This is a genomic window from Vibrio sp. LB10LO1 (assembly GCF_010092875.1).
Taxonomy (GTDB): domain Bacteria; phylum Pseudomonadota; class Gammaproteobacteria; order Enterobacterales; family Vibrionaceae; genus Vibrio; species Vibrio campbellii.
Genome location: NZ_JAADJW010000022.1, coordinates 1 through 57,671 on the forward strand (window position 1 = coordinate 1; position 57,671 = coordinate 57,671).

A 57,671-nucleotide genomic window follows, 5' to 3' on the forward strand; every position below is an offset into this window, starting at 1 on the left:
CGCTTGTACGGTGGTGTGAGAGGACGGAGGCCGTGAGGCCTCCTCCTACTCGATTCTGGTTGTTGGTCACTGAGCGAGGGATTACGCGAGACCAAACTCGAACTTTTCTCGTAGGGCTTGATAGGAGGATTCAACGTGTGCAGGAATCTCTTGCTTCGTTTGAAAGCCTTTCTCTGGATAAGTCTTAACGCGAGAAAAATCTTCCATCAATGCTTCCAGTACCATCATCAGAGGCATCTCTTCGTTAATGTATTCAAAGAAAGGATGCGCAGTAGAGGTCACTTGCAGACGTGAATAAGGTGATTGCCATTGCTTTTCGAAGGTCGCGATGGCGCGTCGTTCCATAAATGGTTTTTGAACCAAGATGAGAGACTCGCAGTTAACCCCTTTTTCTATCAACAATTGTTCCGTGAATCGAACGTTCTCACCGCTGTTGCTTGACTGTGTTTCGATTAAGATTGCTTCGTTTGGTACGCCAGCAAGTTTTGCAATTTCTGCAAAGGTTTCGGCTTCGCTTTTGTCAAACAAGCCATCCGTAAAACGGCCTTCACCGCCAGAAAATACAATCAGAGGTGCAAGCTTTTGGTGGTAAAGCTTTGCGGCGTATTCGGCAACACGTAAATCATTGCTACACATAACAAATAAGCAGTCAGCAGGTGTGAGTTCCTGCTTGAGTTGCATGTAATCCCACAAGGTTTCAATGTGTTGATAAAGCTTCATAGTGCATCCAGCGTTGAGTTGAATTGGAACTGGTAGCCAAGCGCAATAAGCTTGTCTGCAAGGATTCGTTTATCGGCAGTTTCAGTGACTGGCGGAAGGGCAATATCTAAGTCATTTCTCGTAATGGCCGCTTGGTAAAATTCGGCTTTGCTGACAGTGTTCGGCGTGGTGGCGTTCACCACCTCATTGCTGATTTGATTGAGAGCGAAAGCCGTTGCTGCCACAGCATCGTTTTGATGCACCATATTCGCTGGGGCTTTACGGCTAACTTGTTTCAATCGCAGTGCAAAGCGAGAAGGATGGCGGTCAGAGCCTATCAAACCACTGCAACGGACGATGGCGTAGTCGATGCCGGAGTCAATGACGTATTGCTCGGCTTGTAGCATGATGCGAGCGTTGTCTGAGAAGTGTTCCTTCGTTTGGGCTAATGCGAGTGTGGCGTCTTCTTCTTTCATATCGACGGCTAGGTTTGGGTATACCGTCGTTGAGCTGACCATCAAAATCTTTTCAACGTTACTCGCTTTTGCCGCTTCAGTTAAGCGCTGCCATTGCTGTGCGTACTCTTGTCCATTCCCTTTACGAAAGCCAGGAGGGAAAGCGCCGACAATACGTTCGATATGGTGCTGTTTGATGATATCAATGAGTCGCTGCTCAGAGTTCGATTCATTGAGGTCGAGTAGAGCAGTTTTAACGGAAGGTATTGGAAACTCATCCAATCGAGTTTGACTACGTCGCGTGACGATAACTTGATGCCCTTGGTCAATGAGCGTTTGTGCAAGTGGGGTACCTAGCCAGCCTGCACCTATGATCAATGTATTTGCCATCGGTAATGTTCCTACTGTCAGCCCTGAGTTCATTCAAACAGGGTTTGTAATTCTAATCTGGCTTGTTGGTGTAGGGGATCGGAATGCCATTTCTGATGTTGTATCAAATCAATGTTGACTTGCCATGCCAGTTTTGTGAATTCTTCGCCAAGTTTCACTAAGGTGTTTGGCGCGTAAGACACCAAATGCTCAGGAAGAAAGCACCAGCCAAATCCCTTGTTCGCCAGTTCTAATAATATGTAGTAATCATCAGCGTACCAGATATCTGGGCTGAACGCCTGATTAAGACCACTCACATCTTCATTCTTTGAACGGATCACCAGTTGGCGATGCTGCTTAAGTTCATCGATGTTTCGGATGGGCTGTTTTGCTAAAGAGTGTTCTGATGATACAAACACGTCGAAACCAATATTCCCCAAGTTAGATAAATCAACATTCTTGGGCATTTGTAAATCACTTAGAATAATGCCTGTCGTCGCGCGCTCAGATTTGATGAGCTCTATAATGTCTGGGCTTGATGCCGTGAGACACTCTACCTGAAGGCTAGGGAATTTTTGCTCTAACGTTTTCAATGCAATAGGGAGGCGAGTTAATGGAATCCCTTCATCAACAGCAAGCACTAACTTGTTTGTTGGCGCAGAGAAAAGTTGAGATGCCTTGTTATTCAGTCGATCCAGCTGACTGAGGGTCGCAAGTGCGTAAGGCATTAGTTCATGACCTTTCTCAGTTAGCTTGGGATAGCGGCCAGAGCGATCGAATAGATCGACACCGCAATCTAGCTCCATGTTCATGATGTGTTGGCTGATCACCGATTGTGCCCGGCCGAGCTTTCTGGCAGCGGCTGAAAAGGAGCCGGCTTCCGACGTGGTCACAAACGCTTGCAGTTGTTCAATAGTAAACATATCGCTTTTACCGATGGTATCTAACTTTTGATTATCTGAATGATAGATAAAATGCCAGTCATTGAGTAGAACTATTTAGGTAAAACATCATGACTCGTAACGAACGTATCTTTCACGCTGTACTATTTGAAATGATTGCTCTCGCGATCATTATCCCTGCTGCTTCTTTGATTACAGGGAAGGGATCCAGTGATTTAGCGGTGGTCGGTATTGGTTTGAGTCTTTACACTGTAGTTTGGAACTACATTTATAACCTGTACTTTGATAAGTGGTTTGGTTCAAACCGAGAGGAGCGCAGTCTAGCGATGCGAATTGGTCACACGCTAGGATTTGAAGGTGGATTAATCTTCTTGTCTATTCCTGTGATTGCTTGGTTCTTGGAGATCACTTTGCTGCAAGCGTTGGCATTAGAGGCTGGCTTTTTAATTTTCTTCTTATTCTACGCGACGGGCTTTAACTGGGCATATGATAAAATTCAGCCATTTGGTAAAGTGAGAAAACTGATCGCTTAATATAGTGAATCTAGATAAATTTAATTATCAAAAAAGCCACCATTGCGGTGGCTTTTTAAATTCAGATATTGGTTTGTCTAAATATCATTATTCCGCAGAAAGCACTCGAAGGATCTTATCCGCGTGTTCTGCAACTTCGATCCCTTCGTCAGTTAGGTAACCGCCATCTGGCTGTGTGCATAGTTGTTTTTCGTACAGACGCGCAACGGCTGCCTGCATTTCTTCAGAAGCTTCTTTGTGGACTTTGATGCCAGTAGCTGCGCTGCTTAAATCGAATTGAAGAAGTAGGTTCAGTTCGGCGATATGGTCAGCTGAATATTTCATAGGTAATTCCTTCGTACTTTTTTAACCAAGCTAGTCTGAAAACTAAGGTTGAGCAATAGAAAAGCCTTAGAAATGTTAAGTGTAGCGCTATAGGCCTGATATAACGCGGAAATTTTATTCTACAGTAAACATTTGAACCAAATATTAATAATGGTTAGGACAATAACTCATTGTTGAATTTTATCGATTACTCTCTCAGCAACAACAAATTTGGTAAACATGAAAAATAGCCCTTGAAAAAGTCTGGAAATGGAGCGATTATCCGCGCCTCGTTAATTGTTTCTAAATGTTACACTTCCATGAACTTCAATCAGTTTGACTCACTATTACCACCTCAGGCTGCTGAACGTGCCGCCGAAGTAGGTGTTGGCAAAGCAACTAAAGCTCCGATGAAATCTTTCCTGCTGGCGATTTCTGCAGGTATTCACATTGGTATTGCTTTTATTTTCTACACAACCGTAACCACTGGTGCCGGTGATCTTCCTTGGGGCATTACACGCCTTATTGGTGGTTTGGCATTCAGCCTTGGCTTGATCTTGGTGGTTGTTACTGGCGGTGAGCTGTTTACCAGTTCGGTTCTTACGCTGGTGGCACGTGCAAGTGGCAAGATTTCATGGAAAGCCTTAATGAAGAACTGGCTGGTTGTATACTTCGGTAACTTGGTTGGTGCGGTTCTACTTGTTGTTTGTATGCTTATTACTAAGCAATACATGTTCGACGGTGGACAAGTGGGCTTGAATGCGATGGCAATTTCGCAACATAAGCTGCATCACGGTTTCTTCCAAGCCGTCGCGCTGGGCATCATGTGTAACGTTTTAGTATGTATCGCAGTTTGGATGACGTTTAGCGGCCGCACCCTGACAGATAAAATCGCAGTAATGATCTTGCCGGTAGCGATGTTCGTTTCTGCAGGTTTTGAGCACTGTATTGCGAACATGTTCCAAGTACCAATGGCGATTGGTATTAAATACTTTGCTCCAGAGTCATTCTGGCAAATGACAGGTGCCAACATTGCAGACTACGCGGATCTGAACATGATCGGTTTCTTGACCAACAACCTGATCCCCGTGACGATTGGTAATATTATCGGTGGTGGTGTCTTCGTTGGCATGTGGTACTGGATGATTTACCTGCGTGATGAAGATAAGCATCTGAAATAATTTTCAAAAAAGGCAAGCTATATGGCTTGCCTTTCTTTTATCTGAATGTTTTAGCTGGTGCGCTAGACGAGCTCTTCGTTGATACCAAATTCATTTGGGATCCAGTGAGATGTCATTTCTACAGGCTCTTGTGTTAGCCAGTCTACAGGTACTTCTGACACTAAATCATCGAGTTTTTCTCGCGTGATTAACCTATCCATGATGAATTCTCCTTTCGTCGGTTAACTGCACTCTAGAGGCAGTCGATGACGCTTCTATGACCAATCTGTGATCGTTTGATTGATGAGGAGAGGTCAGTCTCAAAGTTGCTCTTATGTTTCTGGTTGCTTATGGGTTTTTGGGGTTTATCCACATTTTCTGTGGATAACCTGTCTCAAAGATCGTGAGTATCTTTTTTGATCGAGAAAAATTCATAAAATGAGACGCTTATGTGATGGCGAAGTGACCAACTTTAAGCCTTATCCTTGTTGATAAACTTCACTTTTATGCGGCCTTCTTTTGTTTGTACACAGCTCAGCGTCATCTCTAAGGTAATCGCCACAGACACACTGAGCATGACAAAAATCGCTAGCATGATGATTAATTGGTACTTGATGGCCACCATCGGGCTAGCGCCACCTAAGATTTGGCCTGTCATCATGCCGGGAAGCGTCACCAAGCCAGTCGTTGCCATGGAGGCGAGAATAGGCGCCAGAGATTTACGAAGCGCTTCTTGAAGGAAAGGGAAGGAGGCGTATTTGGGTGATGCACCTAAAGATATAGCGGCTTCATATTCAGATTTTCTTTGCTCGAAAGCAGTGAATAAGTTCTGCAGGGCAACGATGTTGCTGCTCAAGCTGTTGCCCAGAAGCATGCCTGCTAAAGGGATCATATACTGCGCGTTGTAAAAGGGCTCTGGCTTGACGAGGCCAAAAGCAATCGCCGCAAGCAAAGGGAATAAGCTGCTAGACAATCCTGCGATTAAAGGCCACATGAGAGGTTTTTGGGGTAGATTGGTTTTACTCACAATTGAGCTTGCCCCAACCACAATCATAATCGCTAGCCACAACAAATTTACTGCCAAGCTATTCAGCTTAAAAAGGTATTCCAAATACACACCGACAAGAACCAATTGAACGGTCATACGCACAACGCTAATGACAGTGTCTTTGGCAATGCCAAGTTTGTATCGTTTATTGATGGTGAGTGGAATGAGCAGAATCAAGCTAAAAAGGGCTAGTTCAAACCAATTAATATCCACAACTTGATTCATAAACTTTCTCCGGAAACAAACGTTTTGATTCTAACGAAGTGCGGTTGGTTTATGAATTAGCGAGGTCTGTTTTTTGCAATCTTACGTTTGAAAAAGCACGATGATTTAGTGAAGTTTTCTTAACAAGACGATCACAACTGCTTGTCTTTAGTCGGAAAAAGAGCGATTTAGTAGCACGAAAAAATCCAGAAAATTGTAAACAAAGTTAATCTTGTGTTGTATTCTTAACATGTCTGCAAAAGACTTATTTTTTCACATCCATTAATATTTTTTCACAAAGAATATCAATCAAACACATCTCTGGATGAGCTCAAAAAAGTGTTGGATAACAAGGGGAGGAGCATCAGATTTGATTGAACCTTACTATTAGTATGGTCTAACATTTTCCCATAGAGATTGTAAAAAACTTAAGCTTGGTGACGCGGGCTTTCCAATAACACTAGATACAAAATAGGCAAATGTATGAGTGATGTTAACAAAATTGAGAGTGTTGAAAAACGCTCACTGGAGTGGAAGTCGTTCCTCTTCATTGCAGTTGTTCTCTTCCCAATTCTGAGTGTGGCTTTCGTAGGCGGCTACGGATTTATCGTTTGGGCACTTCAAGTGTTCTTCTTTGGTCCTCCAGGCGCGCACGGCATGTAAGCCGGTGAGCTCATAACCACACTTTAGAAAAGATTTTAAGAGAGCAAATAATGAAATCATTAATCATTAAACTGTGGCGTACGATGACGCGCCCGGCAGTCCATATCAGCCTAGGCGTGCTGACTATGGGCGGTTTCATCGCTGGTGTTATTTTCTGGGGTGGCTTTAACACAGCCCTAGAAGCAACCAACACAGAAGAATTCTGTATTAGTTGTCACACAATGCGTGACAACGTATACGTTGAACTACAAGACACGGTTCACTGGAAAAACCACTCTGGTGTTCGTGCTACTTGTCCTGACTGTCATGTTCCACACAACTGGACAGATAAGATCGCTCGTAAGATGCAAGCGTCTAAAGAAGTATTTGCACAAGTATTTGGCAACTACGACGAACCGGGTGTTTTCGAAGAGCGTCGTATCGAACTTGCTAAACACGAATGGGATCGTTTCTCTGCAAACAAATCTCTAGAGTGTAAAAACTGTCACAACTACGATTCAATGGACTTCGAGCAAATGTCTCCAACCGCTCGTATCCAAATGAAACAAGCAGCTGAGAAAGATCAAAGCTGTGTAGACTGTCACAAAGGTATCGCACACAAACTACCAGCTGGTATGGACAGTATTGGTGGTATTGTTGGTGACCTAGAAGGTATGACTTCAAACACTGACTACGGTGTAGGTCAGCAACTAGTAAGTGTTCGTCACTTACCAATCTACTTCGATGACAAAGGTGCTAAAGAAGCAGGTCTTCTAAACCCAGCATCAACTGTAAAAGTTCTTGAAGACAAAGGCGACTACGTTGAAATTGAAATCGACGGCTGGCGTAAAGCGAAAGGCTTCGGTCGTGTAATTCAAGAAGACTTCGGTAAAAACATCGCAGTAGCATCTCTACTGAAAGAAGCATCAACAGACGCGAACATTGTTACGGCTGGTGAGAAGAAAGTTGATGAGCTAACTGGTCTTCCTTGGGAGAAAGTAGCTGCGAAAGTATGGATCAAGAAAGAATCTATGCTGAACGACATCAACCCTGTATGGGAAAAATCGAAAGAAGCTTACAAAACTAACTGTTCTGTATGTCACACACAACCAGCTGAAGCGCACTTCGATGCGAACACATGGCCAGGTATGTTCGACGGTATGCTAGCGTTCGTTAACCTAGATACAGACAGTGAAGCACTGATCTTGAAGTACCTACAGAAGCACTCTTCAGATTATGCTGAAGGTCACCACTAATAAGCGTCGGATTGGAGTAAAAATAAATGGCTATTACACGAAGAAGTTTTCTTAAAGGTGTAGCAACCACAAGTGCAGCGTCAGTTATCGGTCCAAGCTTATTGGCTTCAGCATCTGCAAACGCAGCTGAGTCTACTGGTACTTGGAAAGTAACAGGTTCACACTGGGGCGCGTTCCGCGCCCACATCTACGCGGGTAAAGTTCAAGAGATCAAACCGCTAGAACTAGACCAGAACCCAACAGAAATGTTGAACGGCATCAAGGGCATTATCTACAGCCCATCACGTGTTCGTTACCCAATGGTTCGTCTAGATTGGCTGAAGAAGCACAAATACAGCGCTGAGACGCGCGGTAACAACCGTTTCATCCGTGTAACTTGGGATGAAGCTCTAGACCTGTTCTACCGTGAGCTAGAGCGTGTTCAGAAAGAATACGGTCCATGGGCTCTACACGCAGGTCAAACTGGTTGGAACCAAACTGGTGCGTTCAACAACTGTACGGCACACATGCAACGTGCTGTAGGTATGCACGGTAACTTCATCACTAAAGTAGGTGACTACTCTACTGGTGCAGGTCAAACCATCATGCCTTACGTACTTGGTTCAACAGAAGTTTACGCACAAGGTACGTCTTGGTCTGAAATCCTAGAGAACTCAGACAACATCATTCTTTGGGCAAACGACCCAGTGAAAAACCTACAAGTAGGTTGGAACTGTGAAACGCACGAATCTTTCAACTACCTAGCGCAGTTGAAGGAAAAAGTAGCGAAAGGCGAGATCAATGTTCTTTCTGTAGACCCAGTTAAGAACAAGACTCAACGTTACCTAGAGAACGATCACCTATACATTAACCCGCTAACAGACGTAGCATTCATGCTTGCTGTTGCGCACGTACTGTACAACGAAGACCTGTACGACAAGAAGTTTATTGAAACTTACTGTCTAGGTTTCGAAGACTTCATCAAGTACGTTCAAGGTGAAACGAAAGATAAAGTTGTTAAGACACCTGAGTGGGCTGCACCTATCTGTGGCGTGAAAGCGGACAAGATTCGTGAATTCGCACGCATGCTAGTGAACGGTCGTACACAGATCCTTATGGGTTGGTGTATCCAACGTCAAGAGCACGGTGAGCAGCCATACTGGGCAGCAGCAGTAGTTGCAGCAATGGTTGGTCAAATTGGTCTGCCTGGCGGTGGTATCTCTTACGGTCACCACTACTCAAGTATCGGTGTTCCTTCAACTGGTTTCGCGGGCCCTGGTGGTTTCCCTCGTAACCTAGATACAGGTATGAAGCCGAAGTGGGACAACAATGACTTTAACGGTTACAGCCGTACTATCCCTGTTGCACGTTGGATCGACTGTCTGCTAGAACCAGGCAAACAGATCAACTACAACGGTGGTAAAGTTAAGCTTCCAGACTTCAAGATGATGGTGATCTCGGGTTGTAACCCATGGCACCACCACCAAGATCGTAACCGTATGAAGCAAGCGTTCCAGAAACTACAAACAGTAGTAACGATTGAGTTCGCTTGGACGGCAACGTGTCGTTTCTCTGATATCGTACTTCCAGCATGTACTCAGTGGGAACGTAACGACATCGACGTATACGGTTCTTACTCGAACAAAGGTCTGATTGCTATGCATCGTCTAGTGGACCCATTGTTCCAATCTAAGCCAGACTTCCAAATCATGAGTGAACTGACTCAACGCTTTGGTCGTCGCGACGAGTACACTCGTGGCATGAGCGAGATGGAATGGATCCGCAGCCTGTATAACGATTGTAAGAAAGCGAACGACGGTAAGTTCGAAATGCCAGAATTTGATGAGTTCTGGGAGAAGAGCGTACTAGATTTCGGTCAAGGTAAGCCTTGGGTTCGTCACGCTGACTTCCGTCAAGATCCAGAAATCAACCCACTGGGTACACCTTCTGGCTTCATCGAGATCACTTCTCGTAAGATCGGTCGTTACGGTTACGAACACTGTCAAGAACACCCAATGTGGTTCGAGAAATCAGAACGCTCGCACGGTGGTCCTGGCTCTGACAAACACCCGTACTGGCTACAATCTTGCCACCCGGACAAGCGTCTGCACTCTCAGATGTGTGAATCTGAAGATTTCCGTGCTACTTACGCTGTTCAAGGTCGTGAGCCTGTATACATCAACCCAGTTGATGCAAAAGCGAAAGGCATTAAAGACGGTGACTTGGTACGTGTATTTAACGACCGTGGTCAGCTTCTTGCTGGTGCTGTACTTACTGACAGCTACCCACGTGGTGTTATCCGTATCGAAGAAGGTGCGTGGTACGGTCCTCTAAACGAGAAAGTAGGTGCAATTTGTACTTACGGTGACCCTAACACACTAACTCAAGACATCGGTTCTTCTGAGCTAGCACAAGCGACTTCTGCGAACACATGTATCGTAGACTTCGAGAAATTCACTGGTAAAGTTCCACCAGTGACTTCATTCGGTGGTCCGATCGAAGTTGCTTAATCAGAGCACTAAGCTATGAATGAAATACCAGCCCTCGGGCTGGTATTTTTTTGACCAAAATTCAGTGAGCGTTCTCTCAATAACCAGTTTGAATAAATTGAGATGCAACGGATTCGTGACGTTGATAACGAATTGGGTGAGGGAAGGGGAGGATAATGCGCTTAATGAAACAATAATAATTAAGTGAGTAGATTCTCTATGGCTCAGACCATTCAATTGGCCAATCACACTGAGATTTCAGTGAGTGATAACGATCTTCAATTTGAAGTCGTAGGCAACCAAATCCATTTTTCTTTTGCCGGGATACACAATAAAACCTTCACCGATCGTGAAGTCTTGTTCCAAATGCCTTTTCTCTATGAGCAAGGTGCAACTGTGCTTGGCGACGGTTTCCAAATGTTGGCGCAGACGAGCGGTACCATTTCTCAACCTATCGATATTGGTCGCTGCCCAGATAACAATAATTCCTACCGTATTTACCCAGAGAGTGCACCTAAGCGTTACTACAACTACTTAGCTGTTGAAGATGCCGCAGGTTACACCTTGTTTGGCTTTACGTCTTGTCATCGCTTTGCAGGCTATTTTGAGGTGCAGGCGCACGGTGAGCATTGGGTTCTTTCTGCTTCTATTGATGGTGAACATACCCAAGTAGCGGATTGGGAACATAACACACTGGAATCTGTGGCCATATTACGCGGTCAATCTCTGTCTGAGCTTTACCAACAATACAGTGAGATGATTGCAAAACATCATCCTGTGCGTGACGGAGTAATACAAGACGCTCCGATTGGTTGGTGCTCTTGGTATGCCTACTACGCGGATGTGACCGAAGACAACGTTTTAGAAAACGTGGAATGTATGCAAGACAACCTAGCCGAGCTCGAATGGGTGCTGCTAGATGATGGCTACCAAGCATTTATGGGCGATTGGCTAACGCCTTCGGATAAGTTCTCTGGTGGTGTGAAAGAGTTGATTCACAACATTCGCGCGAAAGGCAAAAAGCCAGCGATTTGGATGGCACCATTCATTGCCCAGCCAGAATCAGAAATCTTCAAAAAGTATCCCGATTGGTTTGTGCGTCACGAGGACGGAGACCTCCTGAAAGCTGAAGATGTCACTTATGGCGGTTGGCGTTGTACACCGTGGTACATTCTCGATACTTCAAATCCTGAAGTGCAAGATCATCTAACCCACGTTGTGTCCGTCATGCGTCAAGAGTGGGGCGTTGAGTTATTCAAATTAGACGCAAACTACTGGGGCACTTTAAAAGGTAAGCGCAGTCAATCGGGCGTAACCGGTGTAGAAGCCTACCGCATGGGTATGGAAGCGATCGCTAAAGGGGCGGGAGATGCGTGGCTGCTAGGTTGTAACGCACCAATGTGGCCTTCTTTGGGGCTCGTTGATGCCATGCGTGTTTCTGATGATGTAGAGCGCCATAGCCATCGCTTTGAACAAATCGCGAAAGAGACCTTCTTCCGCAGTTGGCAGCATCGCAAGTTATGGCAAATTGACCCAGATTGCGCGACGTTCACTTCATTACCAAACCAAGCCGCTTCGCGTGAAGATTATCAGTTCCATCGTAACGTGTTACTTGCGTGTGGCGGTCTACTGCTTTCCGGTGATCCTCTACCAGAAATCACCCCATTTGCGAGTAAGACGCTAGCGAAACTGATGCTGCGTCAACGCCGTAATCAAGAATCGGCTAAGTTTACCGCGCTAGGTTTAAACCATGCGTTCCTACCACTAACATCTAAAAACGATCTGCACTGTTTGTTCAACTATGCGAACGATGAAGCGACAGAGTTTACGCTTACCGCAGACCAGCCAACAGATTGGTATGATTACTGGACCGGGGAGAAGCTTAACCAAGAGCCTTGTCAGCTATTGCTGGTCAGTTTGGATAAAGGTCTGAATGCTAAAGCTATAGTGACCGCATAGCCTGATTAGATTGAAAAAGAAAAAGAGCCTCGATTGAGGCTCTTTTTATGTCCATTTAAATGTGTGCCAGGCGATTAGTATTCAAATAGGAAGAAGTACCCGTATCCGACAATCAACGCAGGGATGGCCGAGTAGATGGTCGCAACTAACGCCGCTTTCGGTGCCATAGCAATGGCAGGGAATAGGGCATCACCATCATTTGAAATCGCATTTGATAACTGTGCCGATAATGGTACCGCGCCTGAGATATACAGACTGGTAACCAGAATTTGTGGCCCACAGCCCGGAAGCAGGCCAATTGCAAGGCCAATCAGTGGCATCCAAATCCCCCAACCAGAGAACGTAGAGCCTAAATCCAGACCAGAGAAGTATGTGGTGAGCTCGAAAGCGAGGAAAGCCAAAATTACCCATGCACTAACAAAGTTAGTATCTTGCGCCGCTTTTTGAATTGGGTGGGAGTCGATAATTTTGTCATCTTCCGATACGGTCGATTGGTAGTCGCCAAGTTCCTTGGTCATTGCCCACAGGAACATACTGATCACCGCAAACGTCGCCCCTAACCACTCCATGGTCTTGTCTTTCAAACCAAGCATTTGGTTAATATCGACTTGAAAAGAGCCAAGTACTGCAACGATAGTGACAGGCACAAGCAACCATTTCCAAAACGCACCTTGCAAGTTAATCGCGCGCTGCTCCATTGGGGTATGTGTGTCGCCGTGGCTGTTACAGCACTGTGCTTGAGGTGATTGTTCTTTCTGTTTCGGGCGCAGAAAATCATCGGCATGGAAAGCGTTCACCACCCAGCCAGACAACGTACCAACCACGATGCCCAAAGCGATGATACTAAAACCCGTTGCAGGCTTGGCTGCAAGCAACAAGAAAGCCGCATCGCCCATGGTTGAGGTTAGCACGGCAACGATAGCGCCAAAGCCAACACGCCCGCTGATAAATTGTGTTGTTACAACAATTGCACCACCACAACCAGGAAGCGCACCAAGCAGTGCAGCAAAGAATACTTGATGGCTACGAGAGCGGTGGTAAAGCGCGGTCAATCGATTAGTCTTCGACATGAAGTTCGACAGGTAGTGGTATATCGCGAGCGTTGCAGCAACATAACAAGAAACGGCCCAGAACGAATCCGATAGCGTAGCGACGGTGACATTTCTTGTCGCTTCACTTGCTAATAGCGCGAGCAACGCAACGGGTAGCAAAAGTCGCTTATAAGCAAGGCGAAATTGAGCAGGTTGCAGCAACGGGTGTGCTGAATTAAAAATCTTGGTTGCGTTCATAGTAAGCTTAAATGCAAATGGTAATAATTCTCATTATATGAAAGTGAGAATTATTCGCAATAGGCCGTAACAACTTTTCTTCGTGTCAATCTGCCCCAAATCAGGTAAAGTAAGCGCCTTTGTGAGCAAACCCGCTTCCTCGGTGTAATTCGTTATGCAATTCACCCTATTAGGAAGCCATCAAATTGACTTGAATAGGAAGAGACATGATTCTAGTTGTAGGTCATAAGAACCCAGACAGTGACAGTATTTGTAGTGCACTAGTTGCAACTGAACTTCTAAATGCGCGTGGCGTAGAAGCAATGCCAATTCGCCAGGGCGAAATTAACCGTGAAACTCAGCACATCCTAGAAGTAGCTGGCGCAGAAGTTCCTGAGCTACGTACTTCAGTAGCTGGCGAAACAGTTTGGCTAGTAGACTACTCAGATCTAGCGCAAGCTCCAGACGACATCGCAGAAGCTGAAATCGCAGGTATCGTTGACCACCACCGTCTAGGTGACGTGATGACAGTGAACCCAATGGAAGCATGGATCTGGCCTGTTGGCTGTACTAACACAGTACTATTCAACATGTTCAAGATTGAAGGTCACGAGATCAAGCCTCAAATCGCTAAGCTAATGATGTCAGCGATCCTATCTGACACAGTAGGTTTTGCTTCTCCAACTTGTACTCAAAAAGACAAAGATGCTGTTACTGAGCTAGCGGCTATCGCAGACGTACAAGACGTAGACGCATTCACTAAAGATCTTCTAATTGCTAAAACAAACATCGAAGGTCTATCTGCTGCTGAACTTGTTGAAAAAGACCTTAAAGGTTACCCATTCAACGGTCGTGACGTAGTAGTAGGTCAGGTTGAACTTGCGACTCTAGAGCAAGTTGACGGCATGATCGAAGCACTAGAAGCCGATCTAGAAGCGCGTTGTGCAAACGACAACCTAGCATTCGCTGCTGTTATGCTAACAGACATCACTACTGCTCAAACTCGTCTTCTTTACAAAGGTGAGTGGGCTGAGAAACTTGTTAAGCACGAGAAAGACGGCATGCTAATGATGGAAAACACACTAAGCCGTAAGAAGCAAGGCTGGCCTTGGCTTCAAACTGAGCTTGTGTAATTTCATTATTACCAACGTATACTGTAAATGCCCGCCAATAGGTGGGCATTTTTCTATGGGAATAGGAGACGAACATGTCTGAAGCATTAACCCAAGAGCAAATGGACACCATCAATCGCTACAACGAAGAGCAGCGATTGAAATACTGTGTGAAGGAAATCGTAGCAAACCGTAAAGTGTGGATTCTGAAGGATGAACACGGCTGCGTGATGTTAAACACAGAAGACGACGATTGTGTACCAGTGTGGCCAAACGAAGAGTTTGCACAGCAGTGGGCGACAGGCGACTGGGAAGAGTGTGAGCCAGAGGCTATCTCTTTGAACAAATGGCACAGTCGTTGGACGTCGGGTCTAGAAGATGATGAGCTGTCTGTTGTGGTTTTCCCGAACCAGAATGAAGAAGGCGTGGTGCTGTTTCCAGATGAGTTTGATTTCGAACTACGCAAGCAAGCGAGCCGTCGTTAAGCATTACCAATTGCGTTCTGACATTCAGAGACTAAAAAGCCTGCGTTGATGCAGGCTTTGTTATTTTTAGAGGAAGGTTTTTAGAGGAAGCGAATACGTACTCGCTCAATCTTTAGTGGTTTGGCGCCTTGTAGAAGTGGCTCTCTACCAATCGCTGAGTAATCGCATGCTCTGGATTGGTCAGCACTTGGTTTGTTTCACCAAACTCCACCACTTCGCCTTCATGCATCACCATTACTTTGTCGGTAATGTGTTTCACGATGCCAATATGCTGAGAAACGTAAACAAACGACAAGCCCATCTCTTCTTGTAACTCTAAGAATAAGTTGATGATCTGAGAGCGCATCGCCATGTCTAGACCGTTTAGTGCCTCATCAGCAACGATGATGGAAGGCTGCAGGATAAGAGCACGAGCAAGACAAACACGCTGCTTCTGACCTGCTGCAAGCATTTGCGGATAGAAATAAGCATGCTCTGGCAGCAAACCTACGCGCAACAGAGTATCTTTTACACGCTTCATACGTGCATCCGGCGGCATGTTAGTGTTTCGTTTTAACGGGCCTTCCAAAATGCGGCCAATCTGAATACGCGGGTTCAAAGAGGTGTTTGGATCTTGGAAAATCATGCGAATTAGCTTACAACGCGTCGAGTAATCTTCGTGTTCAAGGCGCTCACCGTTTACACGAATCTCACCGGAACTTGGCTCAACCACACCCGCTAACATTCGTGCTAGGGTTGATTTACCTGAGCCGTTTTGGCCAATAAAGCCAATAGTTTGACCCGGCTCCAGGGTAAAACTAACTGGTTTAACCGCTTCTTTGACTGTGCGTTTAAACAGACCTGAGCGCGTGACAAACTGTTTCGATAGGTTATCGACTTCAAGCAACGCACTCATGAATGTTTCTCCGTGTTCAATGGGAAGTGACAGCTAAATTTATGAGTCTTGATACGTCTCGTATGGGGTATCTCGACACATTGTCTTTGTGCATAAGGGCAACGAGGCCCCAAGCGACAGCCGATTGGCAAGTGCTGCAAAGGGGGGATTGACCCCGGTAGTGATTGCAATTTCTGCTTATGAGGAATCCAATCATTAAAGTCGGGCATTGCTTTGAGCAGTGCCGCAGTATATGGATGCTTCGGAGCCTCAACCAGCTTCTCGGTGTCAGCGGATTCAACCGATTGGCCGCAGTACATTACCGTAATACGATTCGCCCATTGAGTAATTGTGGTTAAGTCATGGCCAATCAACACAATCGTGGTGTTGTTGAGCTGATTCATTCGACTCAACAAACGTAGGATTTGTGACTGCGTGATTGGGTCAAGGTCGTTGGTAGGTTCATCGGCAATCAAGATCTTTGGCTTGGTTGCAATGGCCATCGCGATCATGACTTTCTGACATTCACCGTCGGTTAGCTCGTAAGGGTAGCTGCCCATCAAGCGTTTGTGATCTTTGATGCCCACTTTGTGGAGTAGGGCAATCGCCTGCTTTTTACGCCATTTAAATCGTTCCCACCATTTTCCTTCGAAAGAGCGAGAAGGGATCGATTCGATCAATTGACGTCCTACTTCTTCAGAAGGATCTAAACAGGTCGAAGGCTCTTGGAAGATCATCGCGATATCGCGAGCTATCACTCGTCGGCGCTCTTTCGGTGTCAATTGAAGCAAGTCAATGTTACCAAGGCGCATTCGGTCCGCGGTGACTTTCCAGTTGTCCTTACAAACGCCAACAATTGCTTTGGCAACCAGACTCTTACCTGAACCTGATTCGCCCACTAGACCACGGATTTCCCCTTCATTTAGGGTAATGCTCATGCGGTCGACGGCTTTCACCAAACCTGATGGCGTTTCAATTTCAATGGTTAAATGTCGAATATCTAGTAACGGCATTATTCGATCCCCGCATTGAGCGCTTGGCGTACACCTTCACCCACTAAGTTTAGAACAACCACGGTAAACATAATGGTGAGACCCGGTAGCGTCACGGTCCATGGTGCGATGTAAATCAGCTCAACAGAGTCGCCAAGGATTGCGCCCCATTCAGTACTTGGTGCTTGAGCACCCAAACCAAGGAAGCCTAGTGCTGTGATATCTAAAATTGCTACAGACAGTGCCAGTGTGATTTCTGCCGCGATAACAGTGAGTACGTTTGGCAGAATCGAGTTCCACAGTAAGTAGAAGTCATTGGCACCATCTAGGCGAGCCGCCATGATGTAGTCTTTTTCTACTTCCGTATGGACCGCGATGTACACCGAGCGAATAAAGCGCGGAATCAAAGCCAAGCAGATAGCCAGAAGGATGTTGAACTCACCAAAGCCAAGGAAAGCCACGAAGATGATCGCCAGTAGTAGAGATGGGATCGACATTACGGTATCGAGCAAGTGGTTCAAAGTACTCGATAACAGACCTTTAGTCATGCCTGCCAGAACACCAATAAAACAGCCAATCAAACCAGCAATGACCGTTATGGCGACGGCTGCACCGAATGTCAGCTGAGAACCCATAATCAGACGTGAAAGGATGTCACGACCCAAATCGTCTGTGCCAAGAAAGTAGTCCACGGCGCCTGCTGGTGCCCATGATGGAGGCACAAGTAGTTCGCCCGATTGAGCTTGTGGATCATAAGGCGCAAGTAATGGCGCAAAGATGGTGATCAGGATGATGAAAATCAGACACCACAAGCCAAACATTGCCAAGCTGTTGGCACGGTAGCTACGCCAGAATCGTTCGAACTGAGTTGGAATGCGTTCTTCCTGATAAACGTTATTTGTTAGCATACCATTCCTTTCTCACCAGAGGATTAATCATGGCACCAATCAAATCCGAAAGGATGTTGGCAGTTAAAACAAGGGTTGCTAGCACCATTACGCCTGCTTGAATGGAAGCGTAATCTTGATTTGAAAGTGCATCCAACAACCAACGACCAATACCCGGCCAGTTGAAGATAGATTCAGTAATGATCGCTAGCGTGATCATGCTAGAAAGCTGAACACCAACTTTTGGCACAATAGGCGGAATGGCGTTACGTAGCACGTGCTGTGTCACGATCTCGCGGTTGGATAAACCTTTGATTCGTGCAGCACGGATGTAGTTTTGGCTCATCACTTCTGCCACTGATGCGCGCATTAAGCCGATAACTTGGGTAGTAGGAGCAAGCGCTAATACCAAACATGGCAAGATCATGTGTTCGATAACGCTTTGCAGCGCGTGTGCTCGGTATTCACCTTTTGCCATGAAGGCATCAATGATGGCGAAACCTGTTACGTGGTCGATCTCGTACAGTAAGTCATAGCGGCCAGCAACGGGGAACACGTGATACTGCAACGAGAACATCATGATCAACATCAGCGCAACCCAGAAGATAGGCGCCGAGTAACCAGACATAGAGATAAATGAGATGCTGGTATCTAACCATTTACCCTGTTTCATGCCTGCAACCGTGCCCAGCGGGATACCGATAAGCAATGAAACGACAAAGGCAAAGAAACACAACTCGAGTGTTGCAGGGAAGACAATGGCTAACTCATCGTAAATTGGATTGCCGTTTTTGCTGATACCAAAATTGAGCTGTGACAGCTCAACAAGGTAGCTTTGCCAACCTGCCCAAAATTCAACGTTTGCCCAATGAGAACTCGGATCCAAACGCAATAGCGAAAAGCCCACTAAAGTGAGAATCATCAAAGTGATGACAAATAGATTAAGACGTCTTACGGCGTACCAAAACATTAATGGATTCTCTCAACTCTATCAAAAGGTTGTGCATTGAAAGGGCTCGATTTAAAACCTTTCAGCGATTTGTCGTGGACACGGAATTGAACGCCGTGAGCCAATGGAATAACTGGGAATTCTTCATTGAGAATATTCTGTGCTTGGCGATATAGGTTCAAGCGGTAACGTTGCTGTTGAGTTTCTAGTGCAAGATCCAACAAGAAGTCAAAATCATCGTTACACCACATCGAAACGTTCAAACCAACGCGTTCTGATTCACAAGACAGCAGAGGGCGGAAGAAGTTATCCGGATCGCCCGTATCCCCAATCCAACCAGTGAGCAGCAAGTCTACATCATTGATGTTTTCCAGTTGTGTACGTTCAAAGCGGTCATCAGTCAGCAGTCGTAATTCGACGCCAATGTCTGCGAAGTTTGCTTGAATCAGCTCTGCGGTCTTACGCGGACTTGGGTTAAAGGCACGTGGTTCCAATGGCACCCACATAGTCAATTGGAGACCTTTCTCGTAACCCGCCTCTCGAAGAAGGGCTAGAGCATAATTACGGTCATAACGTATTTTCACGCTGTCTTTTTGGTAAGCCCAAGAGTTAGGTGGAAGCAGGGTATAAGCTTGAGTGCCAGTGCCGTAATACACTGAATCAAGAATGTTCTGGCGGTTGATCGCTAGGTTCAATGCTTGGCGAACACGAGCATCGCGCAGAGCTGGGTGTTCAGTGTTAATCGCGATAAATGAGACGTTATTAGCAGGCGTTGCGGTTAACTCTAGCTCTTCCGTTTCTTGAATGATTGGAATCTGACTCGAAATTGGTGATGCAAGCACATCACACTCGTTTCTGAGCAGCTTAGCGAGTGTGCCAGTACCGCGGTGAGAAATGTCGAACACCACCTGCTCCATTTTGGCTGGCGACTTCCAATATTTAGGATGGCGCTCAAGACGAATCAAGTCGTTCACTTGGTACTCTTTAAGTTGGTAAGGACCAGTACCGATAGGTAACATATCGATCTGTTCTTTCTCATCTTTTGCTGCGAGTTGCTGGCCATATTCGGCAGAAAGTAGCACGGCATGACTGGTCGCAATATTGGCTAAAAAGGCAAAATTAGGTTGAGAGAGCACAAACTTCACTGTGTCGTTATCCACAGCAACAACATCTTTCACCAAGTTTTGGAAATCTAAACCTGCAAACCATGGATAAAAACCACCACCGACGTCGTGAAACGGATGGTCTACATCAATGATTCGCTTGAAGCTGAATACCACATCTTGTGCATTAAAAGGTCGGGTAGGTGTAAACCATGCTGTCTTTTGAAACTGAACACCCTGTTTAAGATTAAACGTGTATTCGGTACCTTCTTCATTAACGGACCAATTTTCTGCAAGATTTGCAACGGGTTGATGGGTTTTGGGATCAAGTGTGAGCAGCGTATCGTATAGCTGAGGGCTAAGTGCTTCGGCAGTGATACCGCTGTCAATGAGCTGAGGGTTAAACGTGGTTGGCTTACCTTGCCCACAAAACACAAAGCCATTCTCTCGAATATCATTGTGATCGATTTCATCACCACATGCGGTGAGTAAGCTAATACCAATCAGGCTCAGCGATAGTCTTATAAAAGCTTTCATAATATGAAATGGTCATTGGACTTTGCTTGCTCCCTCAGCTTTTTGCTTCAAGGATGACAAGCGAAAATGATCTCGCTAATTTATCACCTTTGCCAACTCGCTCCAAACATAAAATCGTTGAGTCGCGGGGTGTTAGATCAAATTACCGTATCATTGTCTGGTTGTTGACCTTATTTGCCTCTCAAATTGCTCACTAATTTGTGTAAAACACTCGCGTTTACTAAAACCGCTTGTTTTCCTTCAGTATAGTGAGCCATTACTCGAGTGAGAGGGCATGTGGCAATTATCCTTGACCGACTAAGCCATATTTTCTGACCATACCTCTAAGCTGGTGGTAGCTTAACCCCAATAATTCTGCGGCTTGGCGTTGGTTAAACTTCGCTTCTTCTAGTGCTCGGTTGAGCAATTCAATATCTTGATCTTCTTGCCACTGCTTGTAATCCAGAGGGAAGTGGATTGCGGAGTGCGGAGTGGCCTCTGTTGTCTCGGTTTCTTCCTGAGCGGCAGTGTGGCCGAGTGAGTTATCCCAACCCGTTTGAAATGGGTTGAAGATAAGGTGTTCGATAGGATCTGAATTGAGACCGTGACGATAGATTGCTCGTTCAATCACATTCTTTAATTCACGAACGTTGCCCGGCCATTCGTAATCGAGCAGTGACTGTTGTGCCTCTTCCGTAAAGCCAACAAAGTATTCCAACTGCAATTCACGACACATCTTGATCGCGTAATGCTCGGCAAGGGAAAGGATGTCTTCTTTTCGCTCCCTCAGTGGCGGAAGCATAATGACATCAAAGGCCAAACGGTCGAGCAAATCCGCACGGAAATCCCCTTGTTCTGCCAGTTTTGGTAAATCAGCATTGGTTGCACAAACCAAGCGAACGTCTGCAGTTAATGCAGTGTGTCCACCAACGCGCTCGTATTCGCCATATTCAATCACACGTAGGAGTTTTTCTTGAACGAGGAGTGGCGCGGTCGCCAATTCATCAAGGAACAAGGTGCCACCTTCGGCGCGTTCAAAGCGGCCTTTATGCTTACCTTTCGACCCTGTAAATGAACCCGATTCGTGACCAAACAGCTCTGAGTCAATCAAACCCTCGCTTAATGTCGCACAGTTTAGAGAAAGCAGTGGCTTATCCCAACGCTTTGATAAATAGTGTAAACGTTGCGCGATGAGCTCTTTACCTGTGCCTCGTTCCCCAATAATAAGAACGGGCCGCTCAATCGGCGCAAGTTGTGATACTTTATCTAATACGGCGAGAAAGGCGGGCGATTCACCAATGAGGTTCTGCTTCATAAAATCCTTCTTATTTTCTGTCTGGCCAAGATTTACAGTATTGAAGTTGGTGAAATTTACCAACAGTTGGTAAAAACCATCATAGCATAACGGTATGCAACAACAACAAAATGCGTAAGCTATTGTTTAATATAGATAATAAAAGTTGGCACGCTACTTGTTATATGTAAAGGGAGACACAAGGTGAATCACCACCTTGTCGAGTTTTAATAGGAAAAAAGAGGAGTTCCGTTATGGGTATTTTTTCTCGTTTTGCAGATATCGTTAACTCAAACATCAGTGCATTGCTAGACAAGGCGGAAGATCCTGAAAAAATGATCCGTCTTATCATCCAAGAAATGGAAGACACACTTGTAGAAGTGCGTACTAACTCGGCGAAAGCGATTGCAGACAAAAAAGAGTTGGCTCGCAAAGTCGAAGCACTAGAAGAGCAAATCACTGAGTGGGGCCAAAAAGCAAGCCTAGCACTCGTGAAAGAGCGTGAAGATTTGGCGCGTGCTGCTCTGATTGAAAAGCAAAAGCTAGAGCAAGTGATTAAAGGTCTTCACACTGAACAAACACTTGTAGAAGAAACGATCGAGAAGCTAACAGGCGAAATCGGTAAGTTAGAAGCAAAAATCACGGAAACTCGTGCGAAGCAACAAGCGCTAGCAATTCGTAACCAAACGGCATCTAACCGTCGTGATGTACAAAAGCAGCTACATGCAGGTCGCACAAACGAAGCGATGGCAAAGTTTGAGCAATACTCTCGTAAGATTGACGAGATGGAAGCGGAAGCAGACCTATACGCGAAAACAGGCAACGCAAAGTCACTAGACCAAGAGTTTGCCGAGCTACAAGCACAAGACGAAATTGAAAAAGAGTTGGCAAAACTGAAAGAACAGATGTCATCGAACGATAAATAAGAAAGGAGCCATTTATGTCGACATTTTTTATTACTGGACCATTGATTGTCTTTTTAATCTTTGTCGCTCCACTATGGCTTTTCTTACACTATCGCAGCAAACGCAAAGCAGATAGTGCACTGTCGAGCCAAGATCTTGAGCGCCTTCAGGTACTGTCTGAAAAAGCGGAAGCGATGCAGTCTCGAGTTGAAACATTGGAGCGTATCCTAGACTCAGAATCCCCAACGTGGAGACGTAAGTATGATTAAACGAGAACTGTATCGTGACCCAGTAAATGGCAAGATCTCCGGCGTGTGTGCCGGAGTCGCAAACTACTTTGGCGCGGAAGTTTGGTTGATTCGTATCGTTGTGATTTCTGCTGCTTTGTTGGGCGGTACTTTCCTAGTCTTGTTGGCTTATATTGCGATGACCTTCATGCTAGAAAAGCAGCCGGTGACCTACACTGAAAACATTAAGTCTCGTCAAGAGCACACGCTCAAAAGTAAGCCTTGGCAGAAAGGACAAAGCCCAGATCAGCTGTTAAGTGTATTAGAGAGCGATTTTAATCGTCTTGATGGCAAAATCCGTAATATGGAAGCGTATGTCACTTCTGATACTTATCGCGTAAACAGAGAGTTTAATAATCTCTAGTGATTAGTTACTGATTTATTGATAAAGCAGGCTACGGCCTGCTTTATTTTTGTCTCAAATTGCTATTTTTAAAGAATTTTTTTGCTCTGATGCTCTAGAAGAACGCCCCAAATTCATCTACTTTAAAAGGAATGGATCTTAAATGGATGAATTAACATGAGAAAAGCGCTCATTCCAATCGCTGTCATGACGGTTCTCTCAGGATGTGGAAAAGAGCTACCACCAGTCCCTGAACCCGAATCTCGGCCCGCCAAACTCTTCACGGTCTCTGTAGGCAATGCTCAGTTTGAAAGACATTTTCCTGCCACCACAGAAGCCGGCGACCGAGCAGTACTCGCATTCCGAGTGCCAGGTTTACTTCAATCAATAGAAGTGAATGCTGGACAAATGGTTAACAAAGGCGATGTACTTGCCGTACTCAACCCTGACGAGTACTCACTCCTAGAAAAACAAGCTCGCGCGAATTACACCTTAGCCGATGTTCAATACGAACGTTCGAAAAAGCTTCGTAAAGAGCAAGTGGTGTCCGAGCAAGATTTCGACGCAGCAAAAGCCAATCACAACTCGGCAAAAGCACAGTGGAATCAGGCTAAAGCGAACCTGAGATACACTAAACTTGTTGCCCCTTATGACGGCACAATTTCTTATCTTCCTGCTGAAAATCATGAATACGTGGCGGCCAAAGAAGGCGTCATGAACATTCAAACCAATCAAGTGATGAAAGTGCTGTTCCAGCTACCAGACCACTTGCTGAGTAAATTTACTCAAGGAGCCAATGCGTACGCGACGATGACGTTTGATGCGTTTCCTGAGCAGTCGTTTGATCTGACTTTCCAAGAAATTGATACTGAAGCGGACCCAAAAACCGGCAGTTATAAAGTCACCATGGTAATGGCACGCCCTGAAGGGGTAGGTATCTTGCCTGGTATGTCTGGGAACGTACATTTAGTGTCTGAAAATGCGGGCGCAACAAGAATCCCGAGTTCAGCGATCTTCACTGAAGATGGTAAGACGTGCGTTTGGCGAGTCACTGACCAAGGCATTGTCGAAAAAGCGTCTGTCACTCTAAATGAGAAACAACAAATTGAGGCGGGCTTGGATGATGGTGACCAAATCATCGTATCTGGGGTGAATGTCATTGAGCCGGGTATTAAGGTTCGTGAGTGGGTGAAGGAGCGAGGATTGTAATATGAAAGGAGTCTTAGCTTTAACCACTCTATGTTCGGCGATATTACTTGCTGGCTGTGGTGATAAAGGGCCGGAAAGAGAATTAGAAACCCCTCGTGTTCGCGTTGCTTCCTTGGAAGGAAAAAAGGTTGATGACAACTTGTATTTCCCCGCTGTAGCGAACGCTGCTGATCGTTCACATCTGAGTTTCCGTGTAGCGGGAGAGGTAAGTCGCGTATTAGTCAAAGAAGGCGACAAGGTTATTAAAGGTGACGTGATTGCCACGCTAGACCCAACCGACTACCAACTGGATGTCGATAACGCATCGGCACGTTTTTCTGTTGTAGACAGTCAATATCGCCGTTCAGCGCCTCTAGTGAAAAAAGGCTTACTGGCGAAATCTCAATTTGATGAAATTGCAGCACAACGCCAAATTGCACTCGCGGAACTGGAACTTGCAAAACTGCGTTTGTCATTTACGGAGCTGAAAGCACCAGTTGACGGCATCATCTCTCGCGTAAACGTCGACCAGTTTGAGAACATTCAAGTTGGTCAATACATTGTGAACATTCACAGTGTGGACCGCGTTGAGGTTCTGATTCAGCTCCCAGATCGTTTGTATGTGAACCAGCCTCCGACAGAAGAGCTTTTATCGGGCATCAATGCCGTGGTTCGTGTACCGAGTGGTAACGAATATGAAGCGCATATCAAAGAGTTTACAACACAGCCTGATCCAGACACTGGCACGTTTACTGTGACGCTGTCGCTGCCAATGCCTAAAGATGAATACATTCTTGACGGTATGGCAGTGGATGTAACATCAAAAGATGAGAAAACAGGTCTCGATCTCAATATCGGCATCAACGTGCCAATTGAGGCGATCTTCAATGCTGATGGTGATGATCTGAGTCGCGAGAACAAGTTTGTTTGGGTCTTGAATGACGACAATACGGTGACTCGTAAGCAAGTCCGCGCTGGCAAAGCGTCACAGACCTCGGTACAGATTCTCGATGGCCTAGAGCTTGACGACAAAGTGGTTGTCGCTGGTGTTTCCCGATTAAGAGATGGCATGAAAGTGGAAGTGGTTAAGCAGGAGGCAACTCAATGAGTGAACAAAACAATGTTGTGCCTCAAAAAGATGATGATGAAAACGTAACGGGCATCGCGGCGTATTTCATTCGTAACCGTGTAATCAGTTGGATGGTATCGCTGATCTTCTTGATTGGTGGTGTCTCCGCGTTCTTTGGTTTAGGCCGCCTAGAAGATCCGGCCTTTACGATCAAAGATGCAATGGTAGTGACTTCTTACCCTGGAGCAACCCCACAACAGGTTGAGGAAGAGGTGACTTATCCACTGGAGAAAGCCATCCAGCAGCTCACTTATGTGGATGAAGTTAACTCGATTTCTAGTCGTGGTTTATCACAAATCACAGTGACCATGAAAAACAACTATGGTCCAGATGACTTGCCGCAAATATGGGATGAGTTACGCCGTAAGGTCAACGATCTAAAAGGCTCATTACCGCCGGGTGTGAACGAACCGTCGGTCATTGATGACTTTGGTGATGTATATGGGATCTTGCTTGCGGTCACTGGTGATGGCTATAGCTATAAAGAACTGCTCGACTATGTTGACTATTTGAGGCGTGAGCTTGAACTGGTTGATGGGGTGAGCAAGGTTTCGGTTTCAGGCCAACAACAAGAGCAAGTCTTCATTGAAATTTCGATGAAGAAGCTAAGCAGTCTTGGTCTTTCTCCAAATACCGTCTTTAACTTACTGTCGACCCAAAACGTCGTTTCTGACGCCGGTGCGATAAGAATTGGTGACGAGTACATCCGCATTCAACCAACTGGTGAGTTCCAAAGTGTTGATGAGCTTGGCGATCTATTGTTGACCGAGTCGGGTGCACAAGGGCTTATCTTCTTGAAAGACGTTGCCGAAATTAAACGTGGCTACGTCGATGTCCCAACCAACATCATCAACTATAACGGCCAATTGGCGCTGAACTTGGGTGTTTCCTTTGCTCAGGGTGTGAACGTCGTTGAAGTGGGCAAAGCATTTGACCGTCGTGTTGCAGAGCTGAAATACCAACAACCCGTTGGCGTTGAGATTTCAGAGATCTACAACCAACCGAAAGAAGTGGACAAGTCGGTCAGTGGTTTCGTTATCAGCTTGGCACAAGCGGTTGGTATCGTAATCGTTGTTCTCCTCTTCTTTATGGGTTTGCGCTCTGGTTTGCTGATTGGTTTGATCTTGTTGTTGACCGTATTAGGTACCTTCATTTTCATGAAGTACTTAGCCATCGACTTGCAACGTATTTCACTTGGTGCCTTGGTTATTGCCCTAGGTATGCTGGTGGATAACGCCATCGTGGTCGTGGAAGGGATATTGATAGGTACCCAAAAAGGGCGAACGAGACTGCAAGCTGCAACAGACATCGTCACGCAAACCAAGTGGCCACTATTGGGTGCGACGGTTATCGCGGTCACCGCATTTGCGCCGATCGGTTTGTCTGAAGACTCGACGGGTGAGTACTGTGGTACCTTGTTTACGGTACTGCTTATCTCGCTAATGCTGAGTTGGTTCACTGCAATCTCGCTAACGCCATTCTTTGCGGACATCTTCTTCAAAGGCCAGAAAATTAAGAGTGGCGAGGGCGAAGACAATGACCCATACAATGGCATTGTGTTTGTCATGTACAAGAAGTTCTTGAGCTTCTGTATGCGCCGCGCATGGTTCACTGTTGTTGTGTTGGTTGCGGGACTGGCGGCAAGTGTCTACGGGTTTACCTACGTTAAACAAGCCTTCTTCCCATCTTCAACCACGCCTATTTTCCAATTGGATGTGTGGCTGCCTGAAGGGACAGATATTCGAGCGACGAATGACACGCTGAAAGAGCTGGAAGGTTGGCTCGCTGAGCAAGATCACGTTGATCACATTACCACTACGGCTGGTAAAGGCTTGCAGCGTTTCATGCTGACTTATGCGCCAGAGAAAAGCTACGCAGCTTACGGTGAGATCACCACGCGTGTTGAGAACTATGAAGCTTTAGCGCCATTAATGGATCGCTTTAGAGAGCATATCAAAACCAACTACCCAGAAATTAACTACAAGTTAAAGCAAATTGAATTGGGTCCTGGCGGCGGAGCGAAGATCGAAGCGCGTATCATTGGTTCTGATCCTGCTGTGCTTCGCACTATTGCAGCGCAAGTGATGGACGTAATGTACGCCGATCCTGGTGCGACTAACATCCGTCATGACTGGCGTGAACGTACACAAGTGCTAGAGCCTCAATTTAACGAGAGCCAAGCTCGTCGTTACGGCATCACCAAGTCTGACGTTGATGATTTCCTATCTATGTCGTTCTCGGGCATGACGATCGGTCTATACCGCGATGGCACTACACTAATGCCAATCGTTGCGCGACTACCTGAAGATGAGCGTATCGACATTCGTAACATCGAAGGCATGAAGATTTGGAGCCCTGCGCAGAGTGAATTTATTCCTCTACAACAAGTGACCATGGGCTACGACATGCGTTGGGAAGACCCAATTATCGTTCGTAAGAACCGTAAGCGCATGCTAACGGTGATGGCAGATCCGGATATCTTAGGTGAAGAGACGGCTGCAACACTGCAAAAACGTCTGCAGCCAGCGATTGAAGCCATCGAAATGCCACCGGGTTACTCGCTAGAGTGGGGGGGAGAATATGAATCATCAGGCGATGCCAAGGCGTCATTGTTTACGACGATGCCGATGGGTTACCTGTTCATGTTCTTGATTACTATCTTCTTGTTTAACTCAATCAAAGAGCCACTGATTGTTTGGCTAACGGTGCCTCTGGCATTGATCGGTGTAACAACCGGTCTACTCGCCTTGAATACACCGTTTGGCTTTATGGCATTGCTAGGTTTCTTGAGCTTATCAGGTATGGTGCTGAAAAATGGTATCGTACTGCTTGATCAGATTGAGATTGAAATGAAGTCGGGTAAAGAAGCGTACGACGCAGTTGTGGATGCCGCGGTCAGTCGTGTTCGTCCTGTATGTATGGCAGCAATCACGACGATTCTAGGTATGATTCCACTACTACCGGATATCTTCTTTAAACCGATGGCCGTAACCATCATGTTTGGTTTGGGTTTTGCGACCGTACTGACACTAATTGTCGTTCCAGTGTTGTATCGTCTATTCCACAGGGTAGCAGTACCAAAATAACGACTGAGTTTAAGTAACGTTCTAAAGCGCCTCTGGCTAACGTCAGGGGCGTTTTTATAAGGATTGAATATGGAACAAAATACGTGTGCATGGGCGATGAACCATCCACTTGAGCGTGAATATCATGATGCAGAGTGGGGTGTACCCGTTTATGACGATAACGTGTTGTTTGAGTTCATCACGTTAGAAGGCGCGCAAGCCGGTTTAAGTTGGATTACGATTTTGAAAAAGCGAGAAGGCTATCGCCAAGCATTCGAAAACTATGACTTAGATAAGCTCATTCAACGTGATGAAGTACGTACTGAGTTCATCGTTGAAAACTTCGACGTGGTTAAGCACCGTGGCAAAATTAACTCGGTATTTAGCAACGCTAAAGCGGCAAAGCAATTAATCGAAGAATACGGGAGCTTATCAAATGCTCTATGGCAGTTTGTTGATGGCAAACCTATAGTGAATCATTGGACAGACATGAGCCAAGTGCCAGTCTCTACGGAACAGTCCAAAGCAATGAGTAAGTTCCTTAAAAAGAAAGGCTTTAAGTTTGTGGGCGAGACGATCTGCTATGCCTTCATGCAAGCAGTCGGTATGGTCGATGACCATATGGTAAGTTGCCCGAAAAAATCCAACTGATCGGTTTTGCTTATTGAATAGCGAATGTTGAAGGAGACTGGCATTAGCGAAAGAGTGTTGTCTAGAGAGACTTAGCACCAAGTAAAGCCAGTTACCTTTTAAACATTAATTGGGCTGTATCCAAAGCTTGGAAAAGTTACACCAACCAATGGTATTGATTTCAACTCCTGCCACTCTGGAAGGGATCGTTAAGGTTAAATCTTCCGTCGCTAAAATCGATAAAATGTTTTGCTCTGCTAGTTCATGAAGCAAAGTATTGATCAAGGCTTTTCTTTCCTCAGAACAAGAAGCGTATCGAGCTAGGTTGAGTACTTCTTCTAAGCGGCTTTGTTGGCGCCAAGTCATACATTGTTGCCAATAAGGGTAGAGTTTGAAAAAAGCGAACAAGCTGGTGCTCTGATCCCCCTCCAATCGAATCCCACCTAGGGTGATATCTTGATTCGAGATAGCGCGCCCATACTCAACTTGATGTGACTTATTTTGGTCAGAAGATGAAGGCAACGCTGCTTGAAGCTTCGCAGAAAACTGGCGGCTTTCATTATTGTCTTCGTAACTAAAACTGATCGGGAATGGCAAAGCTAAACTGCATTTTTCATCACGACTCATTAGGGTAGAAAAGCCTTGTTTGATTGAGTCAGTTTGCAGATCTTTATGATTAATAAGTACATAGAAGTGGCCGATGTTTTGCGTGCTGACTTGGTAATTCTCCTCTCCTGATTCAAGAAAAAAGAAGTTTTCTGCGCATTTCTTATCCTGCTTCCACTCTTCATGGATCCAAATTTCAATGTGTTTTGTTAATGCAGTTTGTCCACAGTAATGTTCATTTCGGTTGAGTCTCAAAACCTTATCTGAATTGATATCGACAGAAAATGGGCCAGAACCAATGGGTTGGAACGCCAACTTTTCACTGTGAACAAAACGACTAGGAAGAATGGACGTTTCGGCCCGACTCAATAACGAAGGAAGTAATGGATCGGGTTCACTGAGATTGATTTCAACGCAGTAAGGTGTCACTGCAGAGATGGCATCAATGTGGTCATACAAACCACGCCAATAATGGGAGTTCACTAGTGCATTTAAGCTAGTTACGACGTCTTCAGCGGTCACATTCGTCTTGTCATGAAACATCGCACTGCTGCTTAAATGAAAGCGCCAGCAAGTGTGGGAGTGCGAACTAGACCAATGGTGTGCGAGATTGGGGTGAATGGCGCTTCCATCGTGGCTTACTAAGGTCTGAAATACCTCGTGGATTAAGTGGCGTTCAGTACGTCCCATCGCAAAGTGGGGATGAAGCCAATCCAGTTTACGATGAAAGGGGGCATAGATGGTGTTTTCGCTGTTGTTGGCGGTATGAGCCAAGTATCGTTTTAAGTTGGAGGCGACACTTCGGTCATGGAAACCAACAAGCTGGTGGGCGAGATCATATCGCTCTTGGCCAATTGCGTGGTCAACGGCCTGATAGCAAGCGGTGACCGGTTCTTGTAAGCAAACTAATTCACCTTTCTGACCGCGTCCTTTCATGGGAGTCCATGTCAGCCATTGATACTCGCCCATTTGTTTCAATAGCGTGCGAGCGTGACGATCACTGCAATGGAAAGCATCCGCAATCTCGCCAATGTGAATATGGGTTTTTCCGGGACCTACTTTCTTGAATAGATCCTCATACAATTCCAGCTTACGTTTATTCATTGTTTTTATCGTTGTTCTTTTTGAGCTTCGGGATGCGCACTGCCATTGTCTGATACGAGGGAGAGGGCTTCTTCGCTGAATTGGGTTGTATCAAAGACCTCGTCTAAACGTTGGATTCTCTCGGCAGGCGTTAAATAGAACATCTTAGCCAAGAGCCCACGCTTCATCTCGTAATTATGGCTGGTTTGAATAAAGTTTACGATATAACGGAATGCGCTCATTGTTTAGTACCTCTTTGTTTTGGGAACAAATAGGTTAAGTGACGAGACAAAAATAAAACCGGAACAGATTTTTAGTCTGTTCCGGTTTTATCGGATGAGGCACTCAAATTGTCTGTATGCGAAGGGAGTAGAGCGAGAGACTCTCACTATTAAATCGTACCGAACTCCTTGTTTTATCTTTGCTCGCTATCATGAATTCTTTCTAATGCTTCGATGCGACGCCACTGTTTTTCTTCAAAACTCTGTTCTCTTAGTCCGGCAATTTCTAATTTCTTTTCTTCCTCGCCGAGAAAATCGTTGTTCAAGATCTCCGCTCGCTTCTTCAAATAGTCATCGAGTGAGGTATTGAAAGCCGCTCGTTTGTCATCCAGCGCTTGGAGGCGCTGAGCACCTTCTTCACCGACTAAATCAACACGAGTCAAATACTTCTCTTGTGCGTCCATTCCTGAGGCTTGATTAAGCTGCAAGACCAGTGCGTTATTACGCTCACTTTGTTGAATGTACTCAGGTTGTGCAGCGAGGGTTTCTTCTAGCATTTGTTGATGAGTATTCGCATCTAACTTGGCTGCTTGAATAGCAAGCTTATCAATTGCTAGTTGGCGTAGGCGGTTTTCTTCATCGAACAGTTGGGCAATTTGCTGGTCAGTAAAAAATGTTCTTTGCATCGCTAGGATCGCATCATCGAGCCGCTTTAATTCTTGTAATGATAATGACCCCCCTTCAAAAGGTTCCAGCTTAGAGAGTGCTTCTTTGTAAGCGAGATAAGTGTCGAACAACTCAGAACTGATGCCGAGGGCGTTTTTCTGCAACTCACCAGCATTCACAGTCGCTTTTATCGCTTCAAGGTCTTGCTCTCCCAAACTGCTTAAAGAGTACTCGAAGAAATCTTTCTGCGAGGATAGGTCAACAGTGGTGTCTTGTTGTGATTTCGCCTTTATTAGGTGCGATGATTGAGGTTGGTACAGGTAAGCCGCTCCTACACTAACCAGTGATACAACGGACAATGTGATAAGAGCGACTTTTTTCATGATGGCTTCCTTATTATAAACCCTGTAGTTTCAGGCGATTAGCATGCTGGCGATATAACGTCACTGGGTCAGTCTCGAAGAGGTGGTGGATACCAAGCAGTCCGTTTATTTCATCCAGATGATTCATCTTGTAATCATCACGAATAACTTTGCCGAGGTGAGTGCTACATGCATCGACAAGACCGTCGTTGGGGCCATCAAATGCCAAGCCTAAAACCACCATTGCACCGTCAGTTGGGTCAAATAGGTTGGTAAAGTTCGAAGAGCCTGTCCATGAATAGTAATACACGCCATTCGATGCCAATAAGTCGCCGTCTCCACATGCACTGGTTGGAATACCTTCAGGATAATATTGGTTGAACTCAAGTGAGCCCTCAGTAGTGAGTGCGGCTAAAGAAGCAAGCGGATCTTGGTCAAGATCGGAACCACCAGACAGTAAGTTGATCAAGGTTACAAGTCCTTCTGCCAACTTTACTGCTACGCCTTCACTGATGGAGCCTTCTGGAACGGTGTTTCTTACGATGTCCGCCACTTTGGAGCCTTTGTTCACACCACCAATGCTAGTAACAGATGCCACTAAATCGGGACGTATTGAAGCAACGTAGCGTGTTGTCGGGCCGCCATGGCTATGCCCAATCAAGTTAACTTTTTCTGCACCTGTTGCGGCAAGTAGCGTTTCAACTTGAGCAAGAAGCTGCTCTCCACGTGCCTCGCTGCTGTTGGTCGCAGACACTTGCGCGACATAAACCGTTGCGCCATCTTTGGTTAGAGAGTGTGGGATGCCATAAAAGTAATCCACTCCGGCAAGGGTATCGAAGCCGAACAGTCCATGAACGAGGACAATGGGGTATTTGGTTTCTGTGTAACCACTGGCGTTGGCAGATGCAAAGGGTAAGGTGCTTAAAACGAAAAGCATTGTTGTTATGAATTTGAGTTTCAAAACTATCTCCTTGTGGTATGATCTCTTGTCAATTTTATAAATTAGAAGATAAGTTTTGAGGATGAGAAGTTCATTTGCAGCGCATTTTCTTGTTCTGTGATTACTCAAAAGAAAATCAACAGATTCAATGAACATTAAACTCATGAATATTAGAATGTTAGTTAATTCTAATTGAGACAATGATTTAGTTGAGTGATGGCCGAGGGCAGAAAAATAGCCTCGAAGTGCGAGGCTATTTGATAGATATTCTGAATGCTTATAAAGACGCTTCTTTTTCTAGCACGAGCGCGTTGTATCGTGCGAAGCCGGCTTCTAGGTCTGCAATTAAGTCTTCGACATCCTCGAGTCCGATGTGAAGACGTACCAGTGTGCCCTCGAAGTTTGGATTTGCAACGGTACGTAAGCTGCTAAAGCTTTTCGGCTCGTTGGCTAAAATCAAACTCTCATAGCCACCCCATGAATAACCCATGCTGAAGTGTTTCATGCCATCCAACAATGCTGTGGTTGCTTTCGGGTACGAGCTTTTCAATACGAATGAGAACAAGCCATTACCACCGGTAAAGTCGCGCTTAAAGAACTCATGACCAGGGCAGCTTTCTAGGGCAGGGTGACGAATGTGATCGACTTCAGGGCGGCTTGCCAACCACTGTGCGACTTTTAGGCTGTTTTCTGCATGCTGACGTAAGCGAACATCCAAAGTACGAATACCGCGCAGGCCAAGGTATGCATCGTCAGGAGAAACACATTGACCCATCAGGTAGCTTTGCTCACGTAATTGGTCCCAGTATTTCTCAGAAGCAACCGCTGTTCCCAACATCACATCAGAGTGACCAACAATGTACTTGGTTGCTGCCTGAATAGAGATATCGACGCCGTGGTCAAATGGGGAGAAGTTCACGCCTGCGCCCCAAGTATTATCCAGCATCACGATGATTTCACGCTCATGGGCGATGCTTGCCATCGTCGGAACGTCCATCACTTCCATTGTGATTGAGCCAGGAGACTCTAAGAAAAGGATTTTGGTATTCGGTTGAATAAGGTCACGAATACCTTCACCAATCATAGGATCAAAGTAAGTCGTTTCGACGCCCATCTTTTTCATGATGGTGTCGCAGAAATCGCGAGTCGGTTCGTAACAGGTATCGACCATTAGGATGTGATCGCCCGTCTCAATAAAAGACAGGATCGCATTAGAAATCGCAGCGGTACCACATGGGTAAAGGGCACAGCCCGCACCGCCTTCCACTTCAACCATCGCATCTTGAAAGGCAAAGTGTGTGTTTGTGCCGCGGCGCCCGTAGAACAGAGTTTTGTTGGTGCGATTGATCATCGCTTGGTTTTTTTCTGCAACGGTATCAAACACGATGGTGGAAGCTCGCTGAACAGGTGGGTTAACCACACCGTTAGTCCACTTCTTGTCACGACCAGCGGTGACGAGTTTGGTCTTTTTGCCTTCTGACATAAAAATTCCCTGTCTAAATTACGATTTTCAATATTTAAAACATGGAGCAAGGGTGGTTTGCAAGGGAAAAATAGAAATGAAACGACTTGTCCGAGCATCACTCGAAAAACAGTGTTATAGGGCGTATAAAAGAAAACCGACAGCATGAATCTGTCGGTTTTATTGAGATTTAGCGGCTTTATCTTATTTATTACAGTAATGGGTTAAATAGATAGAAAACGCGCTCTAAAAAGCGGGAAAAGATACTGCGCTTTGCCCACTCATCTTTGTCGACCGTGTGTGACTGTTGGACGTAAGCGTCTTGTAGTGATGACATTTGTTTGGTGAACTCTTCATCATCTACCGCAAGCGTCACTTCAAAGTTCAGCCATAAACTGCGCATATCCATGTTTACTGTGCCAACCAAACAGAATTGCTCATCAATGACGACGGACTTAGTGTGCAGCAAGCCACCATAGAACTCGTAGATTTTCACACCCGCTGCCATTAGCTCACTGTAGAAGGCACGTGATGCCCATTGCACCATCATGGAGTCGTTTTTATGAGGAATGATAAGCTCTACATCAATGCCTCGTTGTGCGGTCATCTTCAATGTTTCAAGTAGGTCAGAACTTGGAACAAAGTAAGGTGTCGTGATCCTCACAGAACGATTCGCTTGGTTGATTGCCAAGGTTAACACTTGGTAAATCAAGTACTCCGGCATACCCGGACCTGATGGTACGACTTGAATCGGGTGTTGAAATTCATCATTATCGACTCGGCATTCAGGGTGAGTCGGTAGCTGACGCTCGCCAGTTTCTACTTCCCAATCCCAACAGTGGATAGCACTCAATACGTTCACTGTCGGGCCAGTAATGCGCACCATGATATCAATCCACTGACCGACACCGCTGCTTTGTTTAAAGAAAGCAGGATCGACCAAGTTCATTGAACCTGTGTAGGCGATCTCGTCATCAATCACGATGATCTTGCGGTGCTGACGCAAATCAAGACGGCGTAGAAAGATACGCCACATTTTTACTTCTAATGCTTGCACCACATCGATGCCCGCATCTTTCATCATCTTGTACCAAGGACTGCGGAAGAAGCGCGGACTACCGGCTGAGTCGAGCAGCAGCTTAACATCCACGCCACGCTTCGCCGCTTGAATCAATGCAGAAGCAACAGAGTCGGCTAAGCCGCCCGGATGCCAAATGTAGAACACCATGCGGATGCTGTGTTGTGCATTTTCGATGTCTTTAATAATGGAGTGAAGGATCTCATCCGGTGACTGTTGAAGCGAAAGCGTGTTGCCACTCAGTGCTGGAAGGCCCAAACGGTTGTTACACAATTCATCAATGCGGTAGATATGACGCCCCATTGCTTCTGGAACATGTGCGTTACAATCATTTAACTGAGTGAACCATTGTTGGAACGGTGTGAACATCACTTTGGCCCGTTCTGCACGTTTTCGGCCAAGGTTAAGCTCACCAAATAAGAAATAACAGGCAACACCTAGCACTGGCAGGATGTAGATGATCATCAGCCATGCGAGGGAGACGCTAACTGCACGACGCTTTAAAACGACGCGAATAGTAACACCAGCAACGAGAAACCAGTAAAGCCCGATGCCAGCGAGGGTGATAAAGTGATAGAACTTGTCCATATACGCCAAAAGTAATAAGCCCAATATGGATATTAAGCGCAAATGCCGGAACGGGAAACTATTTTCATAATCCTAGGGCAGAACGACTTTGTAATGTGAAATGAATTTTATAACGGGGGTTTGTGTTACTGATGTGTGAAAAGTCGGACGAAACATTAACTTTTGCACAAAAAAGCAGCATTTAGCGTGAACAATAATACATTTGTGCGATAAATGTGCTGATCGGGGTTCCAATTTTAAATTGAAACTGCTTTACTGACCATACATAGAGCGTCACACAAACATCTTATAAAGTGTACATTAATATTTACACGAACATATTCTAGACGCCTATCTCTATGCAAACACAACAAAATACTTTGGAGAAAAAGCGTGGCTACAAATACAGCAGCACCACGTGATACGTGGGGGTCTAAACTAGGCTTCGTAATGGCAGCAGCGGGTTCCGCTGTCGGTTTAGGCAATATATGGAAATTCCCTTACACAGCGGGTGAGAGCGGCGGCGGTGCGTTCGTTGCAATCTACCTTTTGTTTGTTATTTTTATCGGCTTTAGCGTAATGCTTACTGAATTCGCTATTGGTCGTAAGACAGGTCTTTCAGCAGTAGGTGCTTTCAAATCGACTGATCGTCGTTGGACATTTACCGGTGTTATCGGCGTACTGAGTGGTCTACTTATCATGGGTTTCTACCCTGTAGTAGGTGGCTGGGCGCTAGCGTACATCTTCAAAGTAGGTGGTGGTCTACTAAGTACTCCTGAAGCAATTGGTGACAGCTTCGGCGGCTTCATTTCTGACCCAGTTCAACCGCTACTATGGATGGGTGTTTACCTATTCCTTAACATCGTTATCGTAATGAAGGGTATTTCCGGCGGTATCGAGAAAGCGGGTAAAATCCTGATGCCTCTTCTATTCCTTATCCTGATCGTTGTATCTGTGAAAGGTCTGATGCTACCGGGTGCAATGGCGGGTCTTGAATTCCTATTCATGCCAGACTTCTCGAAAGTAGACAGCAATGTTGTTCTAGCGGCGCTAGGCCAAGCATTCTTCTCACTATCTCTTGGTATGGGTTGTATGATGACGTACGGTTCTTACCTTAAGAAGAAAGAGAACCTAGTTCAGACTACAGGTATGGTTACTGCGATGGATACTGGTGTTGCAATCCTTGCAGGTGTTGCAATGTTCCCGGCAATGTTCGCATTCGGTATGGAACCAGCAGCAGGTCCAGGTCTAGTATTCGTTGTTGTACCTCAGCTGTTTGCTGAAATGGGCGGCGTAATTGGTCTTCTATTTGCTCTGATGTTCTTCATCGGTCTAACAGTAGCGGCATTGACGTCTTCAGTATCTCTATTGGAAGTTGTGGTTTCTTACCTAATCGATGAGAAAGGCCTGAAGCGTTCAACAGCAGTACTTTCTGCAAGTGTCGTAATGGCATCACTATGTGTGTTTGCATCACTATCGCTTGGCGGTGTTGGTCCAACACTATTCGGTACAGGTGCATTCGACATCTTCGACCTACTAACAGATAAGATCTTCCTAGCGGTTGGCGGTATGTTGGTATGTATCTTCGCAGGCTGGCGTCTAAACCGTGCTGACCTTGAGAAAGAGATCACTAACGACGGTAAAGTATCTTTCCCACTATTTGGTCTTTGGTACAACCTAGTGAAATACGTAATCCCAGTTGCTATCGCTATCGTAGCCTTCATGGGTATCAAGTCTGGTTTCGACAGCGGTAAGGGCGAAATCATGCTACTAGGTATCGGCATCATTGCTCTAGCGGGTATCTTCTCTAAGAAGCTATAAGCGAACAGCAATCAGCCAAATTCGAAAATTAATAAGCGGGAGTCTTCATAGACTCCCGCTTTTTTATATTCATTATTTATAGGATTGATGGAATTAATATCAATAATAGGTATTAATTGTGAGATAGCTCGCAGGGTGAGGTGGATCACAAAAGTTTGTACTCAAGTTGCATAAGTTCGTTCCGATAACCCTTACAAAGCATGTGTAAATATGTGGATTAACTAAGTTAGAAATAAGAAATCAGAGTAAGGAAGGTTATTAGTGACAATGTCTGTTCGTAAAAAACTGTACGCGAGTTTTGGTGCCATTTTGGCAATCATGCTAGTGATGATCGGGATTATCATGCTAGAGGTATTGAACTCGCACGAAGTGGCTGACGAGGTGAGAACGGACGACGTTCCTGAAACAGTGCAGTATCTTATTTTGATCGATGAAGCTGGCGATGTTTATCGTGATGCGTTGGGCAGTATCGTTGGTGTCGCAGGGGCCCAAGCTGAGTATCAAGTTAATAAAAAGGAGTTTTCTGCCGCTATTGCCGAGGTTAAACGCCTAGAAACGGTGGGTGGTGAAGATTACCGTAACGTTGAAAAAGCTGAGCGTTACATGGGTAACTTTACCCGTGACTTTGAATCACAAGTTCTGACCAACCTAGGTTTGGAAAATGTTGAGGAGAACGTTGCTCGTCTTCGCTCACTTTATGATGCGAATCTAGCACCACTTGAATCCATTCTGGATGCCGCATCACTCGATGGTCGCCAAAGCACCAGTGAGGCATTACTCGATCTCTCTGATTCGTTTAACAGTATTGAGCTGACGATTTCTGTGTTGGGTTCGATTGCTTTGATTGCAACAGGTGTGATTGCGTACTTGTTGTCGAACTCAATCACCAACCGTTTGAGTAAGTTAGATGAATTAGCACAGCGCGTTGCAGAAGGTGATTTAACCGTCGATCCGATTGAGGATAAATCGGGTGATGAGCTGGCTAACCTAGCGACGTCACTAAATAAGATGCAGGCGTCTTTGACCAGCCTTATTGGTTCGATTTCGCTTGTGTCGGAAGAGGTGAAATCTGTTACCGGTGAACTATCCGTTGTGAGCCAAGATATTGTGTCGGGTGCAAGCAGCCAATCTGATAAAGCAAACTTGATTGCGACTGCGGCAGAAGAGTTGAGCTTGACCATTTCTCAAGTTGCCGAGCAAGGTGCTGCGACGTTTGAAGAAGCACGCAATTCGGAATCAACCGCTGAACAAGGTCGCACCGTGATTGTAGAGATGGTGGAAAGCATTCAACAGGTATCTCAGCAGATGTCGGATATGTCGGTGCAGATGAACAGTCTAGGCTCTCATGGTGAGAAGATCGGCGCGGTTATCAAAGTGATTGAAGATATCGCAGAGCAGACGAACCTGCTGGCATTGAACGCAGCGATTGAAGCGGCACGTGCAGGTGAGTTTGGTCGTGGCTTTGCTGTGGTTGCCGATGAAGTACGCGCTCTGGCTGAACGCACAACAAAGGCAACACAAGAAGTTGGTGAGATCATCCAAGCTATTCAAGTCGGTACTCAAGAGGCAGTAACTTACACCGAAGATGGCTGTCGTTTGGTTGAAATTGGTGTGAGTCAAAGCTCTGGTGCAGTGAACTCACTGGAAGAAATCGTTTCGGGTGCGGCGCACGTTCAAAGCATGGTGAACTCAATCGCGACGGCGGCGGAAGAGCAAACCGCAGTGACGAAAGAAATTGCTGCGGATATTACCTCGATCAGCGATATCTCAAACCGTTCATTACAATTGGCCAATGATAGCTCGCAAAGCGTAGAAGGTCTGAATCGTAAAGTTCAAGAACTGGAAGCGCTGGTGGGCAAGTTTAAGCTCGCCTAATTGCTTAGAATCGGTATACTTCTGGCTCCAAACGTGGAGCCAGTTTTTTATGTTCGACATTCTACACACCCATCCAGATTTTCTGATCATCAATAAACATCCCAACGTCTCAGTACACAAGGACGATGGGGATGCCATGTTGTTGCAAGAAGTAGCAAAACAAAGTGGTGATGAGCAGTTGTATCTTATTCACCGCCTCGACAAAATGACGTCTGGAATTTTGCTTTTGGGTCGCAACGCAAAAGCAGCAAGTGCGTTGTCGCAAGCATTTGCAGATCGTGAAGTCGAGAAGTTCTATCTTGCGATTGGCTCGAAAAAGCCTAAGAAGAAGCAAGGGTTGGTAGTGGGCGACATGGAACGCTCGCGTCGTTCTTCATGGAAACTGGTCAACAGCAAAACGAATCCTGCGATTACTCAATTCTTCTCTCTCGCTGCAGAGCCGGGAGAGCGCCTGTTTTTATGCAAGCCGCATACTGGTAAAACACACCAAATTCGCGTGGCATTAAAATCGGTTGGCTCGGGTATTGTTGGCGATCCTATTTATAATGCAGGCAATGAAGCCGACCGTGGCTACTTGCATGCATTTTCGCTGTGTTTCCCGTATCAAGATGAAACACATTGCTTTGTTTGCGATCCACGTGAACACAAAGCACTTGGCAGTAAATGGCACAATGAAACGGTATCCCAAGGTATCGACACTTGGCTTTCTCCGTGGGAACTCAACTGGCCTACGATCAAATAACCATCACAAAGAAAACGAATAAGAGAATTCGATGCAAGCATCACAACTTCCGCTGTTTTTTCAGCATCTAGAAGCCGAGCTAACACAAGCTCCCAACGAAATCCGCCGACTGTTTCACGGTCGTGGCCGCCGCTTCGAAGGTTTAGAGCAAATTACGTGTGATTGGTTACAAGGTCAGTTGATCATCAATCTATTTAAAGAAGTGGATGAGTCGTTTCTGAGCGAATTAAAAGCAGGATTGAACACGCTTTCTGATTCTGCTCTGTGGGCAGAGAAACAGGGCTGCACGATCGTGATTCAGCACCGTTACGCTGACGGTGCACCTTCTGAAATTCTATTGGGTGAGCTAGATGCTCGACCTGTGGTTGAAGAAAGTGGCTTGAAGTACCAGCTAGACATCGGTCGTAACCAGAACTTCGGTCTGTTCCTTGATATGCGCTACGGTCGTGATTGGGTTCGTGAAAACGCGAAGCACAAAAACGTACTTAACTTGTTTGCTTACACTTGTGGCTTCTCTGTGGCGGCTATTGCTGGTGGCGCAGATAAAGTGGTTAACGTGGATATGGCGAAAGCGTCGCTGTCTAAAGGTCGTGAGAACCATAAGCTGAATGGTCATAACATCAACCAAGTGAGCTTTATGGGGCACGATATCTTTAAGTCGTGGTCCAAGATCAAGAAGTCAGGTCAGTACGATATGATCATCATTGATCCGCCGTCATTCCAGAAAGGCAGCTTTGCACTAACCAAAGACTACAAAAAGATTCTACGTCGTTTGCCAGATTTATTGGCAGAAGGTGGTCAGGTGTTAGCGTGTGTTAACTCGCCATCGGTGACCAGCGATTTCTTGATTGAAAGCATGAAAGAAGAAGCGCCAGAGCTAACATTCCGCGAGCGTTTGGATAACCCACCAGAGTTTATGGATGTAGATAGCGAAGCTGCACTGAAGGTTTTGTTGTTTAGCTGAGTTTAGATTAATAAACTTCCGAGTTTAATAACACTTTTCCATAAACAAAAAGCGCCTAGTACGGCGCTTTTTTAATGTTCGTATAAAGGGCTTTAACCAATCTGAACTTCGAGGTCGGATTCAATCGTTGAAGAACAGGCGAGTACGTATCCTTGCTCAATTTCTTCTGGGGTCAACGTTTCAAGACTGGTTGAAGAAACGCTGCCTGTGCGAACCTTACACTTACAAGAACCACAAATGCCGCTTCGACAAGCGACGATCAACGGTAATCCAGCACCTTCCAACACATCAGCAAGGACTTGGCCTTTTTGCGCATCGATCGTTTGAGCAAAGTCTGGTACTGACACACTGGCCGTTTCATCTGACACTTCAGTTTCTTCACTGGCCGCAGGAGTAAAGCTTTCTTGGAAGAAGTTCGCCATATCAAAGCCAAGTTCACTCAAGTAGCTTTGAACATCAAGCATAAACTGGTTTGGACCGCAGAGATAAACCGTGCGCTGTTTAAAATCGGGCACCAGTTCTTTTAACCACTCGGTATTCAAACGACCTTCTGGATAAAGCGTTTCACCGCGGTTTTTCAGTAGCAATTTCAGTTTGAAATCTGAATAAACTGAATGGTAGGTCTCTAATAAATCAAAGTAGATGGTTTCAGGCTGAGAGCGAGCAATGTGCAGGAACTCAATATCAACTCCAGCGTCGTTGTCTAACCATTCTTTTGCCATCGCGAATACAGGCGTAATGCCACAGCCCGCACTAATGAGCAGGGCTTTCTTTCTGTTATTGACCGCGATTGGTGGATGATCAATGCAGTTGAAATCACCGGTAGGCGGAAGAGCTTGAACAGTATCGCCAATGAGAAGCTTATCGATGATGTAGTTGGATACCTTACCGCCTTCGACGCGCTTGATCGTCAGTTGCAAGCAGTCGTCACCGGAAAGAGAGCTGAGTGAGTAAGCGCGAAACTCCACCTTGCCATCGATTTCAACACCAAGGTTGATGAACTGACCCGCTTTAAACTCAAACAAGAGCGATTCTGACAGGTCTGCCAACTTGAGGCTCACTGCATCGGCAGTTTCATGGTATTTGTCTACACAGCGTAACGTGACAGGTTGACTGCCTTGCCATTCAAAAAACATAACAATCTCTTTGGTTATCGAGTACTCAATAGATAGTAGCGCCCCCAACTAAGGAGGCGCATGATAAGCGAGGCGATTACGCTGCTAGGATGGTTTTAAGATCGTCCTGAACATTGCCAATACTGCGCATGTCGAACTTCTCTTGGATAATCGCAATCAAGTTTGGCGTTAGGAATGCAGGCGCTGTTGGACCTGTGTAGATGCCTTTCACACCAAGAGCGAATAGCGTAAGCAGGATCACAATCGCTTTTTGCTCGAACCAAGACAGAACAAGCGTTAGAGGAAGCTCGTTGATGTCGCAATCGAACTCTTTCGCAAGTGCCAGTGCAAGCTGGATTGCTGAGTACGCATCGTTACATTGACCCACATCCAATAGGCGAGGGATGCCATTGATGTCGCCAAATGTGTTCTTGTTGAAACGGTATTTACCACAAGCTAGCGTTAGGATTAGCGTATCTTCTGGCGCTTCTGCAGTGAAGTCGGTGTAGTAGCTACGCTCTGCTTTGTCGCCATCGCAACCACCTACTAGGAAGAAATGTTTGATGTTGCCTTGCTTCACTTGATCGATAACCGCAGGTGCTGCGTTCATTAGTGCGTTGCGACCGAAGCCAACCGTGATGTTGTGTTCGATTTCGTCGTGCTGGAAGCCTTCTTGCGCTAATGCACATTCAACGACTTGGCTAAAATCATCACCTTCTAGGTGAGCGACACCAGGCCAACCAACAATGCTACGAGTGAATAGACGGTCTGCGTATTGGCCAACGTTCGGGTTCAATAGGCAGTTTGATGTCATCACAATCGCGCCAGGGAAGTTAGCGAATTCTTTTTGTTGGTTCTGCCAAGCGCTACCGTAGTTACCCACTAGGTGAGGGTATTTTTTCAGCTCTGGGTAGCCGTGTGCAGGCAGCATTTCACCATTGGTGTAAACGTTAATGCCTTTGCCTTCGGTTTGTTGCAGGATTTTCTCTAGGTCGTGAAGGTCATGGCCAGAAACAAGGATACATTTGCCTTTCACTGGCTTCACGTTAACGGTGGTTGGCTCTGGGTGACCGAACGTTGCTGTTTCACCATGATCCAGCATTTCCATCACTTTGTAGTTCATAAGACCGATGCGCATTGAGCAATCTAGCAGTTCGCCTAGATCTTCAGGGTCCGTACCTAACCAAGCCATGATTTCGTGGTATTCCGCGAAGATGTCATTGTTGGTTTGCTCAAGTACGCGTGCGTGTTCCATGTACGCAGCAGCACCTTTTAAGCCGTACAGGCAAAGTAGGCGCAGGCCGATAACGTCTTCGTTTACTTGGCCTTTACCACGGTTTACTGCCACTTGAGGAGCAAATGCTAGGATTTCTTCTGCACTGTTTGGCAGCTCGAAGTTCGCAACGTTAGGTACGTTCAATACGACTTCGTCAGCAAGTGTTGCGGCAGACATGACTTGGTCTTTTAGCAGTGTTTTGTATGTTGCTGCCTGAGAAGTCAGCTCAAGGATACGCTCTGGATCGAAGTTTACGTTAGTCAACGTAGAGAAGAATGCTCTTGGAGCCCATTGGTTGATTTCATCATTGATGATGTTGAATTCAAGCGCGCGTGCTGCCCAAAAAGAAACCCCTTGCAGAGTGTAAACCAACACGTCTTGTAGATCGGATACCTCTGAAGTTTTGCCACACATACCTTGTGCGAAAGAACAGCCTTTTACAGCTGGGGTTTGGATTGTCTGTTCACATTGAATACAGAACATATTGGGTTCTCCAGTGATTGTAGTAATAGTCGTTTTGTTTTCTCCAATAGAGCAGAATGCGTGCCAATTGTTATGTTGTTGATTTTAATTGGCTTTATTTGTTTTTGGGTACGTGCTTGATGTGATTGTGACAACGCGAATGATGTACAAATGACAACGAAAATACAGATGTGGTGAGAAAAGCAACGCGTGAGAAACGTTTTAACGGGCGATAGTGGAAGTACTTGTTAAACAGAAGAAAAGTTAATGCGGTTTTGTGAAGGCAAGAGATTCCCGATTGCGCTCCTTTGTCGGCTCGCTCTGCTTCGGGCTAGGAGTCATTCCGGACGAGCCTAAGCGAGCCATCCGGAATCTATCTTTTTAAGACGTAAGTTTCTGTCCCTTCAAGAGAAGAGAGCGAAGTAGTGGCTTCTATTTGCTAATGCCGAGCTTTTTACCCATGCGATACAAGTTGCCTCGATCCATCTGTAAAAACTCTGCTGCTTTTGCCCAAACCCCACCGGTTTGGCTTAAAGCGTGTTCAATCAAGTCACGTTGATAACTCTCGACTAACTCACGCATTGGCTGACTCTCTTTTGGCAAGTAATGCGATGTGTTTTTTACATCATTCAATGCCAATGAAGTGTCAAAGTGATTGAGCATGATGGTGCTCGCGCCTTGTTGGATGGCATGTAACGCTGCTCGCGTTAACGTGTGTTCAAGTTCTCGAACGTTACCGTACCAAGGCAGAGATTCTAGTTGAGTCAGTACCTTAGGGTGAACGTGAAGGTTTGGTGCGTTAAATTGTTGACGTACTTTTTCCAACAAATATCCCGCGAGAACTGGAATATCGCCATCACGCGCGCGCAATGGTGGCACTTTGATTGGGAATACGTTTAAGCGATGGAACAAATCCGCACGAAATGTGCCATCTTCCACTTCTTTTTCTAACTGTCGGTTGGTGGCCGCGATGATGCGCACGTTGACCATCAAATGCTGATCGCTGCCCACACGTTGCAACTCACCTTGTTGGATAACTCGCAACAGTTTTGCCTGCAAAATCAATGGCAATTCACCCACTTCATCTAAGAAGATTGTACCGCCATCAGCCAGTTCGAACTTACCTGCACGATGACTATTGGCTCCTGTAAAAGCGCCCTTTACGTGGCCAAACAGTTCGCTCTCCGCCAGACCTTCGGGTAGGGCAGCGCAGTTTACGTAAATCATCGGTTTATCATTGCGATGAGATTGAGCATGAACTGAATGAGCAACAAGCTCTTTACCGGTCCCCGTTTCTCCCGTTACTAATACTGCGTAATCCGACTGAGCAACGGTCGCAATGTTGTTTCGTAATTGATTGATTTGTGGGCTTAAGCCAACCATGTCACCGTGTTGTGAGCGCGCTTGTTGGATCAGGGTTTGCGTGACGCTCTTTTGCTTCTGGTTCTGCGCTTTAAGGGCTTTTAGTTGCGCAATGTTACGTAGTGTCGCCGCCGTTAGCGCAGCAAACGTTTCGATCGCAACTGGGTCGATATGGTCAAATGCGCCAACAGCCAGCGCATCCATGGTTAACGCCCCGACAAGCTGCCCCTCAACGTATAAGCTAAAGCCCATGCAGTCATGAACGTCAATGCATTGATCTTCCGTTAAAAGTGTTCCATCAAATGGATCGGGCAGGGCACAATCAGCGTCGAAGCGAACCGGCTCACGACTATGAATGATGGCCTCTAAACGTGGGTGAGCTTTAGGAAAGTAGCGGCGACCGAGTACTGAGCTCGACAGGCCTTTTACTGCAACTGGCGTTAGGAAGCCATCTTCATCAAAGATAAACAGACAACTCGCATCACAAGGGAAGACTTGGGCCACTCCATCAATCAGGTTTTGGTATTGCTGCTCATGAGAGCGATTTGAGCTCAGGTTGAGTGCGATATTGAGAAGTACGCGATCGACAGTAGGAGTCATAACAGGCCCGGAGTTAGCTTGAATGGGCTCATGCTAGCAAGTTGATGTCATTTGAACATCGAAAGGTGTGAGAGATTGATGTTCCATTGACGACGATCAAGTGAAGCTGCATTACTGCGATACAAACAAATGCAACTGGTTGAGTTTAACGGCTAAGCGTAAGGAATTTTGCCTACGGAAATAATGTTATCCGAAATTGATATTTTACTGTTGACCTAAAGTTAACTTGAGCTTTTATCCTCCGCACACCAAAACGTCATGAGGATAGGTTATGCATAATAATTACATTAAAGAATTAGCCATAAAGAGCTACCAAGAAGATATACAAAAAGAGTATTACCGCGCTAAGCAGCAGACTTGGCACTTACCGAGTTTTATGTTGGGAATTGTGCTCTCACAGCTTATTTTCGGCTGGTTATTCTGATAGGAGAAGTTTGGCCTCAACAGAATGGAAACTTTGAGGCCAAACCCCTGTTAGTTATCAGGGTAACAAATAGCGAGCAGTGGTGTTCTGAAGAGCTAATTTTCAGAGAGCGTGTATGTTTGTCCTACTGCTCTACGTTGCTCAATGAAGATGATGAAAAATGCGATAGCGCTTGTCATAGCGAGCATCCAACTAGTGAGTACCATCATGCTCTGAGTCGCAGGCAACATCGATAAACCGTAGGTGAAACCAAATGCTCCTATCATCTGTAATGCTCCATAAATCGCGCCAACTTGCCCTTTGTGTTTCGGAAACATATACAAGGCTGAAACGCCCGCGATAGCAAGTAAGAACGCAACTCCAAATGACATCACGCAGAACCCCAACAACATGAATGAATAGCTTTTCACCATAAGGCTGAATGTAGTCAGGGCACAGCCTGAAACTTGGATTACGCAGCCGAAGAAAAGCGTCAGATTCTCACTTAGGCGGTTCTTTAAGAACTGATTCCAAAATAATCGTGATACCACGCTACTGATCATTAACGTCATTGCACCTAATCCAAAATCTGCTACTGAGATGTCAAATTGGTTTTGAGCAACGAAGGAGCCCATCACTTGGAAAAGTAGAAGACAGCTCGTGCCGCTGATCATCATTGCGAGATAACACAAAAATGTTAGGTTTGAAGTGATAAAAGCATAGTCTTTTAACATTTGCTTAGGTTTGATTGCGTCCGGGTTATGTTGACTGATTGTCTCGCGTTTAATTACTGCGATGACAAGCAATGTCACAACCGCTAGGCCGAGCAAAAAGATAAAGTTTGCTTCCCAGCTAAAATGTGTTGTGAGGTACCCACCTAGAATTGGAGTTAAGCCTGGTAAGCTCATAAAAATAATCCCATACCAGGCAAGTATCCCCATAAGTTCCGATTTTTCGAAAGCGTCTTGTAGTATTGTTCTACAAAGCAAGTAGAGTCCTCCGACGCCAAAACCTTGTACAACTCTACCAATCAGAAGAGACTCGATGTTTTGTGATAGGGCGCACAGCGCTGAGCCTGCCACAAAAATGACGGCTGAGAGTAAGGCGACGGGCTTCCTTCCATATCTTTCGGAAAAAGGTCCAGCGAGTAGTTGACTGCATGCTAGTGCAATAAAAAATACGCTTAAAGATTGTTGCACAAGTGCCTCTGAGGTGTGCAGAGCATTCTGTATCTCGGGGAGGCTTGGCACATACATGCTCGAGGCAAAAAAATAGCTGGACGCCATGATTAGGCTGATAAATATGATCTGGAGTTTGGACATTCGTTTAACCTCATGCCTTGTTAAAGGAGTAGTTAAACATGGTAGAGAGGTGCGTCGTTTAAAGCTTTTGGGTAGCTGACAGTTTGTTTACAAAACGCGCCATATCGTCTGGTCACTATACATATTTGGCCGTTAATCCATATTTTGCTTTTGATGCTTGTTATAAGCAGTCGAAAAAGAAGAGAGACTTGAATACTCAAGCTCAAACGCAACAACCGTTGCGCTTATGCCTTTTTTCATCATTTGCTCCGCTCGCTCCATGACTACTTTATTTCGGATCTCTTTGAAAGAAGCTTTGAAGTGCGAAAGGAACAATCGGTTTAATGTTCGCACTGACGCACCAGTCTTTTGCGATAACTGCGAGATAGACATTTTAATGGTTGGTTTATCAGAGAGCGCTTCGATTATGATTAATAGGCGTCGGTCCATGCTACCCTGCGCGACGAAAGGGTGAGTTGTCGGTGCGCAACGAGAGCACTGGTCGATAAGAACATCTATGTATTGGTCGGCTAACTTGGGATCTTGAGTCTTGTTTTTCCAAACACTGAACAACTGTGTGATGATTGGTGAAACGTCCAGCATACAGACTGCTTTTATATTTGGGGTTGAATTGGAGGGCAGCTTAAGAAGAGAAACCTGCGAGCGCTTTAGAAACTCTGCTCGGTGCGGTGTATAGGCTGGAATATAGACTAATGAGCCCGGCATGGATAACAGACTATGCTTGTCCGTTGATACAATTTGACACCCTTGGTGCACGTAGGCGAGATGTGAATAACTATGAGTGTGAAAATCTCCTGGCGGCCGATGTGATTCATATTGTTTGAGAATCAGTCTTTTATCTTCCAAATTCACCTTCTTGTTGATGTCATTGTTTATCTATTTCGAGGCTCATAGTTCAATGAATAAAAAATTGGACTACGAGCCTACAGTTTACACGAGTTTGACTGAATCTTTTTTTACTGGCGCCAATCGTTTTTGTTTTCGCGCCAACATGCTTCTTAACGTGGGGAAGGTTACGACTTTAATGTTTGAAATCCTGAGTAAATGCGCGTAAACGTAGTAAACCAACACGCTGCACCAAAGATGTACGCAATGATGGCAAAGTGCTGAGGGAACAAACAGAACAGCACGAAGCAACCGATGGTCTCTGTGCCTTCTGTCAGACCGCTCATGTAGTACAGAGATTTGTGCTTGTAGACAGGGTTATCGATACCACGTTTACCCGCCATGATCGCGAAAGCTAAGAAGCTGCTTCCTGTACCAATAAACGACAAGATCAAGAACGCACCTGCGACGGCGTTCTGTTCTGGGTTTGCTAGTACAAAGCCAAAGGGAATCAGAGAATAGAACAAGAAGTCTAGGCTTATATCAAGGAAGCCGCCCGCATCGGTGATGCCTTGAATCCTCGCTAAAGCACCATCCAATCCATCACAGATGCGATTCAGTAGAATAAACGCTAATGCAAGCGTGTATTGCTCTGCTACCAAGGCAGGAAGCGCAAAGCAGCCAAGGGCGAAGCCAAACAAGGTGGTTTGGTTAGCTGTCACGCCACATTTATCAATCAATTTCGCACTCTGTGCCAGTGGCCACTTAATGATTTTGATGCTTAGGCTATCAAGCATGACTTGTCTCCCACGGCCAGTTTAGGCAACGACTGCCTGCAGGGATATCGTCTTCATCGTGAGTCACCATCAACGCGGGAATATTAGCGAGTTGAAGCTGTTCCACGACCCAGTTACGAAACTGCACGCGCAAATCTTTATCGAGTTTGCTGTATGGTTCGTCGAGTAGGGCAACTTTTGGTTTCGCCAACAACATACGAGTCAGAGCGATACGGGCGCGCTGACCACCTGATATTTGATCTGGGAAAGATTCCGCGAGCTTGGTTAACGAGATGTGTTTCAATGCTTGCATCGCACGTTCTTTACGCTCAGCCCCTTTGATTGAATCAGGCAGAGCGAAGGCAAGGTTTTCCCATACGGTGAGGTGTGGAAAGAGCAAATCGTCTTGGAACAAAATACCTACCTGACGCTTATGCGCAGGCAAAGCATCCAACTTTTCATTATCGAGAGTGATTGAGCCTGAATAGTCGAACTCGGAAGATAGGTGACCAGCAATGGCATCCAATAAAGTGGATTTGCCACAGCCGCTTGGACCCATCAGGGTAACAATTTCACCTTTCTCTACCGTCATGTTGAAGGCAGAGAAAAGCGTGTCGCCATTGGTTTTATGGATGGCGAGGTTTTCGAGACAGAGACTCATTCGGTAGTAAACCTTTAATAGACAACCGGCGATACTTAACGTGTAAGCGGCTAAGTAAAATCGCAAAAGAGAAGAACATTAACGGCAAGAGAGCTTGCCAAATTGCGTAAATCGCAGTGACACGACGGTCAAAGCCACTTGATAGGGCGACCGCTTCTGTTGTTATTGTGCTGATGCGACCAGCTCCCAGCACGAGTGTTGGTAGGTACTGCGCTAAGCTGACACTAATGCCAACTGCCCAAGCAAAAGCAATCGCAGGCAAAAGAATGGGCAGTTTGACTTTTAACCAAGCCTGCATCGGTGATTTACCAAGGCTTAAGGCGACACGAGTCAAACCATTGTCGAAGCTGCGCCATGGACCGTCGAGTGATAGGTAAACAAACGGGAAAGCAAAGAAGACGTGTGCCCAACATACCCAGAACAAGTACGCGCTGCTGTCGAGGTACAGCGTGACGACTTGCATTCCAAACAAAACGGAAAGCTGCGGAATCAACATTGGCACGGCAATGATGTACCCTGGGACTTGCCAGCGGTAACGCAGTCGGTATTCGTGAGCAATCAGAGCAAGTACCAGAGCAATTGATGCGCTGATCACCGCAATCAACATGCTTTGCTCTAGCGTGCCAAGAATGCTTTGCCACTCGTATTCCCAAAAACGTAAGCTGTAACGGCTTGGCAATAAGTCAGGGAAACGCCAACGCTGTGCAAAGCTCCACACCACCATCAAAGGCACCATTAACAGTGCGAGTAGAGCAATCATAGAGAACAAGGTCTTTCCTGGTAAGCGGAAACCGCTACGACCGGAGTATTGCCAGCGTTTAAAGCCTTTAGTAACGCTCCACTCGACGAGTCGAGCAAAGCCAATCAATAGGCTCGCAATCGCAAACAACACAACTGCACCCGCCGCCGCTCTTGGTAGGAGGGATAAATCAGGATCGTTAAACCACTGCCATACCAATACTGCAAAGGTAGGAGGGTTGGTTGGACCGATAATTAGCGCGACATCGACAACGGATAAGCTGTAAGCCAGCACGGCTAGCATTGGGAAGCGCAGTTTTGCTAACCATTGTGGGAAAACGCATTTCCACCAAGCTTGAGCCGAGCTATACCCCATCGAATGACTGACTTTTTCTATCTTCTCGACCTTCAATTGTTGAAGAATCGGAATACTCATCAACAAAAGGAACGGGACTTCTTTGATGGCAAGCATGATGATCAAACCTAGTGCGTGTGGGTCTTTGATCAGCAACGCTAAGTCATTCACCGTTTGCGCATTTGGATCGTAACCAAACATTTGGTTGAGTACGCGAACGCCCATACCTGTTGGTGCAAATAGGAAAGCAAAACCAATGGCGAATGCCACGTGTGGCATGGCAAGAAGCGGAGAAAGACTGACTTCGATTTTACGCCAGAATTTACTTCCCCAAGAAGCTTGCAGAATCGCAAACGTCATCAAACAAGCAAGGTAGCTACTGAAAATGGCAGAGTAGAACGTTAGACCAATAGATGTCCACACGCCTTCCCAGTCAAACACAGCATCAAAGCCATCAAGTGAAAAATGATGTAAGCCGATAGGGGGAACATAGCCGAGCGCAGAGACCACCACCCCGAGTAGACCCGGGATGGTTGGTAATATACAAACTGCGATAATAACTAGATACAGCGCTCTTAACATGGGTGATTATTAATTCCCGTAGCGTTTCAACCATTCTTTTTCTAGTGCGGCTTGCCAGCTTGGATGTGGCTCTGCAATAGACTTGAATTGTTGAGTATTTTTAGCCGTACCAGTCAGGTATTGGCTGCTTAGCACTGAAGGATCACCCCAGATGTTGATATCACCTTTACGAGATTGCGCTTCAGGACTTAATAAAAAGTTTATAGCAACTTGAGCCCCTGCACTGGCGTTTGCGTTCCAAGGGATAGCTAAGAAGTGAATGTTAGAAAGTGCACCCGCATCCATCGCATACGCTTTGGTGCTATCTGCAAGGTTGCCGCTAGACTGTGCTGAATAAACCGCATTTGGGTTAAAAGTGACGGCTAAGTCAATCTGACCATCATCTAGTAGTTGTACCGTTTCCGCTGTGCCACCCGGAAACTGCTTACCGCCACGCCATGCGACTTTGTGAAATTCATCTAGGTAAGCCCATAGAGGTTGCGTGACGGTTTTGAATGATTCGTCTGTCACTGGCTTTTGCAGTGCAGGGTCGTTATTGCTCAATTCGATCAGTAGAGATTTGATGAAACTGGTGCCATGAAACTCCGGTGGACGAGGGTATGTCAGACGATTTGGAAACGCTTTTGCGTAGCTCAGCATTTCAGCATATGAGCTTGGTGGGTTGTGCAGGGTTTCTTCATCGTAGATAAACACCAATTGACCTACGCCCCAAGGCGCTTCTAGACCATCTGTTGGTTCAGAGAAATCGACATCAACAGGCAGGGTTTTATCGACATACTGCCAGCTTGGTAAACCTTCAACGAAAGGACCAAACAACAGTTGGTTGTCTTTCATCGATTTAAAGTTTTCGCCATTAATCCAAACCATATCAACACTGCCACCGCTGTTTTTCCCTGCGGCTTTTTCAGCAATAAGACGAGTGGTGGTTTCAGAAATATCGGTGACCTTGACGTGGTTAAGTGTCACGTTGTAGCGAGATTTAAGCTCTTTGCCTGCCCATTGGATGTAGCGGTTAATTTCTTGGCTACCACCCCAAGCATGAAAATAAACGGTCTGACCGTCGGCTTGCTGTTCTATTTTTTGCCATTCTTCAGCGGTCGAAGATGCAAAAGAGGAGGTCGCGAATGTGGTGGCTAAAATGCCAATGGTGCTAAGTAGCTTTTTCATACGTAATCCGTGTTTCTTTATCTTTGTTTTCATTTTGGAGCTTTATATTCCCATGAGGTACAAACGGCTGTTTTGGTACTCTGAATTGGGGATAAACCACGCTGGAAGCTCCGTTCCCTCTAGATGGATAGTAATCTATCTTGCTCTATTATCAACGCGAATTTGATAATAGATTCAGAGAATTACTCGCCTTGTGAGGTGATACCAATCCACGTCAGTTTTTGGTCTTAAAAGTCACCAATTTAAGGACAAAGTGTGAGCAAATCAGTAGCAATGAAAATAGTGCGACTCTCGATAAGTCGCACTATTTTGGCTTCAATAATGGATAGACCGGATTACTTCGCTAATTCTTCCATGTTGATGCCTTTTTTCTTTGCGATGTATTTTGGAATCAAAGACATGCCAAACAGCACAAGACCCGCAACCGCAAATTTTACCAACAACATTGCAGACACACCGTTTGTTGCGATGTCACCAGCCATGTAAGCAAAAATGAAAGCACCTGGCGCCATGGTCAACAGAGAAACCAGAGCGTAAGTGCCAAGGTTTAGGCTGGTTAGACCGTAAGCGTAGTTTTGTAGGCTGAATGGGAATACAGGCACAAGACGAGTCAGAATCAAGAAGCTGGTGCCGTTTGCTGCTACACCGTCATCGATTTTCTTGAATATTGGGTTGTCGCCAAACTTCTTCATGATGGTGTTCCGCAGTAGGAAGCGCGCCACGATAAAGGCTGCTACTGCACCAAGCGTTGCAGAAAAGAGCGCCAATACGCCACCTTTGATAGGACCGAATACGATACCTGCCACAATGGTAAATGCGCTGCCTGGTAGTAGGAAAACACACGCAAATACGAATGCTGCTACGAATACGGCGTAACCCCACACACCAAAGCTTGCGATCCAATCTTGTAGGCTCTTGATGTCAGTGATGATTTCAAGAATGCCAGTTTGTTTTGCCGCGAACAGAGCGAGAGCTACAACAGCGACGATAAGAGCGATTTTTACGAGTTTCATAAGTTCAACTTCACTTAAACCTAATAATTAAAAAGAGATAGCGACACAGAGACAGTTACACTGACATACACTTGATCAGGCCCGCTTTTGACTTGTAGCGGTTGAACCAAGCTTTTACAGGGCTCGCAAGCACGTTTACTGGCGGCTCATCACCTTGCATGATCACAGGACCGAACATCAGATCCAGAATGTGCCAAGACTTTGTACCAACACCCATCATGGATGCACGACATGCCGAGCAATAAACCACTACGTAGTCGGTTTCAAACTCTTCAACACGGCGCTTAATTACGCGCGTTGCCACATCTGGGTTTGCAGGTACAACCATGCCGCCGAAGCCACAGCAGCGGGTGTTTTCTCGTGTGTGTTCTGGCTCAGAGGTTTTGTAACCAAGTTCGTTTAATATCCAACGGATACCGTCTTGCAGCTCTTTCTCGTAGCGAGTTGAACAAGAGTCGTGAATGGTAAACACCACGTCGCTGTTTTTGGCTTTGCCGCGCAGTTCTTCCGGTAAACCAATTTCAGGAAGTAGCTTCCACAAAGACACTGGTTTTTGTGTGCCACCAGATTTTTTGATCATGCCGTAGCAGCTTTGACACGCCACAATCACTTCTTGTGCGTCTAGCTTGTCAAAATCAGCCTGTAGCTGACCGTAACGCTCTTTAAACTTCTCCGTTTGACCGATAGCAGCAGTCGGTTTGCCACAGCATTTTTGAACTGCGCCCATGTCTGGAAATACTTGCTTTAGGTAGCTAGCAATGGCAGCTACACCTTCAGGTGAATAGGATGGCAAGCTGCATCCTGGCATAAATACTTTATTACTCATTTTGTCGATACCGCTCGTTTTGCCATAGTGAAGATTTTTGAGAAGCCAAGCTTCTGGTGCATGTTGATCGCTTTATGACCCGGCATTGGAGATTCACCGTTGTTTGCCTTAACAAAGTCAGCACGTGCCCCTAGGAACATCTCTTTCATTGGGAAGTCTTTCGGACACACGATGGTGCATTGGTCACACGCGTTGCATGAGTAAGCCATCAGTGGATCCATCGACTTGTTGTTCACAAAGTCGGAGAAAATGGTTTTCGGACAGTCGCTGAAGTCATTCATCATGATGCACTCGGTCATACATAGCTTGCAGCTGCATTGCAGGCAGCGAGAAGCTTCTAGTTTGATTTGCGCTTCAGTAAAGCCTAAATCCACTTGTGCAAAATCCTGCTTACGCTCTTCAGCGTCACGCAATTCACCGTGTAGGCGAGGGGTATCTACCGTACCTTTTGGTAGTGGTACGTCTAGACGAGATGAGTAACTGTATTCTTGCTCGAAGTCGCGGTCTTCAGTTAGTGGACGAGTCGTTAGGAAGCGTTCAACGCTCATTGCTGCTTTACGACCTAATGCCATCGCTTCAATTACGATGTTCCCGCCACACGCATCACCAGCTACGAATACGTCTTCTAGACTAGATGCTAGTGTTTGTTTATCGACAACGTAACGGCCACCGCGAGTTTGCTCTAGTGCACCGTCAGTAATATCTGCCACGATTTGACCCGTAGCGAAAACAACGGTATCCACAGAGATAGTTTTGCTTTCTTCGCTGTACTGAGGTGCAAAGTTGCCTTGCTCATCAAAGATCGACAGCACTTTCTTGATAGTAATGCCTGTTACTTTGCCGCTCTCGTGCTCGATAGCGACAGGTCCCCAACCCGCATGGAATTCAACGCCTTCTTCTAGTGACTCATCGATTTCGATTTGGCTTGCAGGCAGGTTCTCAAGGCTCTCAAGTGAACATTGGTAAACTTCACTTGCGCCGATACGCCATGAAGAGCGTGCGCAGTCCATCGCTACGTCACCACCGCCGATAACCATTACTCGCTTACCTGCTCGTGGGAATTGGCGAGTTTCAGAAATCTCTTTTAGGTATTCAACCGCAGAGAACACGCCATCGTTGTCATGACCCGGCAGAGGGATGATCGAACCTACGTGCGCACCATGTGCAAGTACCACCGCATCATGCTCGTTGCGTAGTGTTTCGAAACTGATGTCTTTGCCGATCTCAACGCCAAACTGAGTTTTGATTCCCAGCATCGCTAAGTAGCTGTATTCGAAATCGATAACATCGCGTGGCAGGCGGTATTCAGGGATACCAACACGCATCATACCGCCGTAAACGTCCAGCTTTTCATAGATGGTGACTTCATGACCCTGACGACGTAGTTCGATTGCCGCTTGAGCGCCAGCAGGACCTGCACCTACGATCGCGATGTGCTTGTTAGTTAGGGGGGCAATGTTTAGATCCCAGTGATCTTGGTTATCCATTTTCTCTGCGACGAAACGTTTAATCCCAGCTACGCTGATTGGCTGACCAAACTCTGTGTTGCGACGACAAGACGCTTCACAAGGGTGGGCACAAATACGACCAAGAGTTTGAGGAAGGAATAATTTGCTGCGGATCAGATCCAAAGCGCCTTGGAAATTACCTTCGCCTGCCATGCGAACGTACTGTTTTACGTCCGTGTGCATTGGACATGCGGTTTGACATGCCGGATCGGCATCACCCATACAACCATCGACAATCGTTTGAGCGGTGTCGAATAGCTTTTGGCTAAAAATTACATTGTTCATTCACTGCGGTTCCGTGTTGATTAGCTCTTGCCGTTGATAACGTTCACTTCAGGATTCTTTTGCTCGTAGTGAGCGTGGCTGTACTCGATCCATGAGCCGTCGTAGTTGTAGACGCCTGTTGCACCGAGGACTTCAGTAAGAATCATGGTGGTGTGGGCAGAGCGAACACCAGATTGGCAGTAAGCGATGACTTTTTTGCCTTTGATGATGTCGCCGTAAAGGGCTTGCAGTTCTTCTGCTGATTTCAGCGTCGTGTCTTCGTTCAGCGCTTTAGTCCAGTTAATGTGAACACTGCTTGGGATTGTGCCAGGGCCGTACGCGCCAGAAACTGCAACCTCACCGTTGAACTCGTCGTTGCCGCGAGTATCTAGGATCACCCAATCAGGGTTGTTTTGCGCAGCAATAACCATGTCTAGCGTCGCTAGGGCATTGTTATCTTGTTGTGCGTTAGGTGCGTTGTATTCAACCGCTGCCACGCTTTGGTTTGCAGAGCCTGTCGGATAACCAGCGCCCATCCAAGCGTTCAAGCCACCGTCAAGGTAACGAACGTCTTGGTGACCAAGATTATGGATTTGCCAGTACAGGCGAGCTGCATCGTGGTGAGAGCCCGCTGCATAAACCACGATTGTGCTGTCTGCTGTCGCGCCGAAGCTGCCTAGAATCGTTTCCATCTCTTCTGTGCTGTTGCTCATACCACCGAAGTCGTAGGCGTCTTCAGCTGCTGAGTAATCGTTACGCCACATAGTGTAAGAGCCAGAAATAGGGCTATCTGGTTTGATAGGATTTAGCGCACCGATCACAACCACGTCTTTGTCACCGTCCATCAGCGACTTCAGTTGTTGTGCAGAAATGAAGTGTTCTGGGTGAGCGTACTGTGTGAACTTCTGCTCTTGAGCAGCAGCATCCACAGTCACAGCCTCAGCCGAAAACATCGTATTGTAAGCTGAGTAGCCAACCGCTGTAACAGCGGCGAACACACTCAA

The 57,671-nt window shown here is 46.0% G+C and carries 51 protein-coding genes (1 of these 51 running past the window's edge); 19 read left to right on the forward strand and 32 right to left on the reverse strand.

Annotated features, from left to right (window positions below; genetic code table 11):
* Nucleotides 1–81 precede the first annotated feature (81 nt).
* From GXP65_RS15955 to GXP65_RS15965, 3 genes are read right to left on the reverse strand one after another with little or no spacing between them, the layout of a single operon-like run.
* Nucleotides 82–720, reverse strand: coding sequence for a YdcF family protein (locus tag GXP65_RS15955; protein ID WP_012127636.1), 639 nt, complete (start codon nucleotides 718–720; stop codon nucleotides 82–84).
* Nucleotides 717–1,544, reverse strand: a complete 828-nt coding sequence (locus GXP65_RS15960; protein WP_162093244.1) for an NAD(P)H-binding protein — start codon at nucleotides 1,542–1,544, stop codon at nucleotides 717–719. Before GXP65_RS15960 ends, GXP65_RS15955 begins: the two co-directional genes overlap by 4 nt.
* Before the next feature lie 29 nt (nucleotides 1,545–1,573).
* Entirely contained in the window at nucleotides 1,574–2,446 is an 873-nt protein-coding gene (locus tag GXP65_RS15965) for a LysR family transcriptional regulator (protein ID WP_162093245.1), read from the reverse strand.
* Between the two features lie 89 nt (nucleotides 2,447–2,535).
* On the opposite strand from GXP65_RS15965, the gene GXP65_RS15970 reads away from it, so the two are divergent.
* Nucleotides 2,536–2,958, forward strand: a complete 423-nt coding sequence (locus GXP65_RS15970) for a PACE efflux transporter (RefSeq protein WP_005430267.1) — start codon at nucleotides 2,536–2,538, stop codon at nucleotides 2,956–2,958.
* 87 nt (nucleotides 2,959–3,045) lie between these two features.
* On the opposite strand, the gene GXP65_RS15975 is transcribed toward GXP65_RS15970, so the two are convergent.
* Entirely contained in the window at nucleotides 3,046–3,282 is a 237-nt protein-coding gene (locus GXP65_RS15975; RefSeq protein WP_005430269.1) for a TIGR02647 family protein, read from the reverse strand.
* Nucleotides 3,283–3,581: 299 nt separating this feature from the next.
* Here GXP65_RS15975 and focA point away from each other — a divergent pair, with 299 nt between their 5' ends.
* Nucleotides 3,582–4,442 carry a formate transporter FocA gene (gene focA, locus GXP65_RS15980; RefSeq protein WP_038889509.1) on the forward strand — a complete coding sequence of 287 codons (861 nt, stop codon included), beginning with the start codon at nucleotides 3,582–3,584 and terminating at the stop codon, nucleotides 4,440–4,442.
* A 62-nt stretch (nucleotides 4,443–4,504) separates the two neighbouring features.
* Here the strand turns inward: focA and GXP65_RS25080 are convergent, their stop codons facing one another.
* Nucleotides 4,505–4,642 (reverse strand): hypothetical protein, encoded by a 138-nt coding sequence (locus GXP65_RS25080; RefSeq protein WP_005430270.1) that lies wholly within the window; start codon nucleotides 4,640–4,642, stop codon nucleotides 4,505–4,507.
* A 251-nt stretch (nucleotides 4,643–4,893) separates the two neighbouring features.
* Nucleotides 4,894–5,694: an ABC transporter permease gene (locus GXP65_RS15985; RefSeq protein WP_162093246.1), complete on the reverse strand. Its 801-nt coding sequence runs from the start codon at nucleotides 5,692–5,694 to the stop codon at nucleotides 4,894–4,896.
* Nucleotides 5,695–6,156: 462 nt separating this feature from the next.
* Between GXP65_RS15985 and torE the strand changes: the two genes are divergently transcribed.
* From torE to GXP65_RS16005, 4 genes are all read left to right on the forward strand, one after another.
* The gene (torE, locus tag GXP65_RS15990; RefSeq protein ID WP_162093247.1) at nucleotides 6,157–6,336 is read left to right on the forward strand and encodes a trimethylamine N-oxide reductase system protein TorE; all 180 of its coding nucleotides are present in this window, start codon (nucleotides 6,157–6,159) and stop codon (nucleotides 6,334–6,336) included.
* A gap of 50 nt (nucleotides 6,337–6,386) precedes the next feature.
* On the forward strand, nucleotides 6,387–7,571 hold the full coding sequence (gene torC, locus GXP65_RS15995) for a pentaheme c-type cytochrome TorC (protein ID WP_005430271.1): 1,185 nt from the start codon (nucleotides 6,387–6,389) through the stop codon (nucleotides 7,569–7,571).
* Between the two features lie 26 nt (nucleotides 7,572–7,597).
* Entirely contained in the window at nucleotides 7,598–10,060 is a 2,463-nt protein-coding gene (torA, locus tag GXP65_RS16000; protein ID WP_012127641.1) for a trimethylamine-N-oxide reductase TorA, read from the forward strand.
* Between the two features lie 198 nt (nucleotides 10,061–10,258).
* The gene (locus GXP65_RS16005; protein WP_162093248.1) at nucleotides 10,259–11,998 is read left to right on the forward strand and encodes an alpha-galactosidase; all 1,740 of its coding nucleotides are present in this window, start codon (nucleotides 10,259–10,261) and stop codon (nucleotides 11,996–11,998) included.
* Between the two features lie 74 nt (nucleotides 11,999–12,072).
* Here the strand turns inward: GXP65_RS16005 and GXP65_RS16010 are convergent, their stop codons facing one another.
* On the reverse strand, nucleotides 12,073–13,287 hold the full coding sequence (locus GXP65_RS16010; protein WP_162093249.1) for a putative manganese transporter: 1,215 nt from the start codon (nucleotides 13,285–13,287) through the stop codon (nucleotides 12,073–12,075).
* A gap of 206 nt (nucleotides 13,288–13,493) precedes the next feature.
* Here GXP65_RS16010 and GXP65_RS16015 point away from each other — a divergent pair, with 206 nt between their 5' ends.
* Together GXP65_RS16015 and GXP65_RS16020 are read left to right on the forward strand one after the other, a co-directional pair.
* Complete coding sequence (locus GXP65_RS16015; RefSeq protein ID WP_162093250.1) at nucleotides 13,494–14,399, forward strand: manganese-dependent inorganic pyrophosphatase; 906 nt, start codon at nucleotides 13,494–13,496, stop codon at nucleotides 14,397–14,399.
* A 74-nt stretch (nucleotides 14,400–14,473) separates the two neighbouring features.
* Nucleotides 14,474–14,863: a DUF2750 domain-containing protein gene (locus GXP65_RS16020; RefSeq protein ID WP_005425781.1), complete on the forward strand. Its 390-nt coding sequence runs from the start codon at nucleotides 14,474–14,476 to the stop codon at nucleotides 14,861–14,863.
* A 112-nt stretch (nucleotides 14,864–14,975) separates the two neighbouring features.
* Here GXP65_RS16020 and GXP65_RS16025 read toward each other — a convergent pair whose 3' ends face one another.
* The 6 genes from GXP65_RS16025 to pspF form a co-directional block, all read right to left on the reverse strand.
* Nucleotides 14,976–15,758 (reverse strand): ABC transporter ATP-binding protein, encoded by a 783-nt coding sequence (locus GXP65_RS16025; RefSeq protein WP_005425767.1) that lies wholly within the window; start codon nucleotides 15,756–15,758, stop codon nucleotides 14,976–14,978.
* Entirely contained in the window at nucleotides 15,755–16,750 is a 996-nt protein-coding gene (locus tag GXP65_RS16030; RefSeq protein WP_005425745.1) for an oligopeptide/dipeptide ABC transporter ATP-binding protein, read from the reverse strand. Before GXP65_RS16030 ends, GXP65_RS16025 begins: the two co-directional genes overlap by 4 nt.
* Complete coding sequence (locus tag GXP65_RS16035; RefSeq protein WP_005529315.1) at nucleotides 16,750–17,637, reverse strand: ABC transporter permease subunit; 888 nt, start codon at nucleotides 17,635–17,637, stop codon at nucleotides 16,750–16,752. Before GXP65_RS16035 ends, GXP65_RS16030 begins: the two co-directional genes overlap by 1 nt.
* Nucleotides 17,624–18,586 (reverse strand): ABC transporter permease subunit, encoded by a 963-nt coding sequence (locus tag GXP65_RS16040; protein ID WP_045418232.1) that lies wholly within the window; start codon nucleotides 18,584–18,586, stop codon nucleotides 17,624–17,626. Before GXP65_RS16040 ends, GXP65_RS16035 begins: the two co-directional genes overlap by 14 nt.
* On the reverse strand, nucleotides 18,586–20,205 hold the full coding sequence (gene sapA, locus GXP65_RS16045; RefSeq protein ID WP_038889494.1) for an ABC transporter substrate-binding protein SapA: 1,620 nt from the start codon (nucleotides 20,203–20,205) through the stop codon (nucleotides 18,586–18,588). The genes GXP65_RS16040 and sapA overlap by 1 nt, the downstream gene beginning before the upstream one ends.
* Nucleotides 20,206–20,488: 283 nt before the next feature.
* Nucleotides 20,489–21,499, reverse strand: coding sequence for a phage shock protein operon transcriptional activator (pspF, locus tag GXP65_RS16050; protein WP_005425749.1), 1,011 nt, complete (start codon nucleotides 21,497–21,499; stop codon nucleotides 20,489–20,491).
* Nucleotides 21,500–21,732: 233 nt separating this feature from the next.
* On the opposite strand from pspF, the gene pspA reads away from it, so the two are divergent.
* The 7 genes from pspA (at nucleotide 21,733) to GXP65_RS16085 (ending at nucleotide 29,046) form a co-directional block, all read left to right on the forward strand.
* On the forward strand, nucleotides 21,733–22,404 hold the full coding sequence (pspA, locus tag GXP65_RS16055; protein WP_005425704.1) for a phage shock protein PspA: 672 nt from the start codon (nucleotides 21,733–21,735) through the stop codon (nucleotides 22,402–22,404).
* A gap of 14 nt (nucleotides 22,405–22,418) precedes the next feature.
* Nucleotides 22,419–22,652 carry an envelope stress response membrane protein PspB gene (pspB, locus tag GXP65_RS16060; protein ID WP_005425720.1) on the forward strand — a complete coding sequence of 78 codons (234 nt, stop codon included), beginning with the start codon at nucleotides 22,419–22,421 and terminating at the stop codon, nucleotides 22,650–22,652.
* Complete coding sequence (pspC, locus tag GXP65_RS16065) at nucleotides 22,645–23,034, forward strand: envelope stress response membrane protein PspC (RefSeq protein ID WP_005425740.1); 390 nt, start codon at nucleotides 22,645–22,647, stop codon at nucleotides 23,032–23,034. Before pspB ends, pspC begins: the two co-directional genes overlap by 8 nt.
* A 156-nt stretch (nucleotides 23,035–23,190) precedes the next feature.
* A complete protein-coding gene (locus GXP65_RS16070) occupies nucleotides 23,191–24,222 on the forward strand; it encodes an efflux RND transporter periplasmic adaptor subunit (RefSeq protein ID WP_050910059.1) in 1,032 nt (343 codons plus the stop codon).
* Between the two features lies 1 nt (nucleotide 24,223).
* On the forward strand, nucleotides 24,224–25,309 hold the full coding sequence (locus GXP65_RS16075; protein ID WP_162093251.1) for an efflux RND transporter periplasmic adaptor subunit: 1,086 nt from the start codon (nucleotides 24,224–24,226) through the stop codon (nucleotides 25,307–25,309).
* Entirely contained in the window at nucleotides 25,306–28,416 is a 3,111-nt protein-coding gene (gene vmeI, locus GXP65_RS16080; protein WP_162093252.1) for an efflux RND transporter permease subunit VmeI, read from the forward strand. Before GXP65_RS16075 ends, vmeI begins: the two co-directional genes overlap by 4 nt.
* A gap of 69 nt (nucleotides 28,417–28,485) precedes the next feature.
* Complete coding sequence (locus GXP65_RS16085; RefSeq protein WP_005529300.1) at nucleotides 28,486–29,046, forward strand: DNA-3-methyladenine glycosylase I; 561 nt, start codon at nucleotides 28,486–28,488, stop codon at nucleotides 29,044–29,046.
* A 105-nt stretch (nucleotides 29,047–29,151) separates the two neighbouring features.
* Here the strand turns inward: GXP65_RS16085 and GXP65_RS16090 are convergent, their stop codons facing one another.
* The 6 genes from GXP65_RS16090 to cls all read right to left on the reverse strand — a co-directional run bounded on the left by GXP65_RS16090 (nucleotide 29,152) and on the right by cls (nucleotide 36,031).
* Nucleotides 29,152–30,735 (reverse strand): SgrR family transcriptional regulator, encoded by a 1,584-nt coding sequence (locus tag GXP65_RS16090; protein ID WP_162093253.1) that lies wholly within the window; start codon nucleotides 30,733–30,735, stop codon nucleotides 29,152–29,154.
* Between the two features lie 5 nt (nucleotides 30,736–30,740).
* Nucleotides 30,741–30,956: a hypothetical protein gene (locus GXP65_RS16095; protein WP_005425706.1), complete on the reverse strand. Its 216-nt coding sequence runs from the start codon at nucleotides 30,954–30,956 to the stop codon at nucleotides 30,741–30,743.
* A gap of 173 nt (nucleotides 30,957–31,129) precedes the next feature.
* Nucleotides 31,130–31,984, reverse strand: a complete 855-nt coding sequence (locus GXP65_RS16100) for a lipase secretion chaperone (protein ID WP_162093254.1) — start codon at nucleotides 31,982–31,984, stop codon at nucleotides 31,130–31,132.
* Nucleotides 31,985–31,997: 13 nt separating this feature from the next.
* On the reverse strand, nucleotides 31,998–32,900 hold the full coding sequence (locus GXP65_RS16105; RefSeq protein ID WP_038889487.1) for a triacylglycerol lipase: 903 nt from the start codon (nucleotides 32,898–32,900) through the stop codon (nucleotides 31,998–32,000).
* Between the two features lie 280 nt (nucleotides 32,901–33,180).
* On the reverse strand, nucleotides 33,181–34,386 hold the full coding sequence (locus GXP65_RS16110; RefSeq protein WP_162093255.1) for a cystathionine beta-lyase: 1,206 nt from the start codon (nucleotides 34,384–34,386) through the stop codon (nucleotides 33,181–33,183).
* A gap of 190 nt (nucleotides 34,387–34,576) precedes the next feature.
* On the reverse strand, nucleotides 34,577–36,031 hold the full coding sequence (cls, locus tag GXP65_RS16115) for a cardiolipin synthase (protein ID WP_038889485.1): 1,455 nt from the start codon (nucleotides 36,029–36,031) through the stop codon (nucleotides 34,577–34,579).
* A 372-nt stretch (nucleotides 36,032–36,403) separates the two neighbouring features.
* Between cls and GXP65_RS16120 the strand changes: the two genes are divergently transcribed.
* The 4 genes from GXP65_RS16120 (at nucleotide 36,404) to GXP65_RS16135 (ending at nucleotide 41,412) form a co-directional block, all read left to right on the forward strand.
* Nucleotides 36,404–37,831, forward strand: coding sequence for a sodium-dependent transporter (locus GXP65_RS16120; RefSeq protein ID WP_010646075.1), 1,428 nt, complete (start codon nucleotides 36,404–36,406; stop codon nucleotides 37,829–37,831).
* Nucleotides 37,832–38,092: 261 nt separating this feature from the next.
* Nucleotides 38,093–39,706 carry a methyl-accepting chemotaxis protein gene (locus tag GXP65_RS16125; RefSeq protein WP_162860266.1) on the forward strand — a complete coding sequence of 538 codons (1,614 nt, stop codon included), beginning with the start codon at nucleotides 38,093–38,095 and terminating at the stop codon, nucleotides 39,704–39,706.
* Between the two features lie 49 nt (nucleotides 39,707–39,755).
* Nucleotides 39,756–40,448 carry a TIGR01621 family pseudouridine synthase gene (locus GXP65_RS16130; protein WP_162093257.1) on the forward strand — a complete coding sequence of 231 codons (693 nt, stop codon included), beginning with the start codon at nucleotides 39,756–39,758 and terminating at the stop codon, nucleotides 40,446–40,448.
* 31 nt (nucleotides 40,449–40,479) lie between these two features.
* Nucleotides 40,480–41,412 (forward strand): class I SAM-dependent methyltransferase, encoded by a 933-nt coding sequence (locus GXP65_RS16135; RefSeq protein ID WP_162093258.1) that lies wholly within the window; start codon nucleotides 40,480–40,482, stop codon nucleotides 41,410–41,412.
* Between the two features lie 92 nt (nucleotides 41,413–41,504).
* Here GXP65_RS16135 and GXP65_RS16140 read toward each other — a convergent pair whose 3' ends face one another.
* The 13 genes from GXP65_RS16140 to GXP65_RS16200 form a co-directional block, all read right to left on the reverse strand.
* Nucleotides 41,505–42,548, reverse strand: a complete 1,044-nt coding sequence (locus GXP65_RS16140) for a hybrid-cluster NAD(P)-dependent oxidoreductase (RefSeq protein WP_162093259.1) — start codon at nucleotides 42,546–42,548, stop codon at nucleotides 41,505–41,507.
* Nucleotides 42,549–42,624: 76 nt separating this feature from the next.
* Entirely contained in the window at nucleotides 42,625–44,286 is a 1,662-nt protein-coding gene (gene hcp, locus GXP65_RS16145) for a hydroxylamine reductase (protein WP_162093260.1), read from the reverse strand.
* Nucleotides 44,287–44,697: 411 nt separating this feature from the next.
* Entirely contained in the window at nucleotides 44,698–46,227 is a 1,530-nt protein-coding gene (norR, locus tag GXP65_RS16150) for a nitric oxide reductase transcriptional regulator NorR (RefSeq protein WP_162093261.1), read from the reverse strand.
* 519 nt (nucleotides 46,228–46,746) lie between these two features.
* A complete protein-coding gene (locus GXP65_RS16155) occupies nucleotides 46,747–47,952 on the reverse strand; it encodes an MFS transporter (protein ID WP_162093262.1) in 1,206 nt (401 codons plus the stop codon).
* A gap of 132 nt (nucleotides 47,953–48,084) precedes the next feature.
* On the reverse strand, nucleotides 48,085–48,534 hold the full coding sequence (locus GXP65_RS16160) for an AraC family transcriptional regulator (RefSeq protein WP_012128284.1): 450 nt from the start codon (nucleotides 48,532–48,534) through the stop codon (nucleotides 48,085–48,087).
* Between the two features lie 431 nt (nucleotides 48,535–48,965).
* Entirely contained in the window at nucleotides 48,966–49,574 is a 609-nt protein-coding gene (locus GXP65_RS16165; protein ID WP_162093263.1) for a CDP-alcohol phosphatidyltransferase family protein, read from the reverse strand.
* Entirely contained in the window at nucleotides 49,567–50,214 is a 648-nt protein-coding gene (locus tag GXP65_RS16170; RefSeq protein WP_005450651.1) for an ATP-binding cassette domain-containing protein, read from the reverse strand. The genes GXP65_RS16165 and GXP65_RS16170 overlap by 8 nt, the downstream gene beginning before the upstream one ends.
* Complete coding sequence (locus GXP65_RS16175; protein ID WP_009701859.1) at nucleotides 50,180–51,889, reverse strand: putative membrane protein; 1,710 nt, start codon at nucleotides 51,887–51,889, stop codon at nucleotides 50,180–50,182. The genes GXP65_RS16170 and GXP65_RS16175 overlap by 35 nt, the downstream gene beginning before the upstream one ends.
* 9 nt (nucleotides 51,890–51,898) lie before the next feature.
* Complete coding sequence (locus GXP65_RS16180; RefSeq protein ID WP_009701860.1) at nucleotides 51,899–53,056, reverse strand: ABC transporter substrate-binding protein; 1,158 nt, start codon at nucleotides 53,054–53,056, stop codon at nucleotides 51,899–51,901.
* Nucleotides 53,057–53,391: 335 nt separating this feature from the next.
* Nucleotides 53,392–54,069 carry a TVP38/TMEM64 family protein gene (locus tag GXP65_RS16185; RefSeq protein ID WP_005450645.1) on the reverse strand — a complete coding sequence of 226 codons (678 nt, stop codon included), beginning with the start codon at nucleotides 54,067–54,069 and terminating at the stop codon, nucleotides 53,392–53,394.
* Nucleotides 54,070–54,124: 55 nt separating this feature from the next.
* Nucleotides 54,125–54,895, reverse strand: coding sequence for a (Fe-S)-binding protein (locus GXP65_RS16190; protein WP_009698151.1), 771 nt, complete (start codon nucleotides 54,893–54,895; stop codon nucleotides 54,125–54,127).
* The gene (locus GXP65_RS16195; RefSeq protein ID WP_162093264.1) at nucleotides 54,892–56,688 is read right to left on the reverse strand and encodes an FAD-dependent oxidoreductase; all 1,797 of its coding nucleotides are present in this window, start codon (nucleotides 56,686–56,688) and stop codon (nucleotides 54,892–54,894) included. The genes GXP65_RS16190 and GXP65_RS16195 overlap by 4 nt, the downstream gene beginning before the upstream one ends.
* A 20-nt stretch (nucleotides 56,689–56,708) precedes the next feature.
* Nucleotides 56,709–57,671: the 3' portion of a rhodanese-like domain-containing protein gene (locus tag GXP65_RS16200; RefSeq protein ID WP_162093265.1), read on the reverse strand. Its footprint extends 21 nt past the window's final position; only the last 963 of its 984 coding nucleotides appear in the window; the start codon falls outside the window, past its right edge; it ends in the stop codon at nucleotides 56,709–56,711.

What these genes read in the sequence shown, in the direction of transcription:
- hcp (WP_162093260.1), bottom strand. Translation starts at nt 44,286, where the DNA reads ATGTTCTGTATTCAATGTGAACAGACAATCCAAACCCCAGCTGTAAAA.
- GXP65_RS16110 (WP_162093255.1), bottom strand. Translation starts at nt 34,386, where the DNA reads ATGTCAGAAGGCAAAAAGACCAAACTCGTCACCGCTGGTCGTGACAAG.
- GXP65_RS16190 (WP_009698151.1), bottom strand. Translation starts at nt 54,895, where the DNA reads ATGAGTAATAAAGTATTTATGCCAGGATGCAGCTTGCCATCCTATTCA.
- GXP65_RS16090 (WP_162093253.1), bottom strand. Translation starts at nt 30,735, where the DNA reads ATGAATAAACGTAAGCTGGAATTGTATGAGGATCTATTCAAGAAAGTA.
- GXP65_RS15985 (WP_162093246.1), bottom strand. Translation starts at nt 5,694, where the DNA reads ATGAATCAAGTTGTGGATATTAATTGGTTTGAACTAGCCCTTTTTAGC.
- GXP65_RS16165 (WP_162093263.1), bottom strand. Translation starts at nt 49,574, where the DNA reads ATGCTTGATAGCCTAAGCATCAAAATCATTAAGTGGCCACTGGCACAG.
- GXP65_RS16155 (WP_162093262.1), bottom strand. Translation starts at nt 47,952, where the DNA reads ATGTCCAAACTCCAGATCATATTTATCAGCCTAATCATGGCGTCCAGC.
- GXP65_RS16180 (WP_009701860.1), bottom strand. Translation starts at nt 53,056, where the DNA reads ATGAAAAAGCTACTTAGCACCATTGGCATTTTAGCCACCACATTCGCG.
- GXP65_RS16095 (WP_005425706.1), bottom strand. Translation starts at nt 30,956, where the DNA reads ATGAGCGCATTCCGTTATATCGTAAACTTTATTCAAACCAGCCATAAT.
- GXP65_RS15970 (WP_005430267.1), top strand. Translation starts at nt 2,536, where the DNA reads ATGACTCGTAACGAACGTATCTTTCACGCTGTACTATTTGAAATGATT.
- GXP65_RS16100 (WP_162093254.1), bottom strand. Translation starts at nt 31,984, where the DNA reads ATGAAAAAAGTCGCTCTTATCACATTGTCCGTTGTATCACTGGTTAGT.
- GXP65_RS16075 (WP_162093251.1), top strand. Translation starts at nt 24,224, where the DNA reads ATGAAAGGAGTCTTAGCTTTAACCACTCTATGTTCGGCGATATTACTT.
- GXP65_RS16175 (WP_009701859.1), bottom strand. Translation starts at nt 51,889, where the DNA reads ATGTTAAGAGCGCTGTATCTAGTTATTATCGCAGTTTGTATATTACCA.
- pspF (WP_005425749.1), bottom strand. Translation starts at nt 21,499, where the DNA reads ATGAAGCAGAACCTCATTGGTGAATCGCCCGCCTTTCTCGCCGTATTA.
- GXP65_RS16170 (WP_005450651.1), bottom strand. Translation starts at nt 50,214, where the DNA reads ATGAGTCTCTGTCTCGAAAACCTCGCCATCCATAAAACCAATGGCGAC.
- GXP65_RS16005 (WP_162093248.1), top strand. Translation starts at nt 10,259, where the DNA reads ATGGCTCAGACCATTCAATTGGCCAATCACACTGAGATTTCAGTGAGT.
- pspC (WP_005425740.1), top strand. Translation starts at nt 22,645, where the DNA reads ATGATTAAACGAGAACTGTATCGTGACCCAGTAAATGGCAAGATCTCC.
- pspB (WP_005425720.1), top strand. Translation starts at nt 22,419, where the DNA reads ATGTCGACATTTTTTATTACTGGACCATTGATTGTCTTTTTAATCTTT.
- GXP65_RS16010 (WP_162093249.1), bottom strand. Translation starts at nt 13,287, where the DNA reads ATGAACGCAACCAAGATTTTTAATTCAGCACACCCGTTGCTGCAACCT.
- GXP65_RS15960 (WP_162093244.1), bottom strand. Translation starts at nt 1,544, where the DNA reads ATGGCAAATACATTGATCATAGGTGCAGGCTGGCTAGGTACCCCACTT.
- GXP65_RS16035 (WP_005529315.1), bottom strand. Translation starts at nt 17,637, where the DNA reads ATGCTAACAAATAACGTTTATCAGGAAGAACGCATTCCAACTCAGTTC.
- norR (WP_162093261.1), bottom strand. Translation starts at nt 46,227, where the DNA reads ATGACTCCTACTGTCGATCGCGTACTTCTCAATATCGCACTCAACCTG.
- GXP65_RS25080 (WP_005430270.1), bottom strand. Translation starts at nt 4,642, where the DNA reads ATGGATAGGTTAATCACGCGAGAAAAACTCGATGATTTAGTGTCAGAA.
- pspA (WP_005425704.1), top strand. Translation starts at nt 21,733, where the DNA reads ATGGGTATTTTTTCTCGTTTTGCAGATATCGTTAACTCAAACATCAGT.
- sapA (WP_038889494.1), bottom strand. Translation starts at nt 20,205, where the DNA reads ATGAAAGCTTTTATAAGACTATCGCTGAGCCTGATTGGTATTAGCTTA.
- GXP65_RS15955 (WP_012127636.1), bottom strand. Translation starts at nt 720, where the DNA reads ATGAAGCTTTATCAACACATTGAAACCTTGTGGGATTACATGCAACTC.
- GXP65_RS16015 (WP_162093250.1), top strand. Translation starts at nt 13,494, where the DNA reads ATGATTCTAGTTGTAGGTCATAAGAACCCAGACAGTGACAGTATTTGT.
- torC (WP_005430271.1), top strand. Translation starts at nt 6,387, where the DNA reads ATGAAATCATTAATCATTAAACTGTGGCGTACGATGACGCGCCCGGCA.
- torE (WP_162093247.1), top strand. Translation starts at nt 6,157, where the DNA reads ATGAGTGATGTTAACAAAATTGAGAGTGTTGAAAAACGCTCACTGGAG.
- GXP65_RS16185 (WP_005450645.1), bottom strand. Translation starts at nt 54,069, where the DNA reads ATGAAACTCGTAAAAATCGCTCTTATCGTCGCTGTTGTAGCTCTCGCT.
- GXP65_RS16195 (WP_162093264.1), bottom strand. Translation starts at nt 56,688, where the DNA reads ATGAACAATGTAATTTTTAGCCAAAAGCTATTCGACACCGCTCAAACG.
- focA (WP_038889509.1), top strand. Translation starts at nt 3,582, where the DNA reads ATGAACTTCAATCAGTTTGACTCACTATTACCACCTCAGGCTGCTGAA.
- GXP65_RS16135 (WP_162093258.1), top strand. Translation starts at nt 40,480, where the DNA reads ATGCAAGCATCACAACTTCCGCTGTTTTTTCAGCATCTAGAAGCCGAG.
- GXP65_RS16040 (WP_045418232.1), bottom strand. Translation starts at nt 18,586, where the DNA reads ATGTTTTGGTACGCCGTAAGACGTCTTAATCTATTTGTCATCACTTTG.
- GXP65_RS16130 (WP_162093257.1), top strand. Translation starts at nt 39,756, where the DNA reads ATGTTCGACATTCTACACACCCATCCAGATTTTCTGATCATCAATAAA.
- cls (WP_038889485.1), bottom strand. Translation starts at nt 36,031, where the DNA reads ATGGACAAGTTCTATCACTTTATCACCCTCGCTGGCATCGGGCTTTAC.
- GXP65_RS15965 (WP_162093245.1), bottom strand. Translation starts at nt 2,446, where the DNA reads ATGTTTACTATTGAACAACTGCAAGCGTTTGTGACCACGTCGGAAGCC.
- GXP65_RS16140 (WP_162093259.1), bottom strand. Translation starts at nt 42,548, where the DNA reads ATGTTTTTTGAATGGCAAGGCAGTCAACCTGTCACGTTACGCTGTGTA.
- GXP65_RS16030 (WP_005425745.1), bottom strand. Translation starts at nt 16,750, where the DNA reads ATGCCGTTACTAGATATTCGACATTTAACCATTGAAATTGAAACGCCA.
- vmeI (WP_162093252.1), top strand. Translation starts at nt 25,306, where the DNA reads ATGAGTGAACAAAACAATGTTGTGCCTCAAAAAGATGATGATGAAAAC.
- GXP65_RS16025 (WP_005425767.1), bottom strand. Translation starts at nt 15,758, where the DNA reads ATGAGTGCGTTGCTTGAAGTCGATAACCTATCGAAACAGTTTGTCACG.
- torA (WP_012127641.1), top strand. Translation starts at nt 7,598, where the DNA reads ATGGCTATTACACGAAGAAGTTTTCTTAAAGGTGTAGCAACCACAAGT.
- GXP65_RS16020 (WP_005425781.1), top strand. Translation starts at nt 14,474, where the DNA reads ATGTCTGAAGCATTAACCCAAGAGCAAATGGACACCATCAATCGCTAC.
- GXP65_RS16160 (WP_012128284.1), bottom strand. Translation starts at nt 48,534, where the DNA reads ATGCTGGACGTTTCACCAATCATCACACAGTTGTTCAGTGTTTGGAAA.
- GXP65_RS15975 (WP_005430269.1), bottom strand. Translation starts at nt 3,282, where the DNA reads ATGAAATATTCAGCTGACCATATCGCCGAACTGAACCTACTTCTTCAA.
- GXP65_RS16085 (WP_005529300.1), top strand. Translation starts at nt 28,486, where the DNA reads ATGGAACAAAATACGTGTGCATGGGCGATGAACCATCCACTTGAGCGT.
- GXP65_RS16105 (WP_038889487.1), bottom strand. Translation starts at nt 32,900, where the DNA reads ATGCTTTTCGTTTTAAGCACCTTACCCTTTGCATCTGCCAACGCCAGT.
- GXP65_RS16070 (WP_050910059.1), top strand. Translation starts at nt 23,191, where the DNA reads ATGAGAAAAGCGCTCATTCCAATCGCTGTCATGACGGTTCTCTCAGGA.